The 54653-nt window shown below is 67.7% G+C and carries 60 protein-coding genes and 1 other RNA gene (2 of these 61 running past the window's edge); 39 read left to right on the forward strand and 22 right to left on the reverse strand.

Going from position 1 to position 54653, the window contains the following annotated elements:
* A protein-coding gene (locus tag B4K74_RS13035; RefSeq protein ID WP_286693302.1) for a tetratricopeptide repeat protein crosses the window boundary here: on the reverse strand, positions 1-431 show its 5' portion. It extends 334 nt beyond the left edge of the window; the window shows 431 of its 765 coding nt (coding positions 1-431); it begins with the start codon at positions 429-431; its stop codon lies beyond the left edge, outside the window.
* Between the two features lie 91 nt (positions 432-522).
* Here B4K74_RS13035 and B4K74_RS13040 point away from each other — a divergent pair, with 91 nt between their 5' ends.
* Together B4K74_RS13040 and B4K74_RS13045 are read left to right on the forward strand one after the other, a co-directional pair.
* Positions 523-1917 (forward strand): leucyl aminopeptidase family protein, encoded by a 1395-nt coding sequence (locus tag B4K74_RS13040; protein ID WP_286693303.1) that lies wholly within the window; start codon positions 523-525, stop codon positions 1915-1917.
* Between the two features lie 79 nt (positions 1918-1996).
* Entirely contained in the window at positions 1997-2773 is a 777-nt protein-coding gene (locus B4K74_RS13045) for an NlpC/P60 family protein (protein ID WP_286693304.1), read from the forward strand.
* A gap of 9 nt (positions 2774-2782) precedes the next feature.
* Here B4K74_RS13045 and B4K74_RS13050 read toward each other — a convergent pair whose 3' ends face one another.
* Complete coding sequence (locus tag B4K74_RS13050; RefSeq protein ID WP_286693305.1) at positions 2783-3484, reverse strand: c-type cytochrome; 702 nt, start codon at positions 3482-3484, stop codon at positions 2783-2785.
* A 163-nt stretch (positions 3485-3647) separates the two neighbouring features.
* On the opposite strand from B4K74_RS13050, the gene B4K74_RS13055 reads away from it, so the two are divergent.
* Positions 3648-4379 (forward strand): 3-deoxy-manno-octulosonate cytidylyltransferase, encoded by a 732-nt coding sequence (locus B4K74_RS13055; RefSeq protein WP_286693306.1) that lies wholly within the window; start codon positions 3648-3650, stop codon positions 4377-4379.
* Positions 4380-4456: 77 nt separating this feature from the next.
* Entirely contained in the window at positions 4457-4897 is a 441-nt protein-coding gene (locus tag B4K74_RS13060; protein ID WP_286693307.1) for a hypothetical protein, read from the forward strand.
* Position 4898: 1 nt separating this feature from the next.
* Here B4K74_RS13060 and nudC read toward each other — a convergent pair whose 3' ends face one another.
* Positions 4899-5828 carry an NAD(+) diphosphatase gene (nudC, locus tag B4K74_RS13065; RefSeq protein WP_286693308.1) on the reverse strand — a complete coding sequence of 310 codons (930 nt, stop codon included), beginning with the start codon at positions 5826-5828 and terminating at the stop codon, positions 4899-4901.
* A 73-nt stretch (positions 5829-5901) separates the two neighbouring features.
* Here nudC and ffs point away from each other — a divergent pair.
* From ffs to B4K74_RS13110, 9 genes are all read left to right on the forward strand, one after another.
* Positions 5902-5997, forward strand: an RNA gene (gene ffs, locus B4K74_RS13070) — signal recognition particle sRNA small type.
* Between the two features lie 62 nt (positions 5998-6059).
* Complete coding sequence (locus tag B4K74_RS13075) at positions 6060-7925, forward strand: DNA polymerase III subunit gamma/tau (RefSeq protein WP_286693309.1); 1866 nt, start codon at positions 6060-6062, stop codon at positions 7923-7925.
* Between the two features lie 93 nt (positions 7926-8018).
* Positions 8019-8348, forward strand: coding sequence for a YbaB/EbfC family nucleoid-associated protein (locus B4K74_RS13080; protein ID WP_286693310.1), 330 nt, complete (start codon positions 8019-8021; stop codon positions 8346-8348).
* 7 nt (positions 8349-8355) lie between these two features.
* Positions 8356-8958: a recombination mediator RecR gene (gene recR, locus B4K74_RS13085; RefSeq protein ID WP_286693311.1), complete on the forward strand. Its 603-nt coding sequence runs from the start codon at positions 8356-8358 to the stop codon at positions 8956-8958.
* Between the two features lie 332 nt (positions 8959-9290).
* Positions 9291-10544, forward strand: a complete 1254-nt coding sequence (gene rmuC, locus B4K74_RS13090; RefSeq protein ID WP_286693312.1) for a DNA recombination protein RmuC — start codon at positions 9291-9293, stop codon at positions 10542-10544.
* A gap of 89 nt (positions 10545-10633) precedes the next feature.
* Complete coding sequence (locus B4K74_RS13095; RefSeq protein WP_286693313.1) at positions 10634-11086, forward strand: hypothetical protein; 453 nt, start codon at positions 10634-10636, stop codon at positions 11084-11086.
* Between the two features lie 7 nt (positions 11087-11093).
* Positions 11094-11285 carry a helix-turn-helix transcriptional regulator gene (locus tag B4K74_RS13100; protein WP_123288508.1) on the forward strand — a complete coding sequence of 64 codons (192 nt, stop codon included), beginning with the start codon at positions 11094-11096 and terminating at the stop codon, positions 11283-11285.
* 3 nt (positions 11286-11288) lie between these two features.
* Entirely contained in the window at positions 11289-11870 is a 582-nt protein-coding gene (locus B4K74_RS13105) for a hypothetical protein (RefSeq protein WP_286693314.1), read from the forward strand.
* A 61-nt stretch (positions 11871-11931) separates the two neighbouring features.
* On the forward strand, positions 11932-12891 hold the full coding sequence (locus B4K74_RS13110; protein ID WP_286693315.1) for a TraB/GumN family protein: 960 nt from the start codon (positions 11932-11934) through the stop codon (positions 12889-12891).
* A 64-nt stretch (positions 12892-12955) separates the two neighbouring features.
* Here B4K74_RS13110 and B4K74_RS13115 read toward each other — a convergent pair whose 3' ends face one another.
* The 3 genes from B4K74_RS13115 to B4K74_RS13125 form a co-directional block, all read right to left on the reverse strand.
* Entirely contained in the window at positions 12956-13381 is a 426-nt protein-coding gene (locus tag B4K74_RS13115; protein WP_123288506.1) for an acyl dehydratase, read from the reverse strand.
* A gap of 30 nt (positions 13382-13411) precedes the next feature.
* Positions 13412-14428, reverse strand: coding sequence for an NADP-dependent oxidoreductase (locus tag B4K74_RS13120; RefSeq protein ID WP_123288505.1), 1017 nt, complete (start codon positions 14426-14428; stop codon positions 13412-13414).
* 266 nt (positions 14429-14694) lie between these two features.
* The gene (locus tag B4K74_RS13125; RefSeq protein WP_123288504.1) at positions 14695-15486 is read right to left on the reverse strand and encodes a response regulator; all 792 of its coding nucleotides are present in this window, start codon (positions 15484-15486) and stop codon (positions 14695-14697) included.
* Between the two features lie 197 nt (positions 15487-15683).
* Here B4K74_RS13125 and B4K74_RS13130 point away from each other — a divergent pair, with 197 nt between their 5' ends.
* The 6 genes from B4K74_RS13130 to B4K74_RS13155 all read left to right on the forward strand — a co-directional run bounded on the left by B4K74_RS13130 (position 15684) and on the right by B4K74_RS13155 (position 21819).
* A complete protein-coding gene (locus tag B4K74_RS13130; protein ID WP_123288503.1) occupies positions 15684-15884 on the forward strand; it encodes a NepR family anti-sigma factor in 201 nt (66 codons plus the stop codon).
* A complete protein-coding gene (locus B4K74_RS13135) occupies positions 15881-16483 on the forward strand; it encodes a sigma-70 family RNA polymerase sigma factor (protein WP_123288502.1) in 603 nt (200 codons plus the stop codon). Before B4K74_RS13130 ends, B4K74_RS13135 begins: the two co-directional genes overlap by 4 nt.
* Before the next feature lie 118 nt (positions 16484-16601).
* Positions 16602-18215, forward strand: a complete 1614-nt coding sequence (locus B4K74_RS13140) for a sensor histidine kinase (RefSeq protein WP_286693316.1) — start codon at positions 16602-16604, stop codon at positions 18213-18215.
* An 88-nt stretch (positions 18216-18303) separates the two neighbouring features.
* The gene (locus B4K74_RS13145) at positions 18304-18441 is read left to right on the forward strand and encodes an entericidin A/B family lipoprotein (RefSeq protein ID WP_123288501.1); all 138 of its coding nucleotides are present in this window, start codon (positions 18304-18306) and stop codon (positions 18439-18441) included.
* A gap of 207 nt (positions 18442-18648) precedes the next feature.
* The gene (locus B4K74_RS13150; RefSeq protein WP_286693317.1) at positions 18649-20322 is read left to right on the forward strand and encodes an MFS transporter; all 1674 of its coding nucleotides are present in this window, start codon (positions 18649-18651) and stop codon (positions 20320-20322) included.
* A gap of 42 nt (positions 20323-20364) precedes the next feature.
* Entirely contained in the window at positions 20365-21819 is a 1455-nt protein-coding gene (locus B4K74_RS13155; protein ID WP_286693318.1) for an NAD-dependent succinate-semialdehyde dehydrogenase, read from the forward strand.
* Here B4K74_RS13155 and B4K74_RS13160 read toward each other — a convergent pair.
* Positions 21816-22292: an Lrp/AsnC family transcriptional regulator gene (locus B4K74_RS13160; protein WP_286693319.1), complete on the reverse strand. Its 477-nt coding sequence runs from the start codon at positions 22290-22292 to the stop codon at positions 21816-21818. The two genes, B4K74_RS13155 and B4K74_RS13160, sit on opposite strands and share 4 nt — an antisense overlap.
* A gap of 139 nt (positions 22293-22431) precedes the next feature.
* On the opposite strand from B4K74_RS13160, the gene ald reads away from it, so the two are divergent.
* Positions 22432-23547: an alanine dehydrogenase gene (gene ald, locus B4K74_RS13165; RefSeq protein ID WP_123288497.1), complete on the forward strand. Its 1116-nt coding sequence runs from the start codon at positions 22432-22434 to the stop codon at positions 23545-23547.
* Positions 23548-23551: 4 nt separating this feature from the next.
* Here the strand turns inward: ald and B4K74_RS13170 are convergent, their stop codons facing one another.
* Positions 23552-24220 carry a hypothetical protein gene (locus tag B4K74_RS13170; RefSeq protein ID WP_286693320.1) on the reverse strand — a complete coding sequence of 223 codons (669 nt, stop codon included), beginning with the start codon at positions 24218-24220 and terminating at the stop codon, positions 23552-23554.
* 100 nt (positions 24221-24320) lie between these two features.
* Here B4K74_RS13170 and obgE point away from each other — a divergent pair, with 100 nt between their 5' ends.
* From obgE to B4K74_RS13220, 10 genes are all read left to right on the forward strand, one after another.
* The gene (gene obgE / locus B4K74_RS13175) at positions 24321-25379 is read left to right on the forward strand and encodes a GTPase ObgE (protein WP_123288567.1); all 1059 of its coding nucleotides are present in this window, start codon (positions 24321-24323) and stop codon (positions 25377-25379) included.
* Positions 25376-26524 (forward strand): glutamate 5-kinase, encoded by a 1149-nt coding sequence (gene proB / locus B4K74_RS13180; protein WP_221403414.1) that lies wholly within the window; start codon positions 25376-25378, stop codon positions 26522-26524. Before obgE ends, proB begins: the two co-directional genes overlap by 4 nt.
* Before the next feature lie 78 nt (positions 26525-26602).
* Positions 26603-27904: a glutamate-5-semialdehyde dehydrogenase gene (locus B4K74_RS13185; protein ID WP_286693321.1), complete on the forward strand. Its 1302-nt coding sequence runs from the start codon at positions 26603-26605 to the stop codon at positions 27902-27904.
* Positions 27905-27954: 50 nt separating this feature from the next.
* Complete coding sequence (locus B4K74_RS13190; protein WP_349677377.1) at positions 27955-28659, forward strand: nicotinate-nucleotide adenylyltransferase; 705 nt, start codon at positions 27955-27957, stop codon at positions 28657-28659.
* A gap of 58 nt (positions 28660-28717) precedes the next feature.
* Positions 28718-29164: a ribosome silencing factor gene (gene rsfS, locus B4K74_RS13195; protein WP_286693369.1), complete on the forward strand. Its 447-nt coding sequence runs from the start codon at positions 28718-28720 to the stop codon at positions 29162-29164.
* A 25-nt stretch (positions 29165-29189) separates the two neighbouring features.
* On the forward strand, positions 29190-29654 hold the full coding sequence (gene rlmH, locus B4K74_RS13200; RefSeq protein ID WP_286693322.1) for a 23S rRNA (pseudouridine(1915)-N(3))-methyltransferase RlmH: 465 nt from the start codon (positions 29190-29192) through the stop codon (positions 29652-29654).
* Positions 29655-29659: 5 nt separating this feature from the next.
* The gene (locus tag B4K74_RS13205; protein WP_286693323.1) at positions 29660-30730 is read left to right on the forward strand and encodes a murein hydrolase activator EnvC family protein; all 1071 of its coding nucleotides are present in this window, start codon (positions 29660-29662) and stop codon (positions 30728-30730) included.
* Positions 30731-30883: 153 nt separating this feature from the next.
* Positions 30884-32251, forward strand: coding sequence for a S41 family peptidase (locus B4K74_RS13210; protein WP_286693324.1), 1368 nt, complete (start codon positions 30884-30886; stop codon positions 32249-32251).
* Positions 32252-32376: 125 nt separating this feature from the next.
* On the forward strand, positions 32377-33576 hold the full coding sequence (locus B4K74_RS13215; protein WP_286693325.1) for a divergent polysaccharide deacetylase family protein: 1200 nt from the start codon (positions 32377-32379) through the stop codon (positions 33574-33576).
* A 5-nt stretch (positions 33577-33581) separates the two neighbouring features.
* Positions 33582-34067: an RNA pyrophosphohydrolase gene (locus tag B4K74_RS13220; RefSeq protein WP_286693326.1), complete on the forward strand. Its 486-nt coding sequence runs from the start codon at positions 33582-33584 to the stop codon at positions 34065-34067.
* Between the two features lie 57 nt (positions 34068-34124).
* Here B4K74_RS13220 and B4K74_RS13225 read toward each other — a convergent pair whose 3' ends face one another.
* Genes B4K74_RS13225 through B4K74_RS13250 form a run of 6 tightly spaced genes read right to left on the reverse strand, consistent with a single transcriptional unit; the run spans position 34125 to position 39583 of the window.
* Positions 34125-34394 carry an ATP synthase F1 subunit epsilon gene (locus tag B4K74_RS13225; protein ID WP_286693327.1) on the reverse strand — a complete coding sequence of 90 codons (270 nt, stop codon included), beginning with the start codon at positions 34392-34394 and terminating at the stop codon, positions 34125-34127.
* Positions 34384-34914, reverse strand: coding sequence for a hypothetical protein (locus B4K74_RS13230; RefSeq protein ID WP_286693328.1), 531 nt, complete (start codon positions 34912-34914; stop codon positions 34384-34386). Before B4K74_RS13230 ends, B4K74_RS13225 begins: the two co-directional genes overlap by 11 nt.
* On the reverse strand, positions 34914-36479 hold the full coding sequence (atpD, locus tag B4K74_RS13235) for a F0F1 ATP synthase subunit beta (protein ID WP_286693329.1): 1566 nt from the start codon (positions 36477-36479) through the stop codon (positions 34914-34916). Before atpD ends, B4K74_RS13230 begins: the two co-directional genes overlap by 1 nt.
* Before the next feature lie 37 nt (positions 36480-36516).
* Positions 36517-37395 carry a F0F1 ATP synthase subunit gamma gene (locus tag B4K74_RS13240; RefSeq protein ID WP_286693330.1) on the reverse strand — a complete coding sequence of 293 codons (879 nt, stop codon included), beginning with the start codon at positions 37393-37395 and terminating at the stop codon, positions 36517-36519.
* Between the two features lie 34 nt (positions 37396-37429).
* The gene (atpA, locus tag B4K74_RS13245; protein ID WP_286693331.1) at positions 37430-38965 is read right to left on the reverse strand and encodes a F0F1 ATP synthase subunit alpha; all 1536 of its coding nucleotides are present in this window, start codon (positions 38963-38965) and stop codon (positions 37430-37432) included.
* 60 nt (positions 38966-39025) lie between these two features.
* Positions 39026-39583: a F0F1 ATP synthase subunit delta gene (locus B4K74_RS13250; RefSeq protein WP_123288485.1), complete on the reverse strand. Its 558-nt coding sequence runs from the start codon at positions 39581-39583 to the stop codon at positions 39026-39028.
* A 253-nt stretch (positions 39584-39836) separates the two neighbouring features.
* On the opposite strand from B4K74_RS13250, the gene B4K74_RS13255 reads away from it, so the two are divergent.
* A complete protein-coding gene (locus B4K74_RS13255; RefSeq protein ID WP_123288484.1) occupies positions 39837-40670 on the forward strand; it encodes a TerC family protein in 834 nt (277 codons plus the stop codon).
* Positions 40671-40684: 14 nt separating this feature from the next.
* On the opposite strand, the gene B4K74_RS13260 is transcribed toward B4K74_RS13255, so the two are convergent.
* Positions 40685-42853 (reverse strand): primosomal protein N', encoded by a 2169-nt coding sequence (locus B4K74_RS13260; protein WP_286693332.1) that lies wholly within the window; start codon positions 42851-42853, stop codon positions 40685-40687.
* 30 nt (positions 42854-42883) lie between these two features.
* Here B4K74_RS13260 and fsa point away from each other — a divergent pair, with 30 nt between their 5' ends.
* The 4 genes from fsa to B4K74_RS13280 are packed head-to-tail and all read left to right on the forward strand — an operon-like array spanning position 42884 to position 46220.
* Positions 42884-43537 (forward strand): fructose-6-phosphate aldolase, encoded by a 654-nt coding sequence (gene fsa / locus B4K74_RS13265; RefSeq protein ID WP_286693333.1) that lies wholly within the window; start codon positions 42884-42886, stop codon positions 43535-43537.
* Between the two features lie 47 nt (positions 43538-43584).
* Positions 43585-44292 (forward strand): DUF484 family protein, encoded by a 708-nt coding sequence (locus B4K74_RS13270; protein ID WP_286693334.1) that lies wholly within the window; start codon positions 43585-43587, stop codon positions 44290-44292.
* Positions 44274-45224 (forward strand): tyrosine recombinase XerC, encoded by a 951-nt coding sequence (locus B4K74_RS13275; RefSeq protein ID WP_286693335.1) that lies wholly within the window; start codon positions 44274-44276, stop codon positions 45222-45224. The genes B4K74_RS13270 and B4K74_RS13275 overlap by 19 nt, the downstream gene beginning before the upstream one ends.
* Before the next feature lie 48 nt (positions 45225-45272).
* Complete coding sequence (locus B4K74_RS13280) at positions 45273-46220, forward strand: retroviral-like aspartic protease family protein (protein ID WP_286693336.1); 948 nt, start codon at positions 45273-45275, stop codon at positions 46218-46220.
* On the opposite strand, the gene lpdA is transcribed toward B4K74_RS13280, so the two are convergent.
* Both lpdA and B4K74_RS13290 read right to left on the reverse strand, forming a co-directional pair.
* Positions 46217-47635 (reverse strand): dihydrolipoyl dehydrogenase, encoded by a 1419-nt coding sequence (lpdA, locus tag B4K74_RS13285; RefSeq protein WP_286693337.1) that lies wholly within the window; start codon positions 47633-47635, stop codon positions 46217-46219. The genes B4K74_RS13280 and lpdA overlap by 4 nt on opposite strands.
* Positions 47636-47761: 126 nt before the next feature.
* A complete protein-coding gene (locus B4K74_RS13290) occupies positions 47762-48286 on the reverse strand; it encodes a hypothetical protein (RefSeq protein WP_286693338.1) in 525 nt (174 codons plus the stop codon).
* Positions 48287-48409: 123 nt separating this feature from the next.
* Between B4K74_RS13290 and B4K74_RS13295 the strand changes: the two genes are divergently transcribed.
* The 4 genes from B4K74_RS13295 to B4K74_RS13310 are packed head-to-tail and all read left to right on the forward strand — an operon-like array spanning position 48410 to position 51459.
* Positions 48410-48895 carry a COG3650 family protein gene (locus B4K74_RS13295; RefSeq protein ID WP_286693339.1) on the forward strand — a complete coding sequence of 162 codons (486 nt, stop codon included), beginning with the start codon at positions 48410-48412 and terminating at the stop codon, positions 48893-48895.
* 36 nt (positions 48896-48931) lie between these two features.
* Positions 48932-50089 carry an acyltransferase family protein gene (locus B4K74_RS13300; RefSeq protein ID WP_286693340.1) on the forward strand — a complete coding sequence of 386 codons (1158 nt, stop codon included), beginning with the start codon at positions 48932-48934 and terminating at the stop codon, positions 50087-50089.
* Between the two features lie 34 nt (positions 50090-50123).
* Complete coding sequence (locus B4K74_RS13305) at positions 50124-50660, forward strand: CHAP domain-containing protein (RefSeq protein ID WP_286693341.1); 537 nt, start codon at positions 50124-50126, stop codon at positions 50658-50660.
* 7 nt (positions 50661-50667) lie between these two features.
* On the forward strand, positions 50668-51459 hold the full coding sequence (locus B4K74_RS13310) for a tryptophan 2,3-dioxygenase (RefSeq protein WP_123288474.1): 792 nt from the start codon (positions 50668-50670) through the stop codon (positions 51457-51459).
* Positions 51460-51523: 64 nt separating this feature from the next.
* On the opposite strand, the gene B4K74_RS13315 is transcribed toward B4K74_RS13310, so the two are convergent.
* From B4K74_RS13315 to B4K74_RS13335, 5 genes are all read right to left on the reverse strand, one after another.
* Positions 51524-52012, reverse strand: a complete 489-nt coding sequence (locus B4K74_RS13315; protein WP_123288472.1) for a surface-adhesin E family protein — start codon at positions 52010-52012, stop codon at positions 51524-51526.
* Positions 52013-52123: 111 nt separating this feature from the next.
* A complete protein-coding gene (locus B4K74_RS13320) occupies positions 52124-52612 on the reverse strand; it encodes a surface-adhesin E family protein (RefSeq protein WP_123288471.1) in 489 nt (162 codons plus the stop codon).
* Between the two features lie 153 nt (positions 52613-52765).
* Entirely contained in the window at positions 52766-53191 is a 426-nt protein-coding gene (rplS, locus tag B4K74_RS13325) for a 50S ribosomal protein L19 (RefSeq protein ID WP_286693342.1), read from the reverse strand.
* Between the two features lie 78 nt (positions 53192-53269).
* The gene (trmD, locus tag B4K74_RS13330) at positions 53270-53977 is read right to left on the reverse strand and encodes a tRNA (guanosine(37)-N1)-methyltransferase TrmD (RefSeq protein ID WP_286693343.1); all 708 of its coding nucleotides are present in this window, start codon (positions 53975-53977) and stop codon (positions 53270-53272) included.
* A 5-nt stretch (positions 53978-53982) separates the two neighbouring features.
* On the reverse strand, positions 53983-54653 hold the 3' portion of the coding sequence (locus tag B4K74_RS13335) for an NYN domain-containing protein (protein WP_123288469.1). 7 nt of this gene lie beyond the right edge of the window; only the last 671 of its 678 coding nucleotides appear in the window; its start codon lies beyond the right edge, outside the window; the stop codon is at positions 53983-53985.

Below are 54653 nucleotides of genomic sequence, written 5' to 3' on the forward strand. Positions count from 1 at the left end.
GCCTCGCGCCGCACCTGCTGATAGGCCACGCCCAGCAGCGACCACGGACGCCAGTCACCGGGCAACAGGTCGCGGGCCCGTTCGAGGGCCGCGATGCCATAGAAGGCCTGACCCCGGGCGATGTGGGCGCGGCCCAGCTCGATCATGGCCTCGGCGTTGTCGGGCTGGACCACCAGCACCTTGTCGGCGGCCTGAACCGCCTGATCGAACTGGCCCAGTTCGCGCAGGGCCTGGGCCAGCCGCACCCCGGCCACCGGATCGGCGGGGTTGATCTCGGACTCCTGCTGCCAGAACAGCGAGCGGCTGAGCGGGTCCATCCGGTCATAGGTGGCACGCGTCTCGGCCGAGGCGGGCTGGCGGTCCTGCGCCAAAGCCACAGAAGGCAGGGCGAGGGCGGCGAGGGTGGCGATCAGCAGAAGTGGGCGCGACATGGGACGATCCCGGGGATAGAGTTTCGGTCACCGTCAGGGTGGGCCGCTTCGGTCAATCCTTCGTTAACCCCACAGAGACCGTGGAGAGTCCATGTCCCGCCGCCTGCCCGTTCTGGTCGCCGCCGATGCCGAAGAGGCAAAATCGGCCCGCCCCGTACGTCTGATTGCCGCGGACGAAGCGCTGGACGGTCGGGCCGGCGCCTGGGCTTCCGCCAATGGTTTCAAGGGGCAGAGGGGGCGGCTGTTGCTGTGCCCGGATGATGCGGGAGAGATTGCCGAGGCGCTGTTCGGCATCGGCAAGGCCTTTGAGCCCATGGCCCTGCGGGCCCTCGCCGACCGCCTGCCGGGCGGAGTCTGGCGGCTGGACGGGGTGCCGGACGGTCAGGCTGACCTCGCGGCGTTGGCCTTCTGCCTCGGCAGCTATGCCTTTGACCGGTACACTGCGGTCGGGACCGAGCCTCCCGCCCGGCTGGTCGTGGCCGACACTGTGGACGTCGACCGGGTGCTCGATCTGGCGCGCAGCTGCGATCTGGTCCGGGAGATGGTGGATACCCCCGCCGCCGACATGGGTCCGCTGCAGATCGAGACGATGGCGCGCGAGATCGCCGAAGAGTCGGGCGCCACGATCAGCGTGATCACCGGCGATGCCCTGCTCGACGCCAACTATCCGGCCGTGCACGCCGTCGGCCGTGCGGCGGTGCCGGCGCGGGCCCCCCGTATGATCGAGATCCACTGGAATACGGACCGGTCTGACCTGCCGTTGCTGGCGATCGTCGGCAAGGGGGTGGTGTTCGACACCGGCGGGCTGAACCTCAAGGCTGGGGTCGGCATGCGCAATATGAAGAAAGACATGGGTGGGGCCGCCCATGCGCTGGGGCTGGCCCGGCAGGTGATGCGGGCCGGTCTCGCGGTACGGCTGGTGGTGCTGGTGCCCGCCGTCGAGAACGCCGTCTCGGGCGATGCCTTTCGCCCGGGCGATATCCTGTCCAGCCGCAAGGGCCTGACCATCGAGATCGGCAATACCGATGCCGAGGGGCGGCTGATCCTGGCCGATGCCCTGGCCCGCGCCGGAGAGCTGGAGCCCGATCTGACGCTGGACTTTGCCACCCTGACCGGCGCGGCCCGCATAGCGCTGGGGCCGGACCTGCCACCGCTCTATACGGACGACGAAGCGCTGGCCGCTGATCTGCTGGCCGCCTCGGCCCGGGTGCAGGACCCCGTGTGGCGGATGCCCCTGTGGGCGCCCTATGCGGATGCGCTGGACAGCGACATCGCCGACCTCAGGAATGACTCCGCCGCCTGGGCCCAGGCCGGGTCGGTGACGGCGGCCCTGTTCCTGAAGAATTTCGCGCCGGAGACCGGGGCCTGGGCTCATATGGACATCTTCGCCTGGAACCCGCGCGGGCGCGCCGGCTGGCCGCAGGGCGGCGAAGTCCAGGCGATGCGCGCCGCCTTCGAGATGCTGGAGGCACGTTATCCCGGCTGAATCGGGGCGGCGTTAACGCGACCTTCGCCTTGTCGGTGCAGGGTGGCGCGGAATCCGGACCCACCCGCCGCCGCATGTGATGATCGACGTCGAACCCCGCGCCCTGCTGATGCGACCCGACCTTGCCGAGGCGGCACTGGAAGGGATTGTGTCCGCGCGCGCCTATCGTCCGACCGAGGCGTTCCAGACGGCGGGGCCGGTCGCGGATGTCCACGATGATGACGGCAACCGCATTTCCCAGCTGCTGTTCGGCGAGGCGTTCGACAGCCTGCTCATCGAGCAGGGCCGCCACTGGGGCCGCTGCCGCCGCGACGGAGTCGTGGGCTGGGTTGATGCGGGCGCGGTCCATCACGGTGTGATGGTCCCCACCCACAGGGTGACGGGCCCCGGGGGCGTGCTGCCCCTCAATGCTCTGGTCGATCCTTCACAAGACGCGGGCGGCGATGTGGCCTTGATGCCATTGGGCCAGTTCGAAGACGATCTGGCCACGGTGGCCGAGAGACTGGTGGGCCTGCCTCATGCGCTCGGCGGCCGCTCGGAACAGGGCATGGATTGCGCGGCCATGGTTCAGGCGTGCCTGATCGCCTGTGGTCGGGCGGGCCCCCGCTACACCGACGGCCAGGCCGAGCTGGGCCGGACCGTCGCCGCTGATGATCTGCGGCGCGGCGATCTGGTGCTGTGGCTCCATCCGACCGGCGGCCCCGGCTGGACGGGTCACTCGGCGATCGCGATGGATGCGGACACTGTGATGCACGCTTCTGGCCGGGCGGGCGAAGTCTGTCGCCAGCCTCTGGCAGAAGTCGACGCGAATCAGCGCGCCGAGGGTTTCGACGCGCCGATCTTCAGACGACTGTAGAGAAGGCGATCAGCCGCCGGTGGGCGCGCTGTCCGAGGCCGGAGGCGCGGCGTCCGTCTCTTCGATGACGGGTTGGCCGGCAGCACCATCGATCGGGGCGGCCGCTTCGCCTTCGCCCGCTTCACCGGCTTCGCCTGCAGCAGCACCGGGCTGGCGCGCGGGGTCCGGAGCCGGAACCGCATAGCCGCTCGAGCCCTGGCTCATCAGCCAGGCGATCAGGTTCACGCGGGTCTCGGTGTCGCGCAGACCGGCGAACGACATCTTGGTGCCCGAGACATAGCGGGCCGGGGCGGTGATGAACTGGTCCATGGCATCGAGCGACCAGGTCGGGTCCTCGGCCTTGTGGGCGATCATGGCGTCCGAATAGGCAAAGCCGGCGTGACCGGCGACGGCGCGACCGATGACACCGTACAGATTCGGGCCGATGCCGTTGGCGCCGCCGGCATTGATCGTGTGGCAGGCCTGGCAGCGCGCAAACGCGGCTTCACCGGCGGCGAGGTCGGCCACGGGAATCAGCGTGCCCCAATCGGGCGGCAGCGCCGCCTCGGCCCCACCCTCGGCCCCGCCTTCGGGGACTTCGACCGCATAGCCCATCTTCTCGGGGGCCTTCGTCTCATAGACGAAGCCCGAGGCCTGCTGGACAACCAGAATCGTGAAGACCGTCGCCAGGCCCGCACCAAAAATCTTGTTCCACTCGAGGTTGCCGCTCATCCGGTCGTCAGTCCCGTATCTGAAGGGCCCGCGTCGTCAGCCGGTGGCAGGGTCGCAGGCATTGTTTCGCGGACGCGTCTCTGACACGGTAATGCGGCCTTCGCAACTGTCCGGTTGGGTTTGACGCCCGGCTGCGACCAAAGACCCCGCTGACCGAGCCCCGATGAACCCCCTGATCCTGATTCCGGCCCGCATGGCCGCCACCCGCCTGCCCGGAAAGCCGCTGGCCGACATTGGCGGCCTGCCCATGATCGTCCGGGCCAGCCGTCAGGCCCGGGCCTCGGGTCTGGCGGTTGCGGTGGCGGCGGGGGATTCCGAAATCGTCGAGGCCGTCGAGGCAGATGGTGGCCGGGCTGTGCTGACCGATCCGGCCCTGCCCTCGGGATCGGACCGTATCCGGGCGGCGCTGCAGGCTCTGGATCCGGAGGGCCGACACGACGTGGTCGTCAATCTGCAGGGCGACATGCCCTTCGCCGACCCCGGCATTTCGGCGCTCTGCATCGACCTGCTGGCCCGACATCCGGAGTGCGATATCGCGACCCTGGTGGCACCCGAGTCGGGACCGGACGACCGGACCAATCCCGATGTGGTCAAGGCGGTGCTGGCGATGGCGCCGGAAGGGACCGAGGGCCGCGCCCTCTATTTCACCCGCTCCACCCTGTATGGCGACGGCCCCGTCTGGCGGCATGTGGGCCTGTACGGCTATCGCCGGGCCGCGCTGGAGGCCTTCTGTGCCGCCCCGCCCTCGCCGCTGGAGCGCCGCGAGAAGCTGGAACAGCTGCGGGCGATGGAAATGGGGCTGGGTATCCATGCGGCGGTGATCGCCGACGCCCCCCTTTCGATCGACAACTCCGGCGACCTGGCCGAGGCGCGCCTGCGGGCGGGACGCGGCTGACGGGCCGTCAGACCCTGTCATTTGCGCGTTATCTGAAAACGGTGCAGCGTCGCGGTTCAATCATAGGAAATACCTTCATGAACAGAATTTTCGCTGCCGCGGCCGGCGCCGTCGGTCTTGCTGCCCTCGCGCTCGTCCCCACCGCCGCCCAGGCGCAGGATCCGACAGGTGCGGCCATGGTCGACTACCTGTTCGAGCAGGTCGAGAACGAGTTCGGCTTTTCCAGTACGGCCTCACAGGCCGGCCGCCAGTCCGCCGGCAATGTCCAGACCGTGACCTTCAATCTGAGCGCGGGAGGCACCTATGTCCTGATCGGCGCCTGTGACGAGAACTGTTCCGACCTCGATATGATCGTGCGCGACTCCTCGGGCAATGAAGTGGGCCGCGATGAAGAGCCGGACGATGTACCGATGGTGATCGTGGATGGCGCCCGGGGCGGCCGCTATACCGTCGACGTCGGCATGGTCACCTGCCAGGGCAGCTGCAACTGGGGTGTGCGCGCCTACAGCGCCGACTGAGTCAGGCCTCGCCGTCCGCCCACGCTCTGAGCAGGGTGTGGGCGATGGCGAAAGGGAAGGGCGCCACGATATCCGGGTGGCGTCCGTCCAGCACGGCCCGGGCTTCGGCCCGGGTCAGCCAGGCGACGGCCTCCAGTTCGGTCAGGTCCGGCTGGGCCCTGTCGTCGGTGACCTCGGCGATCAGACCGAGCATCAGTTGGTGCGGAAACGGCCAGGGCTGGCTGGCCAGATAGCGAACGCGGGTGACCGTCAGCCCGGCCTCTTCCTTCACCTCGCGCGCGCAGGCCTCCTCAAGGCTTTCGCCGGGCTCCATGAAACCCGCCAGGGCCGACATCCGCCCGGCGGGCCAGGCGGCCTGGCGGCCCAACAGGCAGATCGGCTCGGACCCGCCCGAAAAGACCGGCAGCATGATGCAGACCGGGTCGACGCGGGGGTAGTGCTCGACCGCGCAGGTGGCGCAGGTGCGGCGCCATCCGCCCGAGGCGACCTGCGTCTCCTGTCCGCAGCCGGGGCAAAAGCGATTACGCCCATGCCAGTCGAACAGGCCCTTGGCCGCCCCCGCCATGGCCAGATCGCCCATCGGCAGACGGGCGGCCGCCGCCCGCATATCGGGCTGGTCGCCGGGCCCCATCAGCGTCTCAAGCTCAGCGGCCCGGGCCTCGGGGACCGAAGAGGCAAAGACGGGCGCCTCCTTCCAGAATCCCAGAAAGACCGGTTCGACGTTCGACAGGGGCAGAAGGCGCGACAGGGGCGCCCAGGCCAGCCGGTCCTGACCGTCGACGGCTTCAAGGCGGGGTCGTCCCTCGATCATCGCCAGCGACAGGGCGGCGGGATCGGCCGTACGCGCGGCCATCCAGTCGGGGTCATTGCGGCTGTCGCCCCCCCGGTCGAGCGGCGAGGCGGAAAAGGCGGTGACGACGGGCGCGGACATGGCGCCTTCCATAGCGCTGGCCGCCGCGATCCGTAAGGCATCTTGATCTCGCGAAGCTGAACGCGCATATCGGGGGTGGAGATCGCGGGCGAAGGCTTCGCCAACCTGGTCAGGGCCGGAAGGCAGCAGCCACAACGAATTCCCCTTCGGGTCGCGGTCTCCACCTTTTCCCCCTCAGCAAAACCGTCATCCGGCCTCGCCCGGGATCGCGTCACGGGCTATGACAAGCCCATGAGCGACATGGACCCGATTCCGCCGTGGGAAGACGACGACACGCAGGGCGCGGAGTCGGTCGAGCGCGATCCTGACACCGATGACATGTTCGGTGCCCCGGCGGCGCCGGAGCCTGCGCCGGAACCCGAACTCGCGCCGCTGCCCGAGCCTGCGCCTGTCCCGGTCAAGGACGCGCCCTCGGCGGCCTATCAGGTGCTGGCCCGCAAATATCGGCCGACGACCTTCGAGGACCTGATCGGTCAGGAGGCTATGGTCCGCACCCTGACGCATGCTTTCGAGACCGGCCGCATCGCCCACGCCTTCATGCTGACCGGCGTACGCGGGGTGGGCAAGACGACCACGGCCCGCCTGCTGGCCCGGGCCCTCAACAATCAGGCCCCCGGAATCGACAAGCCGTCGCTGGCCCTGACGCCCAACGGTCAGCATGACGCTGCGATCATGGCCGGCCAGCACATGGACGTCATGGAGATGGACGCCGCCAGCCACACCGGCGTGGGCGACATCCGCGAGATTCTGGACAGTGTCCGCTATGGCCCGGTCGAGGCGCGCTACAAGGTCTATGTGCTGGACGAGGTGCACATGCTCTCGAACCAGGCTTTCAACGCCCTGCTGAAGACGCTGGAAGAGCCGCCGCCCCACGCCAAATTCATCTTTGCCACCACCGAGATCCGCAAGGTTCCGGTGACGATTCTCAGCCGCTGCCAGCGGTTTGACCTGAGGCGGGTGGAGCCCGAAATCCTGATCGATCACCTGGGCCGGGTGGCCCAGCAGGAGGGCATGGCGATCGAGCGCGATGCCCTGGCGTTGATCTCGCGCGCGGCCGAAGGATCGGTGCGTGATGGCCTGTCGCTGCTGGATCAGGCGCTGGTCCAGGGTGGCGAGGGTGAAGCGGTCAAGGCCGAGGTTGTCCGGGACATGCTGGGCCTCGCCGACCGCACCCGGACCATCGCCCTGTTCGAAACCCTCATGGGCGGCCGCACGCCCGAGGCGCTGGAGATGTTCCGCGACCTGTATGGCTATGGCGCCGATCCGGTGCAGATCATGGGCGACCTGCTGGAGCACTGCCATGCGGCCTCGGTCGCCAAGATGCTGGGGCCCGAGGCGACCCGCCTGCCCGGCGATCAGGCGCGGGTGCTCGCGGCGCTGGGTGCGGGTATCTCGGCCGGAACGCTCGCCCGGGTCTGGCAGATGCTGCTGCGCGCGCTGGAGGAGACCCGCCGCGCCCCCAACCCCGCCGATGCCGTGGAAATGGCCCTGATCCGTCTGGCCTATGCCGCCGATCTGCCGGGGCCGGAAGAGGCGCTGAAGGCCCTGAAGTCGGGCGAAGGCACAGGCGGCGGCGGTCCCGCGCCGCGCGGCGGCGGGTCCGGAGGCGGTGGTGGCGGCGCGCAGGCGACCATGGCCCAGCCGCGCGTCGCGGCCGAACCCGCCCTGCCGGACCCCCAGACGTTCGAGGCCATGGTTGCCCTGATCGATGAGAAGCGCGAGATCGCGCTGAAGCTGGATATAGAACGCTATGTCCGGCCCGTCGCCTTTCGCCCCGGGGCGCTGACGTTTGAACCCGCCCAAGGCACGCCGCCCGATCTGGCGCGCAAGCTGGCCAGCCGGCTGAAGGACTGGACCGGCCGCACTTGGCTGGTCGCTGCCAATGGTCAGGGCGGCGGCGAGACCCTGATCGAACAGGAACGCAAGGCCCGCGAACAGACCCGAGCCGAGGTCGAGGCCGACCCCTTCATCCGCTCGGTGCTGGAGGCCTTCCCCGGTGCCAAGCTGGGCGAAATCCGCGACATGGCGCCTGCGGTCTCCCTGCCCGCCATACCGGACGACCCGGATGAGGATGGCGAACCCGACCCCGATACCTGACGGAACCTGTCAGCGCGGGCCATGAACATCTCTCGGGCACTGCACCGGAACAGACCCCTGTCGGAACGGCCCGCTTCATCCTAGATAGGGGTCATGAAAGACCTGACCCAATTGATGCAACAGGCCCAGGCGATGCAGCAAAAGCTGCAGGACGCCCAGGCGAAGATGGCTGAAACCACCGCTGAGGGCACCTCGGGCGGGGGGCTGGTGACCGTCAGCCTGAAGGGCCCCGGAGACGTCACCCGCGTCCAGATCGACGACAGCCTGATGGTGGCCGGTGAACAGGACATCCTGGCCGACCTGATCGTCGCCGCCCATGCGGATGCCAAGCGCAAGCTGGACGAGGCCAATTCCGTGCTGATGCGCGAGGCCGCGGGCCCCATGGCCGGGATGAATATCCCCGGCATGCCCAAGCTGTTCTGATCCGCCGGTGGCCGCGTCTGCCGGACCCGAGATCGAGCGGCTGATCGGTCTGCTGTCGAAACTGCCCGGGCTGGGGCCGCGCTCGGCCCGGCGCGCGGCGCTGGCCCTGCTGAAGCGGCGCGAGCAACTGCTGCTGCCGCTGGCGGCCTCGCTGGCCGAGACGGCGGACAAGGTGAAATCCTGCTCGATCTGCGGCGCGCCCGACACCCGCGACCCCTGCACCCTGTGCGCTGACCCCGCGCGGGATGCGGGCCTGATCTGCGTGGTCGAGGAGGCCGGCGCCCTGTGGGCCATGGAGCGCTCGGGCGCGTTCCGGGGGCGGTATCACATGCTGGGCGGCCTGTTGTCGGCGCTGGACGGCGTGGGCCCCGAGTCGCTGCGGCTCGGTGAACTGGTGGCGCGCGTCGGCGAAGGCGGCGTGCGCGAAGTGGTGCTGGCCCTGCCGGCCACGGTCGATGGCCAGACGACCGCCCACTATATCGCCGAACGGCTGGCGAATGCCGGGGTCAGCGTGACCTCTCTGGCGCGCGGCGTGCCGGTCGGCGGCGACCTCGACTGGCTGGACGACGGCACCATCATCCAGGCCATGCGTGCAAGACGGCCGACGTAGGGGCTGAGCCCTCCCCACACACCTCTCCGCTTCCCCGGCGCAGGCCGGGGCCCAGAGAAACAGGCAGACGGCTTGCATCCCCTTATGGACCCCGACCTTCGTCGGGAAAACGGATGCCCGCAGAGTCGCCCCCTCCGTCTCGCCGCTTCGCGGCGCGCCACCTCCCCCATGAGGGGGAGGAGATGAAAGATGCGCCGCCGTCGCCCCCCGCACCCCCTCGCTGTGGTCTTCGTGGCTTTTCTTCGCTGTGTTCTCTGTGATGAACCTGGACCGGCGGCCCCTCGCGCCCCACGTGCCTTTCCCCTCTTCCTGACTCAGGTTAGGAACGGAGCATGAACGCTTCCCTCATTGCCTTTGTCGCCGCTTCGGTGGTCGCTGTCATCGCCCTGGCCTGGGCCCTGATGGAGCGCCGCCGGGCCGCGACCGCAGAAACCCGGAACTGGGAGCTGCGTGAGCGGCATGCCGAGACCGAGGCCCGGATGCGGCTGTTCGAGGATCAGGCGGCGGCCAATGCCGAATTCCTCCGCGTCCAGGCTGCGCAGTCGGCCGGGGCCGTGGCCGAGGAGCTGCTGAAGCGCACCGATGAGACCTTCCGCAATCGCGAACTGATGGCCCGCGAGCGGATGGAGGCCCAGCTGAAGCCCGTGGCCGACACCCTGGCTAAATTCCAGGAGCATGTGACGGCGCTGGAGAAGACCCGCTCGGAGGAGACCGGCGGGCTGAAGGAACAGCTGGCGGCGCTGATGACGGCGTCGTCGGCCACGCGGGATGAGGCGCGCAAGCTGACCGAGGCCCTGCGCGGTAACACCGGGCGGCGGGGGCGCTGGGGCGAGCAGACCTGCCGCAATGTGCTGGAGGCCGCCGGCATGGCGGGCCGGTTCGATTTCGAGGAGCAGACCTCGAATGCCGATGAGGCCGGCCGCCAGCAACGGCCGGACTTTGTCGTGCGCCTGCCCGGTGGTGGCATGTTCGTGATCGACGCCAAGGTGCCGCTGGCCTTTGCCGATCAGGGCGAGGGCGATGAGGAGCAGCGCCAGCAGGCGGCGTCGCTGCGCACCGCCGCCAGTATGAAGACCCATATGCGGCAGCTGGCGTCGAAGGCCTATCAGGACCAGTTCCAGCCCAGTCCCGACTTCGTCGCCATGTTCGTGCCGGGCGATGCTTTTCTGGCGGCGGCACTGGATCATGAGCCCGAGCTGATGACCCAGGCCATGGCCTCGCGCGTGGTCATTGTCACGCCCACCACATTGTTCGCCCTGTGCAAGGCGGTGGCCTATGGCTGGCGCGCCGAGGAGCAGTCGAGGAATGCCGAGGACGTCGCCCGACTGGGCAAGGAGCTCTACAAGCGGCTGTCGGTCATGGGCGGGCATGCGGCCGCCGTCGGCCGTGCCCTCGACACCGCCGTGGGCAAGTACAACCAGTTCGTCGGCTCACTCGAAAGCCAGGTCATGGTGTCGGCGCGCCGGTTCGAGGATCTGCACGTCGATCATGAGGGCAAGGAGCTGCCGGACCTTTCGCCGGTCGAGGCCTCGCCCCGGGCGCTCAGTCGTCCGGAACTGCTGAAAGCCCCGGAATCCGGCGAATAGACGTCATCCCTTTCCTTTTTGACAAGGGTGCTTGACTTGTGCGGCGCGTGATGTAAAACACCCTTGTCAAACAGACAGGGACAGTTGTCATGCCTTCGCCCAAGCCTCCTCGCATCGCGCGCAACCCCGCGCTTCGGTATGCCGCCGTGATGGCGACCTGCATGGTGTTCGGCGGCATCGTCGGCACGGCGGCGGCGATCATGGGCTCGCTGGGGGCCGTGCCCGTGGCCGTGATGGCGTTCGTGATCGCCCTGGGCATGGCGGGGGTGATCTGGATGTGCGCCTGGTGGTGGCGCGGTCTCGATGAAGCCGCCCGCGAAGCCCATAAATGGGCCTGGTGGTGGGGCTCGACCTTTGGCCTGGCGATAGGGGGCATCGTCCTCTTGACCGGCATGGTGGTCATCGATGCGGAGCAGGCGCAGACGGCGTTCGCGGCCTACGACCCTGTCGACCTGATTCAGGGCGGAGCTGTCGCAGTCCTGCTTCTTCAGACCATCGGCTATGCCTTCGCCTGGGCGGCCTGGTGGCTGCGGCACCGGTGAGGGCATCATGAACAATCGTCTCAAGGTGCTGCGCGCCGAGCGCAACTGGAGCCAGGCCGAACTGGCCGACCGGCTGGGGGTCTCCCGCCAGACCGTCAATGCGCTGGAAACCGGTCGTTACGACCCCTCGCTGCCGCTGGCCTTCAGGATCGCCCGCGTCTTTGAACAACCCATTGAATCCATCTTTCTGGAGGACTGATCCATGACGTCCGATGAACGCACGCTCCACCCGGCTCTCAAGATCGGTGGACTGGTCCTGCTGGCCCTCATCGGGGCCGCGGTCGGAGCCGCAACGGCCCGCTTTATCGATGCCGCGGCCCTGCCCGCCGACGACGCGCTGAACCTGTTCATCGGCGTGGTGCTGATCGGTATGGGCGTGGTAATGGGCGGCATCCTTGCCTTGCGTCCCACTGAGGTCCCGAAGGGCTGCGGCCTGCTGCAGATTCTGGTGCTGACCCTGGCCGGGATCGTCCTGATCGTGCCGATCTACGGGTCGAACTGGCTGTCGGCCGAGGTCTCCATGGCCATCGTCCTCGGCCTCCTGGCCATCCAGACCGTCGCCAATGTGATGATGTTCCGCCAGGCCGACGAGATGTTGCGGCGGGTGATGGTCGAGACGGGCGCGCTGGCCTTCTGGGTCCTGCAACTGGCGCTGTTCGTCTATGCCGCCTCGGAACGGCTGGGTCTTGTCGAGGGCATCACCGCCTGGGGCATGATCGGCATCATGATGGCCGTCTATATGGTCGCCTCGGCCGTGGCCGGCGCCCGGCGCGGACTGAAATAGCGCCCGAACTCTTCCTCCAACCCTTTTCGACTTCCCCTCCCGATCATGAAAGGATCGACCCATGACCACGCTTGAACACCTGAAGACCTCGACCCTCGCCTTTGGCCGCCGCCTGATGGGCACGGCCGCCGCGGCCGCGCTCGGCCTCGGTCTCGGCCTCGCCGTCATCGCCGGGGCGCCCGCTCCGGCCATGGCCCAGGACGCCGCGGCGCAGGCCGGCAAGCCTGCCCTGTGGGTGCTGCGCGATGCCGACTCGACCATCTATCTGTTCGGCACGGTGCACCTGCTGCGGCCCGAGACCGTCTGGAGCTCGCCGGTCGTCAATCAGGCCTTCGACAGCGCCGACCAGATCTGGTTCGAGATCGAGAACCCCGATGACCAGGCTGCGGCCATGCCGCTGATCCAGCGCTACGGCATTGACATGGAGACGCCGCTGTCCAGCCGCCTGAACGCCGAAGAACAGGGCCAGCTGAACACGGCGGCCGAGGCCATGGGGCTGACCGGTCCGGCATTCGAGCCCATGCGGCCGTGGCTGGCGGCCCTGACCCTGTCGATGGCCCCGCTGACCAAGGCCGGATACGATCCGGAATCGGGTGTCGAGCTGGTGCTGCGCGCCCGCGCTCTGGAAGCCGGCAAGCCGATCGACGGTCTGGAGACGATCGAGGAGCAGCTGCAGGTCCTGTCCGGCATGTCCGAGGATGCCCAGATGGCCTTCCTGCGCTCGGTGCTCAGCGACTATGAGAATGCCACCGTCGAGCTGGACCGTCTGGTCGACGCCTGGGCGGTCGGCGATGTCGAGACCCTGGAAGAGATCGGCGTCACCCAGATGCGGGCCGAGGGCGAGGAATTCTACCAGAACCTTCTGGTCAAGCGGAACGCCAACTGGGCCGGCCAGATCGACACCATGATGGACGGCGAGGGCGTGATCTTCATCGCCGTCGGTGCCGCCCACCTGGCCGGCGATGACAGTGTCCAGGCCCTGCTGGAGCAGCGCGGCTTTACGGTCGAACGCGTCCAGTAGGCCTGACGGGGCTTAGGTAAAACGAGCGCCCGATCCGGTCCGCCGGGTCGGGCGTTTTCGTGCGTCAGGCGCGGCGGGTAAACAGGGCGCGGGTCAGGCAGGAAAAGACCAGCCGCCCGCCCTCGTCCAGCAGGTCGTGCTGGGCGATGACAATGCCCTTGTCGTCGCCCACCGGGTCCTTGCCCATGACGGTCATGCGGCCGCGCAGCAGCTCACCCGCCGGCGGATCACGCATATAGCGCAGGCCATCGACGGCCAGCACCTTGGTCTGGGCCCAGTGGCTGGACTTTTCCGCGAACAGCCGCGTCCACAGGGCATAGACCATGGCCGGAGGGGCGCCGGCCTCAACCGGCCAGCGGGGCGCGAACGTGGCAACGAAGCCGCTCAGGGACTCGGCGTCCACCGTGCAGGCACCCAGCGGTATGACCTGACCCACCGACAGGTCCTCGAAACAGACCCGGAAGGGGTCGGTCGCCTCGGCTTCGCTCATCAGGGACCCTGCCTTTTCTGACGCCGGGCGCTACGGCTCTTCGGAGACACGCACCAGCAGTTTGCCGTCATGATCGCCGGTGAACAAGCGGTTGAGCGACTGGACGGCGCCTTCCAGCCCGTGATCGACGTGGACCTTCCACTTCACCCGCCCGTCGGCCAGCCACGGCCCGACCTCGGCCACCATCTCGCGGGCGCGCGGAGCATAATCGAGCACGAGGAAGCCGCGCACCTCCAGCCGGTGGGTGATGATCCGCGAAAAGTTCGGCGAGGGCGGCATGCGCGTGGCGTTATAGGCCGAGATCAGGCCGCAGACGGCCATGCGCGCGTGGGTGTTCAGCCGGTTCCATACCGCGATCATGATGTCGCCGCCGACGTTCTCGAAATTGAGGTCGATGCCGTCCGGGGCCAGACGGTCCAGCGCCTCGCCCACATCCTCATTCTTGTAGTCGATGGCGGCGTCGAAGCCGAGTTCCTCGGTCAGCCAGCGGCCCTTGTCGGCGCCCCCGGCGATGCCGATCACGCGGGCGCCCTTCTGTTTGGCGATCTGGCCGGCAATCGAGCCGACGGCGCCGGCCGCGGCCGAGATGACCATGGTCTGGCCGGGCTCGGGCCGCAGGACATCGGTGACGCCCGCCCAGGCGGTCAGGCCGGTCATGCCCAGCACCGACAGATTGGCCGTCAGCGGCAGACCGGGGAAGCGATGCACAGGACGCAGCTGGCTGTCGGGAACGACAGCATAGTCGGCCCAGCCTCCCGACATGGGCATAACCAGATCGCCTTCCTTGAAGCGGTCCGAGCGGGTCGCCTCGACCACGCCCAGAGTCAGACCCCGCATGACGTCGCCCAGACCGACGGGCGGCAGATAGCCCTCGGAGTCGTTCATCCATGTGCGGTTGGTCGGGTCCAGCGACAGATAGATGGTGCGGACCAGAACCTCGCCATCACCGGGGTCTGCGACGGGGCTTTCAACCAGTTCAAGGTCGCCGTCCTGGATCAGGCCCTGCGGCCGGCGGCGAAGAACCCATTGGCGATTGGTGCGCGTCATGATCGACCTCCTGATGTCTCGCTATGCGTTTTCTTTATGGACCGACATCATGGCCGAGGGGCACAGCTTGTCGAGGGGCAGGGCCGATATGGGCACAAAAAAATGAAGGCGGACCGCAAACGGTCCGCCTTCAAAGGCATCATCGAGATGAGGCGCGGAGGCAGCTGACCGGAGTGAACCGGTCATTGTCGGGGGGGGCGTCGCTGCCTCCGCATATCAAGAATGCAGAGCGAAGACCCCGGTTCCCGCGCCGGGTGAAAAATTCGTCAGGCGATCTCGCGGCGGCCCGGATGGAAGAACAGCGCCTGGCTGATGGCGGCCTTGACCGTTTCCGGCTGGAACGGCTTGGTGATCAGGAAGGTCGGCTCGGGCCGCTCGCCGGTCAGCAGGCGCTCCGGGAAGGCGGTGATGAAGATCACCGGCACATCGATGGCCTTCAGGATATCCTTGACCGCATCGATCCCGGACGAACCGTCGGCCAGCTGGATGTCGGCCAGCACCAGACCCGGCTTGTGCCGCGAGACGGCATCAACGGCCTCGTCATGGGTGGTGGCTGTGGCCGTGACCCGGTGGCCCAGATCCTTGACCAGATTTTCGATGTCGGCCGAGATGATGGCCTCGTCCTCGATGATCAGCACGTCGGTCGCCAGCTCGGCATCGATGTCGGACTGGGCCTCGCTGATCAGCGATTCGACCGAGGGCACATCGGAGCCCAGAATTTGCGCGGTCTCGGACGGCGTGAAGCCCTCGAGCGCGGTCAGCAGAAAGGCCTGGCGCGAGCGCGGCGAGATACGCATCAGCCGACGCGAGGCTTCGTCTCCGCTCTCAACGTCGGGGCGACCTTCCAGCCGGGCCCCGGTCGAGGCCCAGATGGTGTGGAACACGTGATAGAGCGCGACGCGCGGCGTCATGTCCTGGGACAGCTGCTGCTCGCCGGCCGCGAGGGCCTCCAGCGCGACCCGTACATAGTTGTCCCCGGTGGTCTGGTCGCCGGTCAGGGCACGGGCGTAACGGCGGACATACGGAAGGTGAGGGGCCAACCTGGCAAGCAGACTCATGGAGCTATCATTCCCGACTAATGATTCTGCGGCCGGGACAAACCGGTCCGCAGGTGGTGACAAGCAGGCAGAACGTCGCTTAACAGCCAAGGTTCCGTGCCTTGCGGCCTTCACCCGGGGAAATCTCGTGGAGGAAGGAACCCGCAGCGCAAGGTGACGTTAATGACGACCGGCATTCAAGGGGCAGACAGCCGTTCATGACTGAAAAATCCAAACCCGGCCAGCCGATCGAGGACCTCGGGTCCGAAGATCTGGAAGAGGCACGGCTTCGCCAGCAGGCCATCGGGGTCAAGCTGCGGCACATTTTCGACGAGGTGGTCAATGAACCGGTCCCCGACGAATTTCTCGACATCCTGCGCCGTGCGGACAGCCGCGCGTCGGGCGAAGGTGGCGAATGAGCGGTGCTGCCCCCAAGCCCCCTTCGACCGATGACAAGGCGTTCAAGGTCGAGCTGGTCGCCCTGATCCCGCACCTGCGCGCCTTTGCCCGGACGCTGACCGGCGACGCCACCGCGGCCGACGATCTGGCGCAGGACGCCATGGTCAAGGCGTGGGATGCGCGGGCCAGCTTCCAGATGGGGACCAACATGAAGGCCTGGACCTTCATGATCCTGCGCAACCAGTTCTATTCGGACAAGCGCCGGTCGTGGCGCCAGTCGCAGCTGGATCAGGAAGCAGCAGAGCGCACGCTGGTCGCCGTCGACAATCCCGAGGCTCCGGTCGCGCTGGATGAACTGCGGCTGGCTCTGGCCTCCCTGCCCGAAGAGCAGCGCGAGGCGCTGATTCTGGTCGGCGCCGGGGGCTTTGCCTATGAGGAAGCGGCTGCCATCTGTGACTGCGCCGTCGGCACGGTCAAAAGCCGGGTCAGTCGCGCCCGCAAGGCGTTGCTCGCCGTTCTGGAAAGCGGCGGCTATGACCGCGACGGCAAGGCCGCCGGCGATGCCATGGCCTCGATCCTCGGGGCCGCGGACCGTCTGAGCGGCGGCTACAGCACCTGAGATGGGACGGCTGGGCCGCGCGCTTGGCCGTCACCTGGGCCGTTCCTTCGGACGCCCGGGCGAGCGTGGACTGAAACGCGCGAAATTTCAAGGAATCCGGTTCCGTCTGGGCATGGCCATGGCTCTGGCCCTCGCGCCCTTTCTGGTACTGATCGCCTTGCAGGTCGATGCGGACTTTCGCGAGCAGGCCGAGGAGCGCCGGGTCGATCTGCAACTGGCCGCTGAACGCAGCGCTGTCGCCGCCCGCACGCGGCTGGAGGGCGCCGCAACTCTCCTTCAGGCTCTGAGATTTGAGGGCAGCTCTCCCTTCTGTGAGGAGCGGCTGGGCGCACTTCTGGAGCGGCTGGACGGCTATTCAACGATCGTGCGCTACACCGCTACTGGTCAGGTGGTCTGCAGCGCCGGCGAACTGCGCGGCGTAGACGTCACCCAACGCGGCTGGTTCGTCCGCCTGCGGGCCGGCAGCGACTGGGTCGTGTCGCGGGCCCAACGCGACTTTCCGGCTCTGGTGACGGGCCTTCGGGTCGAGCGCCCCATGGGACGCTTTGACGGCGCCATGGCGGCTGTCATTCCGCTTGAATCCCTCCAGCCCGACACCCGCGACCCCGCCTTGCCGGAAGGGTCAGAAGCGGCGCTTGTGGATAGCGAAGGCCAGATTCTGGTGGCCACCGATCCGGCCGCCTTTGACATGGAGCCCGGGGGCAGGCTGGCAACGTGGTTCCAGGAAATGCGGGCCGGCGACGACCGGGTGCTGGAGGCCCGCGACAGCGGGGGAGAGCGGCGAGCCTATGCCGGTTCGGCCATGTCGGGCCAGGATGTCTATGTGCTGCTGGCCGCGCCCTCACCCGGCCTGCTGTCCTGGGCGCGTCTGAACCCGATCGGCTCGATTCTACTGCCGCTCGCCGCCTGGATGACAGCCTTTGTCGCCGTGATCCTTGTCACCGAGCGCGTGGTGGTGCGCTGGCTGGATTATCTGGAGCGTATCGCCGCCCTCTATGCCCGGGGCCGTTTCACGGTCCGCCCCGTCCAGGCCGTCAATGCGCCGACCGAAATCCGGGTGCTGGCCGAGACGTTGGACGGACTGGCCGAGGCCGTGTCGATTCGCGACCAGTCGCTGCTGGACAGTCTGGCCGAAAAAGACGTGCTGATGCGCGAGATCCACCACCGGGTGAAGAACAACCTTCAGATCATTTCGTCGCTGCTCAGCCTACAGCAGAGGGCGCTCAGCGATGACGCGGCAAAGATGGCGCTGGGCGATACGCGACAGCGTATCTCGGCGCTGGCCCTGATCTATCGGACCCTCTACCAGAGCGACGACATCCGCCACGCCGACGCAGCGGTCTTCCTGCACGATCTGGTCGGTCAGCTGGTCGCCAGCGAGGCCGGGCGCGGGCCGGCGGTCTCAAGCCGGGTCGAGGCCGACAGCCTGATCATGGACCCTGACAAGCTGGCCCCCATGGCCCTGTGGCTGGTCGAGGCGATCTCGAACGCGCTGAAGCATGCGCTTGCGGAGAAGGGTGGCACCCTGACCGTCCGCTTCACGGTCGATGGCGAGACCAGCGTGCTGGAGGTCGAGGACGACGGTCCCGGCCTGTCGGAAGCCGACCCGGTCGGCGTAGGGCGCACCCTGATGACGGCCTTTGCCAAACAGCTGCGAGGGTCAACCGAGGTGCTGGCGGCCTCGCCGCGCGGTACCCGTGTCCGCATGACCTTCGTCACCCCCAGCGTCTGACGCCCGGGGCGGGAACCCGCCTGCGTGTGCGGAGTTATTCAGGTCGTAACCGCCCGCGCCCTGCGGCGCCTGAACGAGGACCGATCCCATGCGCAAGATTTTCATTCTGGTCGCCGCCGCTGCCGCCCTGACCACCGCCGCCTGCAACACCATCGCCGGTGTTGGCCGCGATACCCAGGCTGCGGGCAGCGCCGTGGAAGAAGCCGCCGACGACGCCGCCAACTAAACGCTACAGAACAGCCACGCCGCTTCGAGCCCCCCCGGGGCCTGGCGTGAAGGTCGGACCCCACCGGTATCCCCCCACCGGTGGGGTCTGTCATGTCTGGCACCTGCGACAGCCCCCCGGAGTGTTTGCGGATCGCCCCAACCCCGTTAAGCATGGCTGTTGAGGGAGGGCCTCGTCAGAAGGCCCGGCACATCAGGGGAGGACGGCATGGGGGCCGACCAGACGACCATCGACGACCGGCCCGATCAGGGTCCGGGCCTGCGAACCGTGGTGACGGCCTCGGCTGCGGGCACGGCCTTCGAATGGTACGACTTCTTCATTTTCGCCTCGCTGACGGCGGTCATCGCCAACAAATTCTACGCCAATGTGGGCGAGGCGACGGCCTATATCCTGACACTGCTGTTGTTCGGGGTCGGCTTTGTCGTCCGGCCGCTGGGCGCGCTGGTGTTCGGCTGGTTCGGCGACCGGACCGGGCGCAAGACCACCTTCCTCGTGACGATCACCCTGATGGGGGTGGCGACCGTCGCGATCGGCCTGCTGCCCACCTATGACCAGATCGGCATCGCGGCACCCCTGTTGCTGCTGGTGCTGCGCGTGGCGCAGGGGTTCGCGCTGGGCGGTGAATATGGCGGGGCTGCGATCTTCGTCGCCGAGCACGCCCCGAACGAGAAGCGCGGCTATCTGACCGGCTGGATCCAGACGACGGCGGCCTTCGGCCTGATCGGCGCACTGGGCGTCATCATCCTGACCCGCATGATTGTGGGCGTCGACGCCTTCAACGACTGGGGCTGGCGCATCCCCTTCCTGCTGTCCTTCTTCCTGCTGGTGATCTCGCTGTGGATCCGGCTGAAGCTGAACGAAAGCCCGGCCTTCAAGCGGATGGAGGCGGAGGGCGGCGAACGGCGCGCCCCTTACCGCGAGGCGTTCGGCACCTGGAAGAACGGCAAATTCGTGCTGCTGGCCCTGTTCGGCATCATGATTGCCCAGGGCGCGGTCTGGTATTGCGGCTATTTCTACAGCCGCTTCTTCATGGAACGGGTGCTGAAGGTCGAGGTCGGCACGGTCGACCAGATCCTGCTGATCATCACCCTGGCCTCGGCCTTCCTCTATGTCTTCTTCGGCTGGCTGTCGGACCGGATCGGGCGCAAGCCTGTCATGCTGTTCGGGATGATCCTGGCGCTGATCGCCTTTTTCCCCGGCTTTCATGCCCTGACGCGGGCCGCCAATCCGGCGCTGGCCGAGGCCCAGGCCTCTGCCCCCGTGACGGTCGTGGCGGATCGCAGCGAGTGCGCCATCCAGTTCGACCCCGTCGGCAAGGCGGCCTTCGCCAGTTCCTGCGATCTGGCCAAGTCGGTGCTGTCCAATGCCGGTGTCAGCTATGAGAATGAGGCGGCCCCCGCCGGCACTCTGGCCCAGGTGCGGATCGGCGATGTCGTCATCCCCTCGGTCGAGGGGCGCGGGCTCGAGGGCGAGGCGCTGGCGGCGGCCCGGTCGGATGTCGAGACGCGGGTGAAGGCGGCGCTGGCCGAGGCCGGCTATCCAGCCCGGGCTGATCCGGCGCGGATCAACATGCCGCTGGTGATCGGTATCCTGATGGTCTTCATCGTGGCGGCGACGGCCCTCTATGGTCCGCAGGCCGCCGCCCTGGTCGAGCTGTTCCCCACGCGGGTGCGCTATACGGCGATGAGCCTGCCCTATCACATCGGCACGGGCTGGATTGGGGGCCTGTTGCCGGCGGCCAGTTTCGCCCTGGTGGCCTGGTCGGGGAATATCTACTTCGGTCTGTGGTATTCGGTGGTCTTCACCCTGATCGCCGTGATTGTCAGCCTCATCTGGTTGCCCGAGACCAAGGGTCGCGATCTGGATACCATCGGCGACTGAGGCGTTCTCCCGCGCATCTCCCCCCGAGTGAAAGGTCCTCTCATGTCCCATTCCGCCCGCGATGCCGGTCTGAAACTGCTTCATGAGCACGCCTTCATCGACGGCAAGGCGGTGAAGGGCAGCGGAGGGACGATTACGGTCGACGATCCTGCGACGGGCGACATCCTCGGCACCGTGCCCGATCTGGGCAAGACCGAGACGGAACAGGCGATTGCGGCCGCTGATCGGGCCTTTGCCGACTGGTCGGGCAGGCGTCCGGACGAGCGGGCGGCCTTCCTGCGCGAGTGGGCCCGGCTGATCGACGACCATGCCGAGGGTCTGGCCGGTCTGATGGCGCTGGAAAACGGCAAGCCGCTGGACGAGGCCAGGGGTGAGGTCGCCTATGCCAACGGCTTTCTCAAATGGTTCGCCGGCGAGGCCGAGCGCATGCTGGGCGAGACCCAGGACAGCCCGCTGGGCCATGTGATCCTGACGTTCCGCAAGGCCGTCGGCCCCTGCGCCCTGATCACGCCGTGGAATTTCCCGGCGGCCATGCTGACGCGCAAGCTGGGCCCGGCCTTTGCTGCGGGCTGCACCGCCGTGGTCAAGCCCGCCAGCCAGACGCCCTTTACCGCCATCGCGCTGGTCGAACTGGCCCATCAGGCGGGCCTGCCCAAGGGGGTGCTCAATCTGGTGACGGGCGATGCCGCCACCATCGGGGGCGTGCTGACGGCCTCACCGGTGATCCGCAAGCTCAGCTTCACCGGCTCGACCCCGGTCGGCCGCATACTGGCCGAGCAATGCGCGCCGACGCTGAAACGCGTGTCGATGGAGCTGGGCGGCGCCGCCCCCCTGATCGTGTTCGCCGACGCCGATATCGATCAGGCCGTGGCCGAGACCATCAAGGGCAAGTTCCGCAACTCCGGCCAGACCTGCGTCTGTCCGAACCGGATCTATGTCGAACGGTCCGTGGCCCGCGACTATGCTGACCGGCTGGCGGCCGAGGTGTCAAAGCTCAAGGTCGGCAATGCCTTCGACGACGGCGTCAAGGTCGGCCCCCTGATCGAGGACAAGGGTGTCGATAAGGTCGAGGACCACGTCGCCAAGGTCAAGGCGGCCGGCGGCGAGGTTCTGACCGGGGGCGAACGTCATGATCTGGGCGGACGGTTCTTTACGCCGACCGTGACCTTCGGCGGCGACGACGCCCTGTTCCGCGAGGAGGAGACCTTTGGCCCGCTGGTGCCCGTGTTTGCCTTCGACACCGAGGACGAGGTGCTGGACAAGGCCAATGACAGCGACCTGGGCCTGGCCTCCTATCTGTTCACGCGCGACCTCGACCGGGCCATCCGCATCGGCCGACGTATCGAGGCGGGCATGTGCGGCATCAACACCGGCCTGATGTCGACCCCGGTCGCTCCGTTCGGCGGCGTCAAACAGTCCGGCTATGGCCGCGAGGGCTCGACCCACGGCATCGACGACTATCTGGACATCAAGACCCTGACGCTCAAGCTGGGCTAGACTGGCAGCGCGCCGCGTTTGACCACGGTGCGCATGGCGACGCTGGAGGAGACGCGGGTGACGCCGGGGATGCGGGTCAGCTCGTGCGAGTGGACCCGCTCCAGATCATCGACGTCGCGCACCACCAGCCTGAGCAGATAGTCCGAGCCGCCCGTCATCAGATAGCATTCGACGACCTCGGGCACGGTGGCGACGGCGGTCTCGAAGGCGGTCAGGGCGCTCTCGGCCTGGGACGACAGGGTGACCGTAACAAACACACTGATCGGCAGGCCCACGGCGCGTTCGTTGATGATGGCGGCATAGCGGCTGATCACGCCCTCGGTCTCCAGCGCGCGCAGCCGCCTGAGGCAGGCGCTCTCGGACAGGTTCACGGTACGGGCCAGATCGGCGTTCGAGATGCGACCGTTCTCCTGCAGGGCGCGCAGCATCTTGCGATCTATGGCATCGAGGGTGACGGCAGAAACGGTCTTCATTTGGTATCCATAAGCAAGGTTCTGCGACTTTACGCCGTTCACACAGCAAAATGAACAGGAACCTGCGCCGCCGCCCCCGCTAGATTGCGCTCCGAACGGGCCACGCCGGTGGCCTGCCCTGCCTCAAGAGGAAACGGTCATGCGCGTCGGTGTCCCCCAGGAAATCAAGAAGAATGAGCACCGCATCGGCCTGACGCCGACGGCCGTGCGCGAATATGTGGCCCACGGCCATACGGTGCTGGTCCAGACCGGCGCGGGCGACGGCGCGGGCTTCACCGATGCCGAATACAAGCTGGCGGGCGCCAAGATCGCGCCGGACGCCAAGACCGTCTTCGCCGACAGCGACATGATCGTGAAGGTCAAGGAACCCCAGAAGGTCGAGTGGGAAATGCTGCGCGAGGACCAGATCCTCTACACCTACCTGCACCTGGCGCCCGATCCCGAGCAGACCAAGGGCCTGCTGGCCTCGAAATGCGCGGCCATCGCCTATGAGACCGTCACCGACCGCAACGGTGGCCTGCCGCTGCTAGCGCCGATGTCGGAAGTGGCCGGCCGGATCGCCGTCTTCTCGGCGGCCGAGACCCTGCTGAAGCACAATGGCGGCATGGGCCTGCTGTTCTGTGGCGTGCCCGGGGTGGCCCCGGCCCGCGTGGCGGTGCTGGGCGGCGGCGTGGTCGGCTTCAACTCGGCGCGCATGGCGCTGGGTCTGGGGGCCGAGGTCGTGGTGCTGGAACGCTCCATCCCTCGCATGCGCGAGATCGACGAACTGACCGACGGCCGGGTCATCACCCGCTACTCCTCGATCAACGCCATCGAGGAAGAAATCGTCAAGGCCGATGTGGTGATCGGCGCGGTGCTGGTCCACGGGGCCGCCGCGCCCAAGCTGGTCAAGCGCGAGCACCTGAAGCAGATGAAGAACGGCTCGGTGCTGGTCGACGTCGCCATTGATCAGGGCGGCTGTTTCGAAACCTCGCGCGCCACGACCCACGAAGACCCGACCTATGAGATTGATGGCGTCGTCCACTATTGCGTGGCCAATATGCCGGGTGCCGCGCCGCGCACCAGCTCGGAAGCCCTGAACAATGCCACCCTGCCGTTCGGCCTGGCGCTGGCCGACCACGGCCTCGACGCGCTGAAGAAGGACAAGCATCTGGCCCGCGGACTGAATGTCATGGGCGGCAAGATCACCTATCCCGCCGTGGCCGAGGCCATGGGCATGGAATGGACCGACCCCTACGGCGTCTGGGAAAAGTAGGCGGCTAGACGCGGATGGAGATGGCGGGGCCGGAGGCGGCCCTGTCGATCTCGCGCTCCAGTTCGGCCTGGTCGCGGTCGGCGGCCTTCCAGTCCTCTTCCGACGGCGGGTTAAGCGAGGTGATCGCCTCGCCCTTAATGTCCTGGCGGGCCTTTTTCAGCCCGGCGACGATCTGTTTGACCTGTTCGAAGAAGCCATAGTCAGCCACAGCGTCTTCCTCGCGGGCCCCCAGTGCCTTGATCTGTGCCTCCATCGCCGTAGTGTCGATCCCGGCCTCGGCCGCCGCATCGCGGGCCTCCAGCGCGTCGGCGGCCTGTTTGCGGATCAGGGCGAGATCGCCGGTCGAGACATTGCGGCCGCCCGCCTCGGCATAGGCCTTGACCGCTCCCTTCATCTCTCGCGCCAGCTCGGCGGCCAGCTTGAGCGCCGTCTTCGGGTCGATCTTGGCCATCAGCTTGAGCGCGTCCATGCGCGCCTTGACCCGCTCCAGCCGCTTGTACGCCAGCTCCCGGGCCTGTTCCTTGCCCGACCCCGCCTTGATCTCGAAGGGCTTGTCAGCCGGCTCCGCAGCCTTCGCTGAAGTCGACGAAGCCGGGGATTGAACGGCCCCGGCACGGGCAAACTGCAGGGCCGGGGAGGGGGCTTCGGGCAGTCGGAAGGCGGTCGAGATCATTCTGATCCCCTGTGTCGGATCGGCAGAGACTGGCAGTGACCGCTTTCAATCCGCTTAAAGACGCCTGTAATTTGCCGCCCTCATGGGTCATAAGCCGGGCATGAAGTTTCTCGACCAGGCCAAGATCTATATTCGCGCGGGTAACGGCGGGGCGGGCTCCGTCTCGTTCCGGCGCGAGAAATTCATCCCGAACGGCGGACCCGACGGCGGCGACGGCGGCCGCGGCGGGGATGTCTGGATCGAGGCGGTTGAGGGACTGAACACCCTGATCGACTATCGCTATCAGCAGCATTTCAAGGCCCAGACCGGCCACCACGGCCAGGGCCGCCAGATGCACGGCGGCAAGGGCGAGGATGTCGTGCTCAAAGTTCCGGTCGGCACCCAGGTGCTGGACGACGACAAGGAGACCGTCCTGCTCGACATGGACACGGTCGGCATGCGCGAGCGCCTGCTGCGCGGCGGCAACGGCGGCTGGGGCAATGTGCACTTCAAGGGGCCGGTCAATCAGGCCCCGCGTCACGCCAATCCGGGCCAGGAGGGCGGCGAACGCTGGATCTGGCTGCGGTTGAAGCTGATCGCCGACATCGGCCTTGCGGGCCTGCCCAACGCCGGCAAGTCGACTTTCCTGGCGGCGGCCTCGGCGGCCCGGCCCAAGATTGCCGACTATCCCTTCACGACCCTTACCCCCAATCTGGGCGTCGTCGACCTCAGCCCCAGCGAGCGGTTCGTGATCGCCGACATCCCCGGCCTGATCGAGGGCGCCAGCGAGGGCGCGGGGCTGGGCACGCGGTTCCTCGGCCACGTCGAGCGCTCGGCCAGCCTGATCCACCTGATCGACGGCACCCAGGATGATGTGGTGGGCGCGTATCACACCATTCGCCGCGAACTGGATGCCTATGGCGAGGGGCTGGAGGACAAGGTCGAACTGGTGGCGCTGAACAAGATCGATGCCCTGTCGCCCCAGCTGCGCGCAGAGAAAACGGCAGAGCTTGCAACCGTTCTCGGCAAAGAGCCGTTCCTTGTGTCAGGCGTGTCCGGTGAGGGCGTGCCTGAACTGCTGCGCGCGGCCTGGGCAGAGGTCCGCCGGACGCGCGGCGAAATCGAGATCGAGGACGACGGCGAGTACTCGCCCCCCACGACGGAGGACTGGACACCTTGACCAGGAAACGGCCTCTCCAGGCCGCGACGACCATTGCCGCAGCCGACCGGATCGTTCTGAAGATCGGCTCGGCCCTGCTGGTAGACCGCAAGACCAATACGGTGGACATGGAGCGCCTCAAGGGGCTGGCCGCCGACATCGCCGACTGGAAGGAAGAGGGCAAGCAGGTGCTGGTCGTCTCGTCCGGGGCGGTGGCGCTGGGACGCCGGCGGCTGGGCTCGCGCGCCCGGGGCGGGGGGCTGGAAAAGAAGCAGGCGTCGGCGGCCGCAGGGCAGTCGATGCTGATGCACGCCTGGGAGTCGGTGTTCGACCCCTATGACATCGTCACGGCCCAGATCCTGCTGACGCGCGACGACACCGAGGTGCGGCGCCGCTGGCTGAATGCGCGCGCCACCGTGGGCGCCCTGCTGGACATGGGCGCCGTGCCGATCGTCAATGAGAACGACACCATCGTCACCGACCAGATCCGCTATGGCGACAACGACCGGCTGGCCGCCCGGGTGGCCCAGTTGATCAGCGCCGACCTGTTGATCCTGCTGTCGGACGTGGACGGGGTCTATACGGCTGATCCCCGCCAGAATCCGGACGCCGAGCATATCCCTTTCATCCGGGAGCTAACCCCCGAGATCGAGGCCATGGCCACAGGGGCCAATGCGGCGGCGGGCGTCGGCACGGGCGGCATGGCGACCAAGCTGATGGCGGCCCGCATCGCGGGCGAGGCCGGGTGCGCCACCCTGATCGCGGCCGGGCGGGCCAAGAAGCGCGGTGCCCAGACGATCGAGGAGGGCCGCAAATGCACTTTGATCGCCCCCTCGACCACGGTTCGCGCCGCCTACAAGCAGTGGATCGGCGGCTCTCTGGCCGTGCGAGGCCAGATCGTCATCGACGCGGGCTGCTTCAAGGCGCTGGGGCGCGGCAAGTCGCTGCTGGCTGCCGGCGTCGTGACCGCGAACGGCAGCTTCGAAAAGGGCGATCCGGTCGAGATTCTGGACGAAACCGGCGCCGAGATTGCGCGCGGACTGGTGCGGTATGACGCCGCCGACGTGACCACTATCGCGGGCTTGCGCTCGCCCCAGATCAAGGCCGCGTTGGGCTATGCCGGGGGGCCGGTGGTGGTCCACGCCGACGACCTGGCCCTGCGCTGACAAAGACCTTCATTGAGCCCGAATACCCCCGTCGGGGGTTGAAACAGACGGAGACGGCCCGACCTTAGAGGAATGACCATGACCCAGACTGCGGAGATCGCACCCGACCGCCCGACCGATTCCACCCTTGAAGCCGACATGCTGGCTTTGGGCCGAAAGGCCCGCGCCGCCGCCCGCGACCTGGGCCTGGCCCCGCCCGAGACACGAACGCGCGCGATCGCCGGCATGGCCAAGGCCCTGAAGGCCCGCTCGGCCGAAGTGCTTGAGGCCAATGCTGCGGACCTCGAGGCCGCCAGGGCCAAGGGTATGGCCTTGGCCATGATGGACCGGCTGACGCTCGACGAAAAACGTCTGGACGGCGTTATTGCCGCTCTGGAAAAGATCGCCGCCATTCCCGACCCGGTCGGGATCGAGACCGCCCGCTGGACGCCGGACAATGGTCTGGATATCGCCCGGGTGCGCACCCCCATCGGTGTTCTGGCCATCATCTATGAAAGCCGCCCCAATGTGACCGCCGATGCGGCGGCCCTCGCCGTCCGGGCTGGCAATGCGGTGATCCTGCGCGGCGGCTCGGAATGCCTGCGTTCGAACCTCGCTATCCACGGCGCCCTTGCCGAAGGTCTGGAGCAGGCGGGCCTGAGCCCCGACTGCGTGCAGATCGTCACGACGCGCGACCGCGCGGCGGTCGGCCATATCCTGCAGGGGCTGAACGGGTCCATCGACCTGCTGATCCCGCGTGGTGGGCGTTCGCTGGTCGAGCGGGTGCAGGCCGAGGCACGCGTCGCCGTGCTGGGCCATCTGGAGGGTGTCAACCACGTCTATGTCGATGCCAGCGCCGATGGTGACATGGCCCGCGATGTGGTGGTCAATGCCAAGATGCGCCGGGTTTCGGTTTGCGGTGCGGCCGAGACCCTGCTGGTCGACAAGGCCGGGGCCGAGCGACTGCTGCCCGGCATTGCCGAGGCCCTCAAGGCCGCGGGCTGTGAGCTGCGGGCCGATCCCGCCGCACGGGCCCTGATACCGGACGCGACCGAGGCCACCGACGCCGACTGGCCCACCGAGTATCTGGCGGCCATTCTGGCGGTGAAGCTGGTCGATGGCGTCGATGGCGCGCTGGATCACATCGCGCAGTTTGGCTCGGGCCACACCGAGGCGATCGTGGCCTCCGACGAGGGCGTTCTGGAGCGCTTCCTCGCGCGGGCCGACGCCGGCATCGTGCTGGCCAATGCCTCGACCCAGTACGCGGACGGAGGCGAGTTCGGCTTTGGCGGCGAGATCGGCATCTCGACCGACCGGTTACATGCGCGCGGCCCCGTTGGCGCCGAACAGCTGACCAGCTTCAAATATGTCGTGCGCGGCAAGGGCCACGCCCGGCCCTGAGGCTTCGGCGATAAATCGAGACAAGCGGGGGCGGGGGTGTTAGGGCACGCGTGAGCATAAGCCCTGCCGAGACCCTGTCCTTGCGCTTCTTCCATGCCGGCCCTGCCCCCCGGACCGCCGGGCCCCGCCCCGGCGGCCTCAATGACGGGCTGCTGCTGTATCCCGGCATGCGGGTCGGCCTGTTCGGCGGCTCCTTCAATCCGGCCCATGACGGCCATGCGCATGTGGCCGAGACCGCATTGCGCCGCCTGGGTCTGGACCGGGTCGTCTGGCTGGTGTCGCCCCAGAACCCGCTGAAGTCCGATGCCGAGACCGCGCCCCTTGCCGACCGTATGGCCTCGGCCCGGGAATGGGCCGACCGTGCCGACGGATCGCGTCACATGGTCATCTCCGATTTTGAGTCCCGCGTCGGTACGCGCCGTACGATCGACACGCTGAGGGCCCTGACCGCCCGCTATCCGGGCGTGAAATTCGTCTGGCTGATGGGGTCGGACAATCTGGCCAGCTTTCATCGCTGGCGTGGCTGGACGGACCTGTTGTCGCTGATGCCGATGGCGGTCGTGGCCCGCCCGGGCAGCCTGCTGGAAAGCCGCGCGGCGCCCGCCGCCCTACGCTATCGCCGCTACCGGATTCACGCGCATGAGGCCCATACACTGGCCGATCGGCAGGCCCCGGCCTGGGTCTATCTGACGGCACCGCTCAACCGGACCTCCTCGACGGCCCTGCGCGCCGAGGCCGCCTCGGCGCGACAGTGACCGCCGGGCGGGGATGTGCTAGGCTGGTGCCTGACCTTTTGTCGACTGGAGTATTCCGCTGACCCCCTCGCCCGCGCACGATGCGCATGCTGACGACACCTCCCACGTCGATTCCGACGGCCCGGACAGTGCTGACGCCCGATCCGCCGAGCTTCCGACCGGAAGCACCCCTCTCGAAACCGCCCTCCTGGCCAAGCTGGATGAGGACAAGGCGCAGGACATCGTCCTGATCGACCTCAAGGGCAAAAGCCCGATGTCCGACACCATGATTGTGGCGTCCGGTCGCTCGCACCGCCATGTCAGCGCGCTGGCCGACCACCTGCTGCGCATCCTCAAGGAACACGGCTTCGGCAAGGCCAAGGTCGAGGGCCTGCCACATTGCGACTGGGTGCTGATCGACGCCGGGGACGTGATCGTCCACCTGTTCCGGCCCGAGGTGCGGACCTTCTACAACATCGAGAAGATCTGGGCCGTGGACGCGGCGCACCGGACGGCCCGCAACTAGGCTTGTCTGACGGGGGATCTGCGTCGTGAAGCTGTCGATCGTTGCCATCGGCAGGGCCGGACGGGGTCCCGAGGCGGACCTCGCCAGCGACTATGCCCTGCGCGCCGGCCGTACCGGTCGCGGCATCGGACTGGGCCCTTGCGAGCTGATTGACGTCGAGACCAAGAAGCCCGGTCCCGGCCCCGAGGGCGTCGCCTTGCTGGCGGCGACCACAGGCGCGCGTCTGATCGCCTGCGACGAGCGCGGCAAGACCTTTTCCTCGCGCGCCTTTGCCGATCTGGTCCGCGACATCCGGGACGGGGGCGAACGCCATCTGGCCTTTGTCATCGGCGGCGCGGACGGGCTGGATGAGATGGTGCGCGACGCCGCCTCGCTTACCCTGGCCTTCGGTCCCCAGACCTGGCCCCACGCCCTCGCCCGCGCCATGCTGGCCGAGCAGATCTATCGCGCCACCACCCTGCTGGCGGGCACGCCCTATCATCGAGATTGAGGCGGATGCGGCGGACCCTGCTGATGGTGGCCCTGATGCTCGGCATGGTCGGATCGGTGTCTGGCCAGTCAACCCCGCGCCCCGACCCTGAAGCGGTCGCGCAGACCCAGGCTCAGTATCGTGACGCCGTGATCCGTGCCCGTCGACTCGAGGCGGATGTGGCGGCGCTGGATCGCCGGATCGCCGCCACCGAGGCCAGTCTGGAACGCCAGCCCGCCGCCGGTGACGAAACCGTTCTGCTGCAACGCCGGCAGCTGGATGCCGCCGGCCGTCTGGAAGCTCGCGCGCTGGAAGAGCTGGCCCTCGCCAAGGGGCCGCTCACCCGGGTGCTGGGCGCCCTGCAGACCCTGACCCGGCATCCGCCGCCGCCGCTGGTCGTCCCCACGCAGGAGGCCGTCGCTACGGTCCGCGCGGCCGTATTGATGAAGGCTCTGGTCGTTCCGCTGACGCAGCAGGTTGAACGGGCGGATCGCCGCCGCGCCGCCGTCGTCGCCGAGCGCCGCGCCTTGGCCCTGCAGAGCGAACGCCTGTTCGTCAGCGAGAGCCAGACCGGCGACCTGCAGGCCACATTGCAGTCGCGGCTGGTGTCGGACCGCGCCCGACGCGCCGCCCTGCGGGCCGAGGCGCAGCGGGCCCGTCGCGAGGTCGAGGCGCTGGAGGCCCGCCTGCGCGCCGCCGGGGCCTCGGTGCCGGATGTCGCCGTCAGCCAGACCCCGGCGCTCAGGCTGCCGAACGGGCGCGACACCCTTCTGGCCCCGGTCGAGGGGCCGCCCTCGACCCGGTTTGGCAAGGGCTCGACCGGTTGGCAGTGGCAGGCGGCAGGGCAACCGGTCATCGCGCCGCTGGAAGCCGAGGTCATCCATGCGGGGCCGCTGGACGGATGGGGGCAGGTGGTCATCCTTGATGCCGGACCGGGCTGGCGCGTTGTTCTGTCCGGGCTGGCCGCGCTCGATGTCGCCACCGGTGACCGGGTCGAGACCGGCCAGAGGCTGGGCGCCGGACACGCCCGCCTGCCTGTCGTTCTGGAGTTGAGACGCGAGGAACTGGCCGTCGATCCCTCGCCCTGGCTGGACTGAACGCCGCCGGTCACGTGAAGCTGACACAGAATTTGTACCGTAGCGGGGGTTTCGCCTCGATTTGGTCCTGCCTTCTACTATTTGATAGGACGGATGACCGATGCGGGCCTGCCCGCTCAAGGGCCGGGTCCGGCCACAAGGAAAGACAAACCTATGCGTAGACTGTTGCTTGTCGGATGTGCGGCCCTGGCGCTCGGGGCGGGGGCTGCGGCCATGGCCCAGCAGAACGTCCGCAACAACGAGACCTTCCGCATGCTGGAGCTGTTCGGCGATGTGCTCGCCGTGGTGAAGCAGGCCTATGTGGTCCCCGTCGATGATCGCAAGCTGATCGAGGCGTCACTCAGCGGCATGATGACCGCGCTCGACCCGCACTCCAGCTACCTGGCCCCGGCCGGCTTCGGCGAGCTGCGCGAACGCACCGAGGGACAATATTCGGGCGTCGGCCTGACCATTTCGGCCGAAGGCGGCTTTGTAAAAGTGATTTCGCCGATGGACGGGGGTCCCGCCGCCCGCGCCGGGGTCCAGGCCGGCGACGTCATCTCGGCCATCGAGGGTTCGACGGCTGCGGGCCTGTCGGTCTCGGAGGTCTCCGAAAAGCTGCGCGGCGCGGCCGGCACCGAGGTTCGGGTCACATTCCTGCGCGATGGCTCCGATCCGCTGGAAGTCACCCTGACGCGCGAGATCATCAAGATCGAGTCGGTCACCGGCCGGATCGAAGGCGACTTCGGCTATGTCCGCATCTCGACCTTCAACGAGAACACCGGCCGCGAACTGAACGAGGTCATGGCCCGGCTGCAGTCCGAGAACCCGGGCATCAAGGGCTATGTCGTCGATCTCCGCAACAATGGCGGCGGCCTGCTGTCGGCCGCCATTGCCGTGTCCGACGCCTTCCTCGAGCGCGGCGAGATCGTCAGCCAGCGCGGCCGCAAGCCTGATCAGATCGAGCGCTATTCGGCCCGGCCCGGCGATCTGGCCAACGGTCTGCCGATCGTGGTGCTGGTCAACTACGGCTCCGCTTCGGCCTCGGAAATCGTCGCCGGCGCGCTGCAGGATCACGAGCGGGCGACCGTCGTCGGCCTGACCAGCTTCGGCAAGGGCTCGGTCCAGACCGTCATCCCGCTGCGCGGCGGCGAGGACGGGGCCCTGTCGATCACCACGGCGCGCTATTACACGCCGTCCGGGGCCTCGATCCAGAAGATCGGCATCGAGCCGGACCTCGAGGTCTCGCGCTCCTTCGCCGAAGCCGGCATCGTCGCGCGGTCGAACTTCATCTATTCCGAAGCCGCCTATTCCACCGCGCTGGACGCCTCGATCGGGGCTGAACGCAAGGGCCCCCACGTGCCGTTCGAGGCCCCGGGCGAGGACTATCCCGAGGACAAGGACTATCAGCTGGAGCGCGCCTATGACGTGCTGCGCGCCGGGGGCCGCCTCGACCAGCTGGCCGCCGCGCCCGAAGGAATCATCGTCACCCCGCCGGGCACCGAGCCGACCGAAATGGCAGCCACGACCGATCCGGAATAGGGCACACCCCCGCCCGGGTGTCATGGTGAATGCGGCGTTAGGGTTTCTTAACCGGCGCCGGGCATGGTGGGGCCAAATGGCCTGAACCGCATGGGCGGCCGGGCCGTGACGCCGTCCGGGTCCGCATGTCCGAGTCCAGTTTCGCCAAACGCCAGTCGCGTCTCGCCGCCAGGGCCGGGTCTCCGCCGCGTCGCGTCCACTTGGGCGCTGTCCGCAAACAGCTGGTCGCCTTCTTCCGCAAGCCGCCGGTGGCGGTGGCCTCGGCCGGCCTGCTGGTGCTGCTCAGCGCCGGCCTGTTCATCGCCGTGCTGGGCGATCCTCGCGCCGGCCTGCCTTCGGCTCGCGTCGACCTGAAGCGCGAGGTTGTGGCCGAGCGGGCCCCGACCGGCATGGAGGCCTTCTCCATGGGGGTCGAGGATGCCTGGCTGACCCTCGGTGCCGACCCGGAGGCCCTGGGCACCGAGGCCGTCATCACCCTGCCCGACGGGGCCAGTGTCTCGGGCTCGGGCGAGGGGATCACCGCCCCGCGCATCGCCGCCACCACACCGCTGCCGCGCGCCCCCATCGAGGGCCTGAGCCGCCCGGGTCCGGCAGGTCCCCTGCCGATCATCGCCACCGACGGCCGCACCCCGGCCGAGGCCTATGCCCGCCCGTTCCGTCCGAACGGTAAGCCGCGCGTCGCCCTGATCGTCGGCGGACTGGGCCTGAATGCCACCACGACCCGGGCCGCCATCGAACGCCTGCCCCCGGAAATCACCCTCAGCTTCGTGCCCTATGCCGACGACCTGCAGGCGTGGATCGATCTGGCCCGCGCGCACGGCCATGAGGTGATGATCGAGATCCCGATGGAGCCGACCGGCTATCCGGACAATGACCCCGGCCCCTACACCCTGCTGGCCGATGGCGGGGCCGAGGATGTCGGCGGCAAGCTGCCGTGGCTGCTGGGCCGGGCGACCGGCTATTTCGGCGTGACCAACTATCTGGGCGACCGCTTCATGACCTCGGATGCCGCCTTCGGCGCCATGCTGGGCACCCTGCGCACCCACGGGCTGGCCTTCATCGATGACGGTCAGGCGCGCCGTCGCCCCGGGGCCTGGTCGCGCGCCACCGCCGACCGCGTGATCGACGAGACCCAGACCCCGGTGGCCATCATGGGCCAGCTCAATGCCATCGAGGCCATGGCCAAACAGCGCGGTGACGCTCTGGGCACCGGCTTCAGCTATCCGGTGACGGTCGAGGCCGTGGCCCGCTGGGCCGCCGGACTGGACGCGCGCGGCCTGCAACTGGCCCCTGCCAGTGCCATGACCCGCCGCCCGGGGCGCTAGGCTCTGTGAGCGAGCGCGACCTTTCCCTCTACCGCCCCAATGTCGGCGTCGTGGTCTTCAATGCCGAGGGCCGCGTCTGGCTGGGCCGCCGGATCGGCACGCCGGACCCGTGGAACTGGCAGTTCCCCCAAGGGGGCATCGACAAGGACGAAGATCTGGAGGCCGCCGCCCGCCGCGAACTGTTCGAGGAGACCGGCATCCGCTCGGTCGACCTGCTGGGCCGGACCGAGGGCTGGATCGTCTATGACTTCCCGCCCGAAGTGCTGAACGGCGCCATGAAGAAGCGCGGCAACCTCGGCCAGAAGCAGGTGTGGTTCGCCTGGCGCTTCACCGGCACGGATGACGAGGTCGATCTGCAGGCCCACGGCGAGCAGGAGTTCGACGCCTGGCGCTGGGCCGACCTGGCCGAAGCCCCCGGTTTGATCGTGCCCTTCAAACGCGCCGTCTATGATCAGGTCTGCACGGAGTTTGCGCGGTTCGGGCATCCCTGACGCAAAAACGGCGGCTCCCGAAGAAGCCGCCGCTCTGCAATCAGATTGTCTGCGAAATCAGCCCGCGGCCACTTCCGCTGCGCGCTCGGCCAGGATGGTCAGGCCGGCGGGGGTCACGTCGGCGAACCCGCCCTCGACCTGGAACTGGCGACGGTTGCCGCCGTCCATGACGGTGACCACGCCTTCGCGCAGGGCCGTCATGAAGGGCGCGTGATCGGCCAGCACGCCGAAGTCACCCTCGACGCCGGGCGCATCCACCTGATCCACGAGGCCCGAAAAGACCTCGCGTTCCGGCGAGACGAGAGAAAAGGAGAGCTTACCTGCCATCTTCAACAATCTCCGGGGCGTCTGCCCGCATGACGTGGGCGACAACAGTGGTGCCGCCGCCCCTATTTGTATACTGCACCACTTCGATCTCCACGTTTCGTCCGGGGAAAACGAAGCTTTGGGTGATCCGGTCTTCCACCCGCAACGCTTCGGCTACCGGAGAGGCTGATGTCGGCGGAGCCTGCAGACGGCGCCGGAGCGCCTCTCCGAAGGTTCTGCCATCCTCCCCCCCGGCACCGATAACCATGCAGAAGGTCTCTTCCGGGTCGGTCACTATCCTCACGTTGTGAACTGGCTGCCAGTCCGCGCTCACCCTCAGATACTGTCGATCGTCAGTGGCTTCCTCGAGATCAGGTGACAACTGGTTCGCCAGAATCGGGGACCCGTTCACGCGCTCCAAACACCACCCTAGCAACGCCTGGTCAAAGAGCTGCTCCGGTGAGAGGCGCGGCCCGTTGTCCTCAGAGCAGGATGCGGCGATCAGCGACAACGCCGCGATTGCCAGCGCCCCGCGCTTCATTACGCCGCGTCCGCAGCCAGCTTCTGGGCCTTCTCGACGGCTTCCTCGATGGTGCCGACCATGTAGAAGGCGGCTTCGGGCAGGTGATCGTATTCACCGGCGACGATGCCCTTGAAGCTGCGGATGGTGTCTTCCAGCGCGACGAACTTGCCCGGCGCGTTGGTGAACTGTTCGGCCACGAAGAAGGGCTGCGACAGGAAGCGCTGGATCTTGCGGGCGCGCGAGACGACCAGCTTGTCCTCTTCCGACAGCTCGTCCATGCCCAGGATGGCGATGATGTCCTTCAGGCCCTTGTACTGCTGCAGGACCTCCTGGACCGAACGGGCGACCTGGTAGTGTTCGTCGCCGATCACCAGCGGGTCCATGATCCGCGAGGTCGAGTCCAGCGGATCCACGGCCGGGAAGATGGCCTGGGCGGCGATGTCGCGGCTCAGAACGGTCGTGGCGTCGAGGTGGGCGAAGGAGGCGGCGGGCGCCGGGTCGGTCAGGTCGTCGGCGGGGACGTAGATGGCCTGCACCGAGGTGATCGAGCCCTTCTTGGTCGAGGTGATGCGCTCCTGCAGATTGCCCATCTCGGTGGCCAGCGTCGGCTGATAGCCCACGGCCGAGGGGATGCGGCCCAGCAGGGCGGACACTTCCGAACCGGCTTGCGTGAAGCGGAAGATGTTGTCGACGAACAGCAGCACGTCCTTGCCTTCCTCGTCGCGGAAGTACTCGGCCTGGGCCAGGCCGGTCAGGGCGACGCGGGCGCGGGCGCCGGGAGGCTCGTTCATCTGGCCGTACACGAGGGCGCACTTGGACCCTTCGGTCGAGCCACCGTTCTTGGCCGGGTCGACGTTCACGTTCGACTCGATCATCTCGTGATACAGGTCGTTGCCTTCGCGGGTGCGCTCACCCACGCCGGCCAGCACGGAGTAACCGCCGTAGGCCTTGGCGATGTTGTTGATCAGCTCCTGCATGGTCACGGTCTTGCCGACGCCGGCGCCGCCGAACAGGCCGATCTTGCCGCCCTTGGTGTAGGGGCACATCAGGTCGATGACCTTGATGCCCGTGACCAGGATTTCCGAGCTGGTCGACTGATCCTCGAAGCTGGGGGCTTCGCGGTGGATCGGGCGATACATGGTGGTCTTGATCGGGCCCTGTTCGTCGATCGGGGCGCCGACCACGTTCATGATGCGGCCGAGCGTGCCCGGGCCGACCGGGGCCTGGATGGAGCCGCCGGTGTCGCTGACGGCCTGGCCGCGGGTCAGACCCTCGGTGGTGTCCATGGCGATGGTGCGGACCATGTTCTCACCCAGGTGCTGGGCGACCTCGAGGACCAGGGTGAAGGGCTCGCCCGTCTTCTGGTCGACGTTCTGGGTTTCCAGCGCGTTCAGGATTGCCGGCAGCTGGCCTTCGAACTCGACGTCGACCACGGCGCCGATGACCTGGGCGATCTTGCCCGTGCCGGTTCCGGCGATGATCTTCGGCGCGGCCTTGGCGGCAGCGGCGCGCGGAGCGGCCGGCTTCTTGGCAGCGGGGGCCTTCTTGGCGGCGGGCTTCTTGGGGGCGGTGGTGTCGGTCATGGGTCGGTCCGTGTCGGAAAGGGCGTTCAGGGGCAGATCAGAGGGCTTCCGCGCCCGCGATGATCTCGATCAGTTCGGTGGTGATCTGGGCCTGGCGTTTGCGGTTGTACTGCAGGGTCAGGCTGTTGATCAGGTCACCGGCGTTGCGGGTGGCGTTGTCCATGGCGCCCATCTGGGCCCCGAAGAAGCTGGCCTGGTTCTCGTAAAGGGCGGCCAGGATCTGGGTGGTGATGTTGCGCGGCAGCAGGGTCTCGAGGATTTCCTCTTCCGAGGGCTCATACTCATAGACGGCGCCGTTCAGATTGACGGGCGGCGCGTCCTCGGCGACCTCGGCCGGGATCAGCTTCTTGGGCGTCGGCACCTGCGAGATGACCGACTGGAAGCGGCTGTAGAACAGGGTCACGACGTCGGCGCGGCCGGCCTCGAACTCTTCGGCCACCAGATCGGCGATCGGCTCGGCAACCGGCAGGCCGATCACCTTGTGACCGCCCATCTCGAAGGTGTGCACCATCCGCTCGCCATAGAGGCGGGCCAGACCGTCACGCGACTTCTTGCCGACAGCGATGATGCGCACATCCTTGCCGCCCTTGATCAGGGTGTTGATCCGCTCGCGCGCGGCGCGGATGACGTTGGTGTTGAACCCACCGGCCAGACCCTTGTCGCCGGTGGCGACGATGATCAGGTGCTTTTGCTCCGCGCCGGTGCCGGCCAGCAGCTTGGGCGCGTCGTCACCCGACACGCCGGCCGCCAGATTGGCGATCACCGAGGCCATCTTCTGCGCATAGGGACGGGCGCTTTCGGCCTGGTCCTGGGCACGCTTCAGCTTGGCCGCCGCGACCATGTTCAGGGCTTTCGTGATCTTCTGCGTGGACTTCACGCTTCCGATCCGATTGCGCATTTCCTTGAGGCTGGCCATTCGGCGTTCCTCTAGCTCCTAGCTGTGGCGGCGATCAGGCGAAGGTCTTGGCGAAGGATTCGATGGCGTCCTTCAGTTCGGCTTCCAGTTCCGGCGACAGGGCCTTCTTGGTGCGGATGGCGTCGAGGATGCCGGCGTGTTTGGAGTGCATGCGCGCCAGCAGTTCGCGCTCGAAACGACCGACGTCCGACACGGCGATGCCGTCCAGATAGCCGCGCGTCCCGGCGTAGACGGAGACGACCTGCTCCTCGACCGCCAGCGGCGAATATTGCGGCTGCTTCAGCAGCTCGGTCAGGCGGGCGCCGCGGGCCAGCAGCTTCTGGGTCGAGGCGTCCAGGTCCGAACCGAACTTGGCGAAGGCGGCCATTTCCCGGTACTGGGCCAACTCGCCCTTGATGGAACCGGCCACCTGCTTCATCGCCTTGATCTGGGCCGAAGAGCCCACGCGCGACACCGAGATGCCGACGTTCACGGCCGGGCGGATGCCCTGGTAGAACAGGTCCGATTCCAGGAAGATCTGGCCGTCGGTGATCGAGATCACATTGGTCGGGATGTAGGCCGACACGTCATTGGCCTGGGTTTCGATGATCGGCAGGGCGGTCATGGAGCCCGAGCCATAGTCGCTGTTCAGCTTGGCCGAACGCTCCAGCAGGCGGCTGTGCAGATAGAAGACGTCGCCCGGATAGGCTTCACGGCCCGGCGGACGGCGCAGCAGCAGCGACATCTGGCGATAGGCGACGGCCTGTTTCGACAGATCGTCATAGACGATCAGGGCGTGCATGCCGTTGTCGCGGAAATACTCGCCCATGGCCGTGCCCGAGAACGGGGCCAGGAACTGCAGCGGGGCCGGTTCCGAGGCCGTGGCGGCCACGACGATGGTGTAGTCCAGGGCGCCGCGCTCCTCGAGCGTCTTGACGATCTGGGCGACGGTCGAGCGCTTCTGGCCGATGGCGACGTAGATGCAGTAAAGCTTCTCGCCTTCCGACGTCGCATTCGCGTTGACGTTCTTCTGGTTCAGGATGGTGTCGACGGCCACGGCGCTCTTGCCGACCTGACGGTCACCAATGATCAGCTCGCGCTGGCCACGGCCGACCGGGATCAGGGTGTCGATGGCCTTCAGGCCGGTCTGCATCGGCTCGTGCACCGACTTGCGCGGGATGATGCCCGGCGCCTTGACGTCGACGCGGCGACGCTCTGTGAACTGGATCGGGCCCTTGCCGTCGATCGGCTCGCCCAGCGGGTTGACGACGCGGCCCAGCAGGCCCTTGCCGACCGGCACGTCCACGATCTCGCCCAGACGGCGGACCTCGTCGCCCTCGGCGATTTCATTGTCCTGGCCGAAGATCACGGCGCCGACGTTGTCGACTTCCAGGTTCAGGGCCATGCCCTTCACGCCGGCCTTGGGGAATTCGATCATCTCGCCGGCCTGGACATTGTCCAGACCGTGGATGCGCGCGATGCCGTCGCCGACCGACAGCACCTGGCCGACGTCCGAGACATCGGCTTCCACGCCGAAAGCGGCGATCTGCGACTTGAGGATGGCCGAAATCTCGGCGGCGCGGATGTCCATGTGGGGCTCTTCTTGGCTTAACGTTCAGTCTGTGGGGCGGAGCGGAAGCGGCTTGTCAGCCTATCCGGCCCGTTTGAGGGCGAATTTCATCTGGTCGAGCTTGGTCTTCAGCGAGGCGTCGTACAGGCGCGAGCCGACCTTGACCTTCAGGCCGCCCAGCAGGGCCGGATCGACGCGGGCTTCCAGCTCGGGATCCTTGCCCAGCGCCTTGCGCAGCGAGGCCTTGATGGCATTCATCTGGGCCGCGTCCAGCGGGGCGGCCGAAACCACCTCGGCCGAGACCAGTCCGGTGCGGATGGCATACAAACGGTCGAAGCCGGCGATCACGGCGGTCAGGTCGCCCGACCGGCCGTTCTGGGCCAGCAGGCCCAGGAATTTTCGGGTCAGGCCGTCAAAACCGGCCTTGTCGGCGATGGCGATCAGGCCCCGGGCCTGGTCCTCATTGCTGATCACCGGCGAGGTGGCCAGCCGGCGCAGGTCGGCGCTCTCGCCCCAGGCCTTGCGCAGCGACTTGAGGTCGGCGCGAACGGCGTCCAGCGCCCCGCCTTCATCGGCGAGGTCGAAAAGGGCCTGCGCGTAACGTGCGCCGACAGTCGTAGTCCTGAAATCGTCAGCCACTCGTCAAGGTCCGCGATCAAAAGCGTTTGGGTCGCAACCGGCGGTGACGGATCACCCCGATCAAAGGCTTGAAATGCTTGAAAAAAGCACAACGGGTCCCTGTCTTGCGACAGAGGTCCCGGTTCAGCCGGGCGCCTGATAGCACGGGGCCTTGCCCCCCGCAACCGAGGCGGTGCGCCACAGGCGGGCGGCTTGTCGCAGGCCGCGGAGTCTCTATAGATCGGCGAAACCTTCCCTTCTGGACCGAGACTTCATGTTCGACAGCATCACGCCCCTTCTTTCCGATCCGGCGGCCTGGGCGGCCCTCGTCACCCTGATCGTCATGGAAGTGGTGCTGGGGATCGACAATCTGATCTTCATCTCGATCCTGTCGAACAAGCTGCCCGAGCATCAGCGCTCGCGCGTGCGCCGCATCGGTATTTCGCTGGCGCTGATCATGCGCCTCGCCCTGTTGTCGATGATCGCCTGGATCGTCGGCCTGACCGCGCCGGTCTTTACCGTCATGGGCAATGAGTTCTCCTGGAAGGACATCATCCTGATCGCCGGCGGCCTGTTCCTGGTGTGGAAGGCGACCAAGGAAATCCACCACACGGTCGACCCGACCCCGGCCCACGACATCCTCGACAAGAAGGATGTGGTCATCTCGAATGCCGGGGCTGCCATTTTCCAGATCATCCTTCTGGACCTGGTGTTCTCGGTCGATTCGATCCTGACGGCGGTCGGCATGACCGAGCACCTGCCGATCATGGTCGTGGCCGTTCTGGTCGCCATCACCGTCATGCTGCTGGCCGCTGACCCGCTGGCCAACTTCATCAACAAGAACCCGACCGTGGTCATGCTGGCGCTGGGCTTCCTGCTGATGATCGGCATGGTGCTGATCGCCGAAGGCTTCGGCGCCCATGTGCCCAAGGGCTATATCTACGCTGCCATGGCCTTCTCGGCCGGGGTCGAGATTCTCAACATGTGGAGCCGCAAGGCCTCGACCAAGCGAGAGAACGCCCAGCAACTCCGGGCCCAGGCCGATCAGGCCGAGGCCCGCGCCCGCGCCGCCGAGGCGGAAGCCGACGCAGCCGACAACCGGGCCTGAACCGTCAGGGGTCCCTACAGGAAGCTGTAGGGGTCCACGTCGATCGATAGCCGCACCGACGACGGCAGCTTGACCCGCGCCAGCCAGGCCCGGAGGAAGGCCTGAATGTCGACGTCGCGGTCGGCCCGGACCAGCAGCCGCTTCCTCCGCCGCCCCCGCACCAGCGCCAGCGGCGCATCGGCCGGGCCATAGACCTCCAGCCGCTCGGCATTGGGAATGGCCCCGGCCAGCAGCTGGGCGGCCTTTTCGACAGCGTCCGCCTTGTCGCCCGACAGGATCAGCGCCGCCAGACGTCCGAACGGGGGCAGGGCGGCCAGCCGCCGCTCCTCTGATTCGGTGGCCAGGAAGCTGTCGCGGTCGCCCGCCGCCAGCGCCTGCAGCACCGGATGCTCGGGCGTCCAGGTCTGCAGCAGGGCCCGACCCGGGCGCTCGGCCCGCCCCGCCCGGCCCGTGGCCTGCATCAGCAGCTGGAAGGTCCGCTCGGCCGCGCGCAGGTCGCCGCCCCTCAACCCCAGATCGGCATCGACCACCCCGACCAGCGTCAGATTGGGAAAGTTGTGACCCTTGGCCGCCGCCTGGGTCGCCACCAGAATATCGATCTCGCCGCGCTCCATCGCCTCGACCAGATCGCGGGCCGAGCGCCCATCGGGCGTGGTGTCGGAGGAAAAGATCGTCGTGCGCGCCTCGGGGAACAGGCTGCGGACCTCTTCCTCGACGCGCTCCACGCCCGGGCCGACCGGCACCAGACTGTCCTTGGCCCCGCACGACGGGCAGGTGTCGGGCCGGGCCATGGAAAAGCCGGTCAGGTGACACACCAGCCGCCCGGTATAGCGGTGCTCGACCAGCCATGAATCCGTGTCCGGCGCCGTCATCCGGTGCCCACAGGCCCGGCACAGCACCACGGGGGCATAGCCGCGCCGGTTCAGGAACAGCAGGGTCTGCTCGCCGCGCGCCAGCGTCTCGGCCATGGCGGCACGCAGGGGCGGGCTCAGCCAGGTCTGCGGCTCGGGCGGGTCGGCGCGCAGGTCCAGCAGGGTGATGTCGGGCAGCACCGCCGTCCCATGCCGCGCCGTCAGCCTCAGTTCGCGATACCGCCCCTGCCGCGCATTGCCCAGCGTCTCCAGCGAGGGGGTGGCCGAGGCCAGCACCACCGCCGCGCTCTCGAACCGCGCCCGGGCCACGGCCAGATCGCGTCCCTGATAGATCAGGCCGTCCTCCTGCTTGTAAGACCCGTCGTGTTCCTCATCGACGACGATCAGCCGCAGATTCGGGAAGGGCAGGAACAGGGCCGAGCGCGCCCCAACCACGATGCGACAGTGGCCCGAGACCACGGCGTCCCAGACCTGTCGCCTGCGCGGTCCGGTCAGGCCCGAATGCCATTCCGCCGGCGCCGCCCCGAACCGGGCGGTGATGCGGGCGATGACCGCCTGGGTCAGGGCGATCTCGGGCAACAGGATCAGCGCCTGCGCCTGCGAATCCCCCTCCAGTAGCCGCGCCACCGCCTCCAGATAGGCCTCGGTCTTGCCCGAGCCGGTCACACCGTCCAGCAGGAAGGCGACGAAATCCCCCGACAGGGCCGCCTGACCGATCTGGCCGGCGGCCTCGGCCTGGTCCGGATTCAGCTCGACCCGGGCATGGTGGGGATCCGGTACCTGCAACGGGTTGCCGGTTTCAGCCGGGCGAGCCGTAATCACCCCCTCGTCCACCAGTCCCTTGACCACCCCCGCCGAGACGCCGGCCGCACGCCCCAGCTCCGCGGCGCTGGCAACCGTCGGCCCTTCGTCGAGGGCCTGCAGCACCGCCGCCCGGGCAGGAGTCAGGCGGACGGGCGCCTTGCCGGCTACCCGGTGCAGCTGAAAAGGCGGCTTCGGCGGCGCATGGCGCAGCGCCTTCAGCGACAGGACCGCCATCTCGCCGGGCGGCGACAGGGTCCAGCGCGCGGCCCATTCCAGAAAATCGAGCGTCGCGGCGGGCAGGGCGGGCAGGTCCAGCCGGGCCACAATGGCCTTCAGCCGCCGGTTGGTCGTCGGAATCTCGCGCACTTCGCTGACGACGCCCGTCATCTGGCGAGGTCCCAGCGGCACGGTGACCAGATCGCCACGCGCCAGCGTCATGTCGTCCGGCACGACATAGTCAAACGGTTCGTCGACCGGCAGGGGAATCAGGACGGCGGCGACTTTCACCCGCGCGCCCCGTGGTCTAGAACCCCCGGCATGAAACTGTTTCTCGATACCGCTGACGTTGCCGTCATCAAGGACATGCTGCCCACCGGAATGGTGGACGGCGTGACCACCAATCCGTCCCTGATCGCCAAGTCTGGTCGCAACATCGCTGAGGTCATCGCCGAGATTTGCGCCCTCGTCGAGGGGCCCATTTCGGCCGAGGCGGTCGCCACCGACTTCGAGACCATGGTCAAGGAGGGTGAGAAGCTGGCCGGCATCGCGCCGAACGTGGTGGTCAAGTTGCCCCTGACCTGGGATGGTCTTCGCGCCACGCGGGCGTTTTCGGACAAGGGCATCCGCACCAATGTGACCCTGTGCTTCTCGGCCGCCCAGGCCATGCTGGCGGCCAAGGCCGGGGCCAGCTTCATCTCGCCTTTCGTCGGGCGGCTGGAAGATCACGGCGCCGACGGAATCGTCCTGCTGGAAGAAATCCGCGCCATCTACGACATCCACGGGTTCGAGACCGAGGTGCTGGCCGCCTCGCTGAGGAATCCCGGCCATGTCTCGGCTGCGGCCCTGGCCGGAGCCGATGCGGCGACCCTGCCGGTCGACACCTTCAAGGCGCTGGTCAAGCACCCGTTAACCGACAAGGGTCTTGATGCCTTCCTGGCCGACTGGGGCAAGACCGGCCAGAGCATTCTGTAAGACGGCGCGCCGGTTGCCCGGTCGGTCGCGCCGAACCGGGGCCAACCGTGACCGATACCGCCGACCTGTTCCATGACGACCCCGCAGATGAGGGCCCTCGCTGGCCCGAGGTGCGCGCCTGGCTGCAGAGCCATGCCGCGACCCTGGTCGAGGACCGCGCCCTGCTGCAGGAACTCGGTCTGCGCCCGCACGGCCCCAATGTCGTGGACTTCGGCGCCGCCGCCCTGTCGCGGGTCGAGGCCGTCGCCGCGCGCGAGGCCGGAGCCCGCAAGGCCATCGAGGGCGTCGCCCGCGCCAATTTCGCCGCCCAGGCCCAGACCCATGTGGCCGTCCTCGACCTGATGGAGGCGCGCAACCCCTCCGACCTCGCCCGTCGGCTGGATGCTGCCGCCCAGGCGCGCTTCGGTCTCGCCGGGGCGTCGATCGTTCTGGAAAAGCCGGGCGGCATTCCCTTTGGCTGGCGCGCGCTCGATCCCGGCGGCGTCGACGGCCTGCTGGGCCGGAACGGCCTGCACAGGCTGGGCACAGGCGGGCAGGGGCTGGGCCTGTTCGGCGCCGCCGAGGACGAGGTCCGCTCGGTGGCCCTGGTCCGCATGGCCCCGCATGTCGGCCCGAATGGCACCACGCGCCCGGCCCTCTGTGCCTTCGGCTCGCCCGACCCCGAAGGCTTCACACCCGAGATGGGCTGCGAACTGGCGGCCTTCCTGACCCGGGTGATCGAACGTATGGCCGAGCGATGGCCGATCCTCAGTTGACCCTCCCGCAGCCGGATGCGCCCGCCGGAACGGCACTCGACGCCTGGCTGCACCATCTGGTGCATGAGCGCCGCCTGTCGCCCCGCACGCTGGAGGCCTATGGCCACGCCGGACGTCGCTATCTGGCCTTTCTGGCCGGCCACCGGGGCGGGGCCCTGACGGTCGGCGATCTGGCCGATATCACGGCGTCCGACCTGCGCGCCCATCTGGCCGAGCGCCGCTCGGGCGCCCACCCCCTGTCTGCCCGCTCGCTCAGCCAGGCCCTGTCGGCCATCCGCGCCTTTCACCGCTTTCTGGAGCGGCGGCTGGGGATCGAGGCGCCCGAACTGGCGCTGGTGCGTGGTCCGCGCATCAAGCCGGGCCTGCCGCGCGCCCTCCAGATCGATCAGGCGCTGGAGCTGATGGAGGCCACCGGCGACGACGCCGAAACCCCACCGTGGGAGGCCGCCCGCGACCGCGCCGTGCTGATGCTGCTGTACGGCTGCGGCCTGCGCATCTCCGAGGCCCTCAGCCTGACCGATGGCGACGTCCCGCTGAGCGAGACCCTGCGCATCACCGGCAAGGGCACCAAGACCCGCATTGTGCCGGTTCTGCCCCAGGTCGCCAGTGCCGTGGCCGCCTATCGCACCCTCCGCCCCTGGACCGAGGGCCCCGACCGCGCCCTTTTCCTCGCCAGACGTGGCGGCAAGCTCAGCCCGCGTCAGGTGCAGGCGGCCGTCCAGACCCTGCGCCGTCGCCTCGGCCTGCCCGAGACGACTACGCCCCACGCCCTGCGCCACAGCTTTGCCACCCATCTGCTGGGCGCCGGTGCCGACCTGCGCAGCCTGCAGGACCTGCTGGGTCACGCCAGCCTGTCGACCACCCAGAAATACACCGCCGTCGACGCCGCCCGCCTCATGGGCGTCTATTCATCCGCCCACCCGAGGGGTTAGGGTGGACCCAGCCCGGCATCAGACCGGGCATGGGGCAGGGAGATATCGGTGACCGGTCTGGATCGGCGGACCCTCATTCTTTCAGCGGCGGGGCTGGCTGTGGCCGGTCCGGCCCTGGCGACGCCGATGCGGCAGGACCCCGAACCGCGCCTGCTGACCAATATCCTGACCCGCGTGGCGGCCGAGGTCGAGCTGAACGGCAGCAACCGCTATCCGCTGGTGCTCGACACCGGCGCCGGACGCACCGTGCTGGCCGATACCGTGGTGCGCGATCTGAACCTGCCGGCGGGCCCGCCGGTTCTGGTCCATGCCATCACCTCGGCCGAAGTCTTGCCGACGGTCCGGTTGGCCCAGCTGGATTTCGCGGGGCGGCGGTTCAACGATCTGGTCTGTCCGGTGGTCAGCCGGGATCTGCTGGCCGCCGACGGCCTGCTGGGGCTGGACGTTCTGTCGCGCTACCGGCTCAGCATCGATCTGGCCCGCAGGCGTGTGTCGATGCGGCCTTCGGGCAGCGACGTCTTCGAAGGCAGTCCGGCCTTTGCCTCCCCATCGCGGCTGACCCGGGAGGGCGTCCGCGCCGAGATCGGCCGCTTCGGACAGCTGATCCTGCCGACCGCCCGGGCGGGGGGTGTGACCCTGTCGGCCTTTGTCGATACCGGCGCCCAGTATTCGATCGGCAATCTGGCCCTGCTGGAGGCGCTCAGCGCCGGACGGGCGGATCAGCCGGGCCGCGATGTCGAGGTCTATGGGGTCACCGGTCAGGTGCTGATGGCCCGCGAGCGTGAGGTGCGTGGCCTCGAGATCGCCAACCGCGACCTTGGCCCCACGACCCTTCTGTTCGCCGATCTGCACGCCTTTTCGGCGCTGGACCTGATCGCGGCCCCGGCTCTGTTGATCGGGGCCGACATCCTGTACCGCTTCCGCCGGGTCGAGCTGGATTATGGCCGCAGGCGTATGACCTTGAGCGGCCTCAGGCCACCCGCGCGAACCCGCTAGGCCTGCATGGTCCAGCCTTCGACGCCCATGGCGGCCTGACGCACGGCCTCCGAGCGGGTCGGGTGGGCGTGGCAGGTGCGGGCGATGTCCTCTGACGAGCCCCCGAAGGCCATGGCCATGGCGGCCTCATGGATCATCTCACCGGCTTGCGGGCCCAGGATGTGGACGCCCAGCACCTTGTCGGTTTCGGCATCGGCCAGCACCTTGGCATAGCCGTCGGTCTCGTGATTGATCTTGGCGCGGCTGTTGGCGGTAAAGGGGAATTTGCCGACCTTGTAGGCGACGCCCGCCGCCTTCAGCTGGTCCTCGGTCTGGCCGACCCAGGCCACTTCGGGGCTGGTGTAGACCACGCCGGGCACCAGGTTGTAGTCGACGTGCCCGGCCTTGCCGGCGATGGTCTCGATGGCCGCGACCGCGTCTTCCTCGGCCTTGTGGGCCAGCATCGGGCCGTGGGTCACATCGCCGACCACCCAGATGCCGTCCGTACCGGTCCGGAAGTGGTCATTGTCAAGGAAGCCGCGCTTGTCCGTGGTCAGGCCGACCGTCTCCAGCCCCAGGCCTTCGGTGTAGGGACGGCGGCCGATGGCGACCAGCACCACATCGCCCTTCAGCGTCTCGGCCTCGCCGCCCTTGGCCGGTTCCACCGTCAGCTCGACGCCGGACTTCGAGGTCCTGGCCCCGGTGACCTTGGCACCCAGCTTGAACTTCATGCCCTGCTTGGTCAGCACCCGCTGAAAGGCCGTGGCCACATCGCTGTCCACGCCCGGCGTGATGCGGTCCAGATATTCAACCACGATCACCTCGGCGCCCAGACGCCGCCAGACCGAGCCCAGTTCCAGCCCGATGATGCCGGCGCCGACCACGATCAGCTTCTCGGGCACCTTGTCCAGCGCCAGCGCGCCGGTGGAATCGACCACCTTGCCGGCCTCAAAGGTGACGCCGGGCAGGGGGGTGGGCTCCGAGCCCGTGGCGATGACGACATTGGCCGTGTTCAGGGTGGTGGTGGTGCCGTCGGCGGCCTCGACCTCGACCACGCCCTTGCCCTTCAGGCGACCCCGGCCCTTGATCCAGTCGACCTTGTTCTTCTTGAACAGGAATTCGATGCCCTTGGTCAGGGCCGTCACGCTTTCCTGCTTCTGCTTCATCATCTGGCCGAGGTTCAGCGTCGGCGACACCTCAATGCCCAGCCCGGCGAACTCGCGCCCGGCGGCTTCATACATTTCCGAGGCATGCAGAAGGGCCTTGGAGGGCATGCAGCCCACATTCAGACAGGTGCCGCCCAGGGTCTCGCGCATCTCGATGCAGGCGACCTTCAGGCCCAGCTGGCCGGCGCGAATGGCGGCATTATAGCCCCCCGGGCCCCCGCCGATGATGACCACGTCATAGGGGGTGTCGGATGCAGCAGCCTGGGCCATGGATGTCCTCGGTCGGGTCGGAAACGCGGCAGACGGCCGGGGAGGGCCGCGCCAGATCGGTCGATCGTCGGTCTAGCGCCCCTGACGCGGGAATCAACCGGCAAGACCGATGTGGGGTCGGGAGCCCTAGATGGAAAGTTGGCCCGGCGTCCTTTTGCGGCGGCGCGCCCGGGTGACGACCACGATCAGGATGCCGATCACCACCAGCGCCCCCAGAACCAGCCAGGTCGGGTCAACGCCCAGATCCGCGCCCAGCCCGCCGGGGGCCGCCGCCGGGCCGCCCTCGGTGATGGTCGACTGGGCCATCGGCGAATTCGGATCGGCCTTGCCGCCCATATCGCTACCGCTTCCGAACCCGCCGCGGTCGATCGCCAGCCGCAGCACGGCATCGGCCATGAAGCCGAGGAAATAGGCGACGGCCGCCCGGGGATTGCCGGAGCCCAGCAGGGCCGCGGCGACCAGATACAGGACCACCGCCCCGACCCACAGGGCGATCACCGGCAGGTCCAGACCGACCTGGGCCTCGGCCCCGGCCCGGGTTGCAGCGGCATCCATGCCCGCGCCTTCGAGGAAGGGCGACAGGAAAGGCCAGGCCAGCCACCCGGCATAGGCCAGCACGGCCAGAACGAGCACGATACGCAGGATCTTCATGGGGCACCCTTTCAGATTTCGGCGTTAACCCTACACCGGAACCCGGAAATCGCCGAGCGGCGGCGACTTGACCCCGGTCACGGGATGGCGTTGGCATGGCGTGTACCTTCCGGGAGTCCTATGATGCGTCTGATCCTGTCCGCCGTCGCCGTTCTGGCCCTCGCCGCCTGTTCGCCCGAGGCCGAGGCCCCGCCGCCGGTTGAGGCTCCGGCACCGGTGCTGGAACTGGGTGGCGTGCCGCTGGACCAACCCCTGCGGGCGCTCGGCACCGAACCCTTCTGGGGCGTGGACGTGACCGCCGATGCCCTGGTCTATTCCGGTGTGGATCGCCCCGAGCGCCGGGCCACGCATGACGGCGTCGAGCTGATGGGCACGGTGGCCAGCTGGCGCGGCACCACGGCGGACGGGGCGCCCATGGACCTGATCCTGATGGCCACCGAATGCTCTGATGGCATGAGCGACCGCACCTATCCGCTGACGGCCCGTCTCGAGGTCGGCGGGGAGACCCTGAACGGCTGTGCCGCGACGGTCTCGGCCATCATGAGCGCGGGCGAATCCGGCCTGGTGGTCGACGCCCCCGCGGATGCCACGACCGCCCCCGCCTCTTAACGGTTCTCACATCGGCGGCATGGCAGGGTTTCGGCCATGACCGCTTCACCGCCCGAACTCCACGGCCCCGCCGATCTCCGCCCCCTGACGGCGCTGCGCTTTCTGGCTGCGGCCTGGGTGGTGGTCTATGCCTTCTGGCCGGACCTCGACGTCGGTGTCCTGCCCCATGCGGTGGCCAAGGGCTATCTGGGGGTCGAGGTCTTCTTCGTCCTGTCGGGGTTTATACTGTGCCACGTCTATCTCGAGGCATTCGGCACACGCCGGTCTGACTATGGCGGCTTCCTCTGGGCGCGGCTGGCGCGGGTCTATCCGCTGCATCTGTTCACCCTGTTCGGCGTGATGGCGCTGGGGTTGGCGGCCACGGTCGCCGGCATGTCGCTGAATGCCAGTGTGCTTGACTGGGCCTCCCTGCCCGCCAATCTGGCCATGGTTCACGCTTGGGGTCTGGCGCCCGAAGCGGCCTTCAACCACCCCTCCTGGTCGATCTCGGCGGAATGGTTCGCCTATCTGACCTTCCCCGTCTTCGCCGCCGTCGCCTGGCGGATGCGCGACCGGCCATGGATCGCCGTTGCTCTCACAGCGGCCTTCATTCCGGCCATCTATCTGGTGTTTCAGGCGCTGGCCGGCTTCCCGCTGACCCAGGCGACCATTCAGTGGGGCGCGCTCCGGATCGTGCCGTGCTTCGCCTATGGCTGTGCCCTCTATCTGCTGTACCGCCGCGCGCCGCTGGCCCGTCCGGCGGCCCTTGCGGCCGTCTCCGCCCTGGCGCTGGCCGCCTCTGCGGCCCTCAGCGCCCCCGACGCCCTGATCGTGGTGGTGGCGGGTCTGATGATCCTGGGCCTCGCAGGTATCCCCAACGGGCGTGCCGGCATCATGGCCTCGGCCCCGGCGGTCTATCTGGGGGAGATCAGCTACTCGGTCTATATGGTCTGCATTCCGGTCAAGCTGGTCGCGGTGACCGTGGCCGCCCGCCTTACCGGTGCGGGCGATGCGGGCCTGTGGTGGCCCGTCTGGCTGGCGCTGGTGCTGATGGCGCCGGTGGTGGCCGCAGGCACCTATCATCTGGTCGAACGACCGGCACGTGGGTGGCTCCGCGCCCGCAGGCCCGGACGGGCAAAGCCGACGTCGCCCACAGTGTCGCCCACAGCGAATTCGCCTGTCGAGGGGTTTCAGGCTCCGAAAACTATCGTATAGGCCGAAGCAGTCTCAACAGCGCACAGTGCTCCGCATGCTGAAACGCCTCTCCGCCCTCTTGGTTGCCGCCACCCTTGGTCTCAGCCTGTTTGCCGTCTCTCCGGGACGGACCCAGGACGTCTACTGGCAGTGTGTCACCTTTGTGCGGTTGGCGTCGGGCATCGAGATCTACGGCGATGCCTGGACCTGGTGGCGTCAGGGGACGCAACAGTTCCGCACCGGCACCCGGCCTGAAACAGGCGCCGTCCTGGTGTTCCAGCCCCACGGGCGCATGACACGCGGCCATGTGGCCATGGTCTCCGAAGTGCTGACCGATCGCGTGATCCGCGTCACCCACGCCAATTGGGGCGGAAGCCGCGGCAAGATCGAGGAAAACGTCACCGTGGTCGACGTTTCCGACGCCGGTGACTGGAGTGCGGTCAAGGTCTGGTACGCCCCGATCAACGACTTGGGCTCCAGCGTCTATCCGATCTACGGCTTTGTTTATAAGGAGCCGCTGATCAGCTCCGCGCCGATGCGTCAGGCCGCCCTGCCGGAGACCTCTGCGGAGTTCGGCTTCGGCCAGCCGTGAGGCCGGCATGACCCGCCCCATCACCTATGCCGGCTATCTGGCGCTGGATGACCTTCTGGCCTGCCAGCACCCGCTGTCGGACCAGCATGACGAAATGCTGTTCGTCATCATCCACCAGACCAAGGAACTGTGGCTCAAGCAGATCCTGCACGAACTGGCGCTGGCCCAGCAGCTGGTGCGCGCCGGCGATCTGGTTCCCGCCTACAAGAGCATGGCCCGGATCAGCCGCATCCAGGCGGTCATGACCCAGAGCTGGGACATCCTGGCCACCCTGACGCCCGCCGACTATCTGCGCTTTCGCGGCGTGCTGGGCACCAGCTCGGGCTTTCAGAGCGACCAGTTCCGCCGGGTCGAGGCCATGCTGGGCCTCAAGGATGCCCGCTTCCTCGCCCACCACGAGGACCGGCCTGATGCCCACGCCGCGCTGAAGGCCGCCATCGAGGCGCCCAGCCTCTATGACGACGCCCTGCATCAACTGGCCCGCGCCGGGTTCGACTTGCCGCCCGAGGTTCTGGAGCGCGACATCAGCGCCCCCTACGAACCCCATCCGGCGGTCGAGGCCGCCTGGCTGACGGTCTATCGCGAGTCCGAACGCTACTGGGCGCTCTATCAGCTGGCCGAGAAGCTGGTCGATCTTGACGATGCCCTACTGACCTGGCGACACAAGCATGTGGTCACGGTCGAGCGCATCATCGGCCGCAAGACCGGCACCGGCGGCACCGATGGCGTCGGCTATCTGACCGAAACGCTCAAGCGCCGCTGCTTCCCCGAGCTCTGGTCTTTGCGCACGCGTCTTTAGGCTGCGACCACGAAAAAGGGCTCCGGCGCAAACCGGAGCCCTTTCTGCATTCTGGAGGCGTGGGTTACTGCTCCACGACCCAGTCGCGATAGACGGCGATGATGCCGGTCAGATTGTCGCCGACTTCGCTGTCGTCGGGGATCACGCCGTCACAGGCGATGCCCTTGAAGGTCGCGTTATTGCTGTCGGGAGCCACCGCTTCCCACGGCTCGTCGTCGTCAATGGCCCCCATGAAGCCGCCATTGACGTCATAGGCGGCGGCGCCCGGCGTACGATAGGTCGAGTTCGCGCAGTTGAACTCATAGGCCATGTCCAGACGGGCGATGCCGCTTTCGGCCACCTGGTCCGGGTGCGAGCCCATGACGATGGTGATGCTGGCGATATTGCCCGACTTGCGAACCGATCCGCCCGAGGCGAGGGCCAGGGCATTGGTGTCGGCATCGATGATGTAATAGGGGGCCGAGACCGGCGGGGCCGACTGGGCCTGGGCGGCGGAAAAGCCAAAGGTCGTGGCTGCCAGGGTTCCGGCAGCGAAGGCAAGGGCGAGGCGCATGATAATCTCCTGAACAGGCGTCTGACCGAATTCATAACCCGGCTTTTTGAAACGCGACAGGGGGCAGGCGCCTCGCGTCAGGTTCAGTCATGCAGGGCCGGCCGGGTCGGCCTACTGCTCGAGAATGAAGGCGCGGTATTCGGTGACGATTATCTGGACGTCGCCTTCCAGCTCGCTGCCGGCCGGAATGGTGCCGTTGCAGGCGAAGTCCAGCACAAGGGCGGATGGCGCGTCCGGGTTGACCGCCTCCCAGTCCGCGTCGTCCGTGAGGGCACCCATCAACTCGCCCCCCGCGCCATACCCGGCAAAGCTCGGCGTCTTGTACGTCGCGTTCCGGCAATCGAACTGATAGCGCATGTCCAGACGCGCGAACCCGGTCTCGGCCAGGGTTTCCGGTGACGAGCCCGTGATGACGGTGACGTTCGCGATATTGCCCGATTTCTGCACGGTGCCCCCCGCGACAAAGATCAGCGCCTCCCGCGTGATGTCGATCAGATAATAGGGTCCGTCGACTGCAGGCGCTTCCTGAGCGCGGGGCGCGGACACGCCGAGGGTCGTGGCGGCGACGACGGCGGTGGCGAGAGTAACGGCGAGGCGCATGGCAGGCTCCAGGATGGCGATCCCGGCAGGTTACTCGCCGCGGCGCCGTCGGCAAGCGTCGATCTCTGACGTCTTCTGACGGAGCCCCGACAGGGCCCAGCAAAAAGGCCCCGGATTGCTCCGGAGCCTTTCGCGTCCTTGCGGACCTGTGTCTTACGCTTCGGTGTCGGGGGTCTCGGCCTTGCCGGTCTCCGGCACGGCGACGCCCTTGGCCGGGCGCACCGTCTGGCGCTCGGCGATCCGGGCCGACTTGCCGCGACGGTCGCGCAGATAATAGAGCTTGGCGCGCCGCACGACGCCGCGACGCTTGACCTCGATGGATTCGATGTTCGGCGACAGGATCGGGAATTTCCGCTCCACACCTTCGCCGAAGCTGATCTTGCGGACCGTGAAGGTCTCGTTCACGCCGCCACCCGAGCGGGCGATGCAGACACCTTCAAAGGCCTGGACGCGTTCGCGCTCGCCTTCCTTGATCCGCACATTGACGCGCAGGGTGTCGCCGGGCTGGAAAACCGGAATCTCACGGGCTTCGAGCAGGCGGGCTTTTTCTTCGGCAGCAAGCTGCTGGACGATATTCATGGTCACTCTCCGTCGGGCTTTGCGCCCTTTAGCTGTCAATTGGCGGGGCTGGCCCGCGGGGTCGTCTTTGCGAGGGTATCAGCCTCGCGGGGTCGTCTTGTCCGTAAAGGCGGCCCACAGATCGGGACGCCGCTCACGGGTGGTCTTCTCCCTTTGCTCCTCGCGCCACCGTGCGACCTTTTGATGGTCACCCGACAGCAGGACCTCGGGAATGTCGTGCCCCTCGAACGTCCGCGGTCTCGTGTACTGCGGATGCTCCAGAAGCCCGTCCTCGAAACTCTCACTCTCCAGACTGGCCGCCTGGCCGAGGACGCCGGGCAACAGTCTCACGCACGCCTCGATCGCCACCATCGCCGCCGCCTCGCCACCGGCCAGGACCGCGTCGCCGACCGCGACTTCCTCGAACCCGCGCGCGTCAAGCACACGCTGGTCCACCCCCTCGAACCGGCCACACAGCACGACAAGACCGTCGGCTGTGGCCCAGTCCTTCACGCGCGCCTGGGTCAGGGGCCGACCCCGGGCACTCATGTACAGAAGGGGTCGTTTCGGGCCATCCAGACTGTCGAGAGCCCGGGCGACCACATCGGCCTTCAGCACAGCTCCGGGGCCGCCACCCGCAGGGGTGTCGTCCAGGAAGCCGCGCCTATCGTCGCTAAAGGCCCGGATGTCAACCGTATCCAGGCTCCACAGCCCCCGCTCACGCCACGCCGTACCGATCAGCGACACGCCGAGCGGCCCCGGAAAAGCCTCCGGAAACATGGTCAGAACGGTGACGGGGTAGGGCATGGGGGTCACCAATCCATCGGCTTGGTGAAAGTGCCTGATGCGTCTGTCATGGTGGTGGGCAGTTGGCAGGCTGCCAGATCGTGCTGGCGAATGTCTCTCTTGAAGCTGGCGAGCTTTTTCAACTCAGCGCTCCCATTGGGTCGAGGGGGGATCAGGCCGACAACAATGCCGCCATCCGTCTGCGCCATACGGATGGGAGTCAGAAGATCGGAGTCATTGGAGACCACTACTGCTGCCGGGACCGTCCCCTTCAATGCGTCCCGCAACAGATGGGCGGCCAGATTGACATCCGATCCCTTCTCTTCGGTCTTGTGCACCCATTCCATCACGACCGCGCCGTTTGGATTTCGCTTCACGACCAGCTGCCCATTATTTCGCAGCGGATAGCCCTTGGGGTTACATTCGAGAACAGGTGCACGAACTGGCGATGCTAGGAAATTGCCGAAATGAACCTGAACACGGGAAAGCGTGGCCAGAGCGCGAAGATATGTGGCCTGGCGAACGGCAACGTCTGTGTTGCCGGGGCGGGATTCTACCCGCGCAGTGAAGTAGTGTATTGTTTCGACCTGATTTCGAGGAAGCACGCGGTCGAAAAGCTGTTCCAGATCAAGCCACTTGTAAGGCGTGCCCTTCAGGCAGCCGTAATAGAGGTTGAAACCGTCTACGTAGACATTCG

Source organism: Brevundimonas sp. UBA2503 (genome assembly GCF_002341485.1).
GTDB classification, from domain to species: Bacteria; Pseudomonadota; Alphaproteobacteria; order Caulobacterales; family Caulobacteraceae; genus Brevundimonas; species Brevundimonas halotolerans.

Coding starts and splice junctions, on each gene's coding strand:
- rmuC (WP_286693312.1), top strand. CDS start 9,291: ATGAACGCTTCCCTCATTGCCTTTGTCGCCGCTTCGGTGGTCGCTGTC.
- B4K74_RS13160 (WP_286693319.1), bottom strand. CDS start 22,292: ATGAAGACCGTTTCTGCCGTCACCCTCGATGCCATAGATCGCAAGATG.
- B4K74_RS13095 (WP_286693313.1), top strand. CDS start 10,634: ATGCCTTCGCCCAAGCCTCCTCGCATCGCGCGCAACCCCGCGCTTCGG.
- B4K74_RS13045 (WP_286693304.1), top strand. CDS start 1,997: ATGATCGACGTCGAACCCCGCGCCCTGCTGATGCGACCCGACCTTGCC.
- B4K74_RS13215 (WP_286693325.1), top strand. CDS start 32,377: ATGTCCGAGTCCAGTTTCGCCAAACGCCAGTCGCGTCTCGCCGCCAGG.
- B4K74_RS13060 (WP_286693307.1), top strand. CDS start 4,457: ATGAACAGAATTTTCGCTGCCGCGGCCGGCGCCGTCGGTCTTGCTGCC.
- B4K74_RS13150 (WP_286693317.1), top strand. CDS start 18,649: ATGGGGGCCGACCAGACGACCATCGACGACCGGCCCGATCAGGGTCCG.
- B4K74_RS13300 (WP_286693340.1), top strand. CDS start 48,932: ATGACCGCTTCACCGCCCGAACTCCACGGCCCCGCCGATCTCCGCCCC.
- B4K74_RS13080 (WP_286693310.1), top strand. CDS start 8,019: ATGAAAGACCTGACCCAATTGATGCAACAGGCCCAGGCGATGCAGCAA.
- B4K74_RS13275 (WP_286693335.1), top strand. CDS start 44,274: ATGGCCGATCCTCAGTTGACCCTCCCGCAGCCGGATGCGCCCGCCGGA.
- atpD (WP_286693329.1), bottom strand. CDS start 36,479: ATGACCGACACCACCGCCCCCAAGAAGCCCGCCGCCAAGAAGGCCCCC.
- trmD (WP_286693343.1), bottom strand. CDS start 53,977: ATGCCCTACCCCGTCACCGTTCTGACCATGTTTCCGGAGGCTTTTCCG.
- B4K74_RS13240 (WP_286693330.1), bottom strand. CDS start 37,395: ATGGCCAGCCTCAAGGAAATGCGCAATCGGATCGGAAGCGTGAAGTCC.
- ald (WP_123288497.1), top strand. CDS start 22,432: ATGCGCGTCGGTGTCCCCCAGGAAATCAAGAAGAATGAGCACCGCATC.
- B4K74_RS13225 (WP_286693327.1), bottom strand. CDS start 34,394: ATGGCAGGTAAGCTCTCCTTTTCTCTCGTCTCGCCGGAACGCGAGGTC.
- B4K74_RS13100 (WP_123288508.1), top strand. CDS start 11,094: ATGAACAATCGTCTCAAGGTGCTGCGCGCCGAGCGCAACTGGAGCCAG.
- B4K74_RS13205 (WP_286693323.1), top strand. CDS start 29,660: ATGCGGCGGACCCTGCTGATGGTGGCCCTGATGCTCGGCATGGTCGGA.
- B4K74_RS13155 (WP_286693318.1), top strand. CDS start 20,365: ATGTCCCATTCCGCCCGCGATGCCGGTCTGAAACTGCTTCATGAGCAC.
- B4K74_RS13290 (WP_286693338.1), bottom strand. CDS start 48,286: ATGAAGATCCTGCGTATCGTGCTCGTTCTGGCCGTGCTGGCCTATGCC.
- B4K74_RS13255 (WP_123288484.1), top strand. CDS start 39,837: ATGTTCGACAGCATCACGCCCCTTCTTTCCGATCCGGCGGCCTGGGCG.
- fsa (WP_286693333.1), top strand. CDS start 42,884: ATGAAACTGTTTCTCGATACCGCTGACGTTGCCGTCATCAAGGACATG.
- B4K74_RS13170 (WP_286693320.1), bottom strand. CDS start 24,220: ATGATCTCGACCGCCTTCCGACTGCCCGAAGCCCCCTCCCCGGCCCTG.
- B4K74_RS13055 (WP_286693306.1), top strand. CDS start 3,648: ATGAACCCCCTGATCCTGATTCCGGCCCGCATGGCCGCCACCCGCCTG.
- B4K74_RS13305 (WP_286693341.1), top strand. CDS start 50,124: ATGCTGAAACGCCTCTCCGCCCTCTTGGTTGCCGCCACCCTTGGTCTC.
- B4K74_RS13050 (WP_286693305.1), bottom strand. CDS start 3,484: ATGAGCGGCAACCTCGAGTGGAACAAGATTTTTGGTGCGGGCCTGGCG.
- B4K74_RS13110 (WP_286693315.1), top strand. CDS start 11,932: ATGACCACGCTTGAACACCTGAAGACCTCGACCCTCGCCTTTGGCCGC.
- atpA (WP_286693331.1), bottom strand. CDS start 38,965: ATGGACATCCGCGCCGCCGAGATTTCGGCCATCCTCAAGTCGCAGATC.
- B4K74_RS13105 (WP_286693314.1), top strand. CDS start 11,289: ATGACGTCCGATGAACGCACGCTCCACCCGGCTCTCAAGATCGGTGGA.
- B4K74_RS13115 (WP_123288506.1), bottom strand. CDS start 13,381: ATGAGCGAAGCCGAGGCGACCGACCCCTTCCGGGTCTGTTTCGAGGAC.
- B4K74_RS13140 (WP_286693316.1), top strand. CDS start 16,602: ATGGCTCTGGCCCTCGCGCCCTTTCTGGTACTGATCGCCTTGCAGGTC.
- B4K74_RS13295 (WP_286693339.1), top strand. CDS start 48,410: ATGCGTCTGATCCTGTCCGCCGTCGCCGTTCTGGCCCTCGCCGCCTGT.
- obgE (WP_123288567.1), top strand. CDS start 24,321: ATGAAGTTTCTCGACCAGGCCAAGATCTATATTCGCGCGGGTAACGGC.
- B4K74_RS13315 (WP_123288472.1), bottom strand. CDS start 52,012: ATGCGCCTCGCCCTTGCCTTCGCTGCCGGAACCCTGGCAGCCACGACC.
- B4K74_RS13040 (WP_286693303.1), top strand. CDS start 523: ATGTCCCGCCGCCTGCCCGTTCTGGTCGCCGCCGATGCCGAAGAGGCA.
- B4K74_RS13120 (WP_123288505.1), bottom strand. CDS start 14,428: ATGACGCGCACCAATCGCCAATGGGTTCTTCGCCGCCGGCCGCAGGGC.
- lpdA (WP_286693337.1), bottom strand. CDS start 47,635: ATGGCCCAGGCTGCTGCATCCGACACCCCCTATGACGTGGTCATCATC.
- B4K74_RS13210 (WP_286693324.1), top strand. CDS start 30,884: ATGCGTAGACTGTTGCTTGTCGGATGTGCGGCCCTGGCGCTCGGGGCG.
- nudC (WP_286693308.1), bottom strand. CDS start 5,828: ATGTCCGCGCCCGTCGTCACCGCCTTTTCCGCCTCGCCGCTCGACCGG.
- B4K74_RS13135 (WP_123288502.1), top strand. CDS start 15,881: ATGAGCGGTGCTGCCCCCAAGCCCCCTTCGACCGATGACAAGGCGTTC.
- B4K74_RS13125 (WP_123288504.1), bottom strand. CDS start 15,486: ATGAGTCTGCTTGCCAGGTTGGCCCCTCACCTTCCGTATGTCCGCCGT.
- B4K74_RS13230 (WP_286693328.1), bottom strand. CDS start 34,914: ATGAAGCGCGGGGCGCTGGCAATCGCGGCGTTGTCGCTGATCGCCGCA.
- B4K74_RS13320 (WP_123288471.1), bottom strand. CDS start 52,612: ATGCGCCTCGCCGTTACTCTCGCCACCGCCGTCGTCGCCGCCACGACC.
- rplS (WP_286693342.1), bottom strand. CDS start 53,191: ATGAATATCGTCCAGCAGCTTGCTGCCGAAGAAAAAGCCCGCCTGCTC.
- B4K74_RS13185 (WP_286693321.1), top strand. CDS start 26,603: ATGACCCAGACTGCGGAGATCGCACCCGACCGCCCGACCGATTCCACC.
- B4K74_RS13130 (WP_123288503.1), top strand. CDS start 15,684: ATGACTGAAAAATCCAAACCCGGCCAGCCGATCGAGGACCTCGGGTCC.
- B4K74_RS13310 (WP_123288474.1), top strand. CDS start 50,668: ATGACCCGCCCCATCACCTATGCCGGCTATCTGGCGCTGGATGACCTT.
- B4K74_RS13145 (WP_123288501.1), top strand. CDS start 18,304: ATGCGCAAGATTTTCATTCTGGTCGCCGCCGCTGCCGCCCTGACCACC.
- B4K74_RS13075 (WP_286693309.1), top strand. CDS start 6,060: ATGAGCGACATGGACCCGATTCCGCCGTGGGAAGACGACGACACGCAG.